This window comes from Pseudoflavonifractor sp. HCP28S3_F10, from assembly GCF_052065415.1.
Taxonomy (GTDB): domain Bacteria; phylum Bacillota; class Clostridia; order Oscillospirales; family Oscillospiraceae; genus Pseudoflavonifractor_A.
In genome coordinates this window covers 1-54271 of sequence record NZ_JBQHUB010000018.1, presented here as the reverse complement: position 1 = coordinate 54271, position 54271 = coordinate 1, and the positions used below count along the sequence as shown (strand labels likewise).

51 protein-coding genes and 3 tRNA genes are annotated in these 54271 nt (G+C 62.1%); 12 read left to right on the top strand and 42 right to left on the bottom strand.

Annotation, left to right across the window (positions count from 1 at the left end):
- From ACTNBZ_RS09120 to ACTNBZ_RS09095, 6 genes are all read right to left on the bottom strand, one after another.
- A partial coding sequence (locus ACTNBZ_RS09120; RefSeq protein ID WP_441209350.1) for a GTP-binding protein occupies window positions 1-533 on the bottom strand: 533 nt, incomplete at its 3' end.
- A 510-nt stretch (window positions 534-1043) separates the two neighbouring features.
- On the bottom strand, window positions 1044-2387 hold the full coding sequence (locus ACTNBZ_RS09115) for a plasmid recombination protein (RefSeq protein ID WP_441209349.1): 1344 nt from the start codon (window positions 2385-2387) through the stop codon (window positions 1044-1046).
- Window positions 2388-2847: 460 nt separating this feature from the next.
- Window positions 2848-4002, bottom strand: a complete 1155-nt coding sequence (locus ACTNBZ_RS09110) for a helicase RepA family protein (RefSeq protein WP_052792089.1) — start codon at window positions 4000-4002, stop codon at window positions 2848-2850.
- A 7-nt stretch (window positions 4003-4009) separates the two neighbouring features.
- Window positions 4010-4330: a plasmid mobilization protein gene (locus tag ACTNBZ_RS09105; RefSeq protein ID WP_052792090.1), complete on the bottom strand. Its 321-nt coding sequence runs from the start codon at window positions 4328-4330 to the stop codon at window positions 4010-4012.
- Window positions 4331-4332: 2 nt separating this feature from the next.
- Entirely contained in the window at window positions 4333-5409 is a 1077-nt protein-coding gene (locus ACTNBZ_RS09100) for a site-specific integrase (protein ID WP_052792091.1), read from the bottom strand.
- A 3-nt stretch (window positions 5410-5412) separates the two neighbouring features.
- A complete protein-coding gene (locus ACTNBZ_RS09095) occupies window positions 5413-5613 on the bottom strand; it encodes a DNA-binding protein (protein ID WP_052792092.1) in 201 nt (66 codons plus the stop codon).
- A 191-nt stretch (window positions 5614-5804) separates the two neighbouring features.
- Here ACTNBZ_RS09095 and ACTNBZ_RS09090 point away from each other — a divergent pair, with 191 nt between their 5' ends.
- On the top strand, window positions 5805-6338 hold the full coding sequence (locus ACTNBZ_RS09090) for a helix-turn-helix domain-containing protein (protein ID WP_004221664.1): 534 nt from the start codon (window positions 5805-5807) through the stop codon (window positions 6336-6338).
- Window positions 6339-6533: 195 nt separating this feature from the next.
- Here the strand turns inward: ACTNBZ_RS09090 and guaA are convergent, their stop codons facing one another.
- The 7 genes from guaA to ACTNBZ_RS09055 form a co-directional block, all read right to left on the bottom strand.
- Complete coding sequence (gene guaA, locus ACTNBZ_RS09085; RefSeq protein ID WP_441209348.1) at window positions 6534-7823, bottom strand: glutamine-hydrolyzing GMP synthase; 1290 nt, start codon at window positions 7821-7823, stop codon at window positions 6534-6536.
- 97 nt (window positions 7824-7920) lie between these two features.
- Window positions 7921-8448 carry a biotin transporter BioY gene (locus ACTNBZ_RS09080; protein WP_441209347.1) on the bottom strand — a complete coding sequence of 176 codons (528 nt, stop codon included), beginning with the start codon at window positions 8446-8448 and terminating at the stop codon, window positions 7921-7923.
- Window positions 8449-8832: 384 nt separating this feature from the next.
- Complete coding sequence (gene addA / locus ACTNBZ_RS09075; RefSeq protein ID WP_441209346.1) at window positions 8833-12444, bottom strand: helicase-exonuclease AddAB subunit AddA; 3612 nt, start codon at window positions 12442-12444, stop codon at window positions 8833-8835.
- Window positions 12445-12663: 219 nt separating this feature from the next.
- A tRNA-Ser gene (locus ACTNBZ_RS09070) sits at window positions 12664-12754 on the bottom strand.
- 44 nt (window positions 12755-12798) lie between these two features.
- Window positions 12799-12885: transfer RNA gene (locus ACTNBZ_RS09065), tRNA-Ser, on the bottom strand.
- A 124-nt stretch (window positions 12886-13009) separates the two neighbouring features.
- The gene (locus tag ACTNBZ_RS09060; protein ID WP_441209345.1) at window positions 13010-13825 is read right to left on the bottom strand and encodes a cell wall hydrolase; all 816 of its coding nucleotides are present in this window, start codon (window positions 13823-13825) and stop codon (window positions 13010-13012) included.
- 214 nt (window positions 13826-14039) lie between these two features.
- Window positions 14040-14852, bottom strand: a complete 813-nt coding sequence (locus ACTNBZ_RS09055) for a cell wall hydrolase (RefSeq protein WP_441209344.1) — start codon at window positions 14850-14852, stop codon at window positions 14040-14042.
- A gap of 201 nt (window positions 14853-15053) precedes the next feature.
- Here ACTNBZ_RS09055 and ACTNBZ_RS09050 point away from each other — a divergent pair.
- Window positions 15054-15145 (top strand) — tRNA-Ser (locus ACTNBZ_RS09050).
- Between the two features lie 83 nt (window positions 15146-15228).
- The gene (locus ACTNBZ_RS09045) at window positions 15229-16092 is read left to right on the top strand and encodes a YitT family protein (RefSeq protein WP_441209343.1); all 864 of its coding nucleotides are present in this window, start codon (window positions 15229-15231) and stop codon (window positions 16090-16092) included.
- Window positions 16093-16155: 63 nt separating this feature from the next.
- Here ACTNBZ_RS09045 and ACTNBZ_RS09040 read toward each other — a convergent pair whose 3' ends face one another.
- Window positions 16156-16797, bottom strand: a complete 642-nt coding sequence (locus ACTNBZ_RS09040) for a TetR/AcrR family transcriptional regulator (protein WP_441209342.1) — start codon at window positions 16795-16797, stop codon at window positions 16156-16158.
- A gap of 127 nt (window positions 16798-16924) precedes the next feature.
- A complete protein-coding gene (locus ACTNBZ_RS09035) occupies window positions 16925-17401 on the bottom strand; it encodes a metallophosphoesterase family protein (protein WP_441209341.1) in 477 nt (158 codons plus the stop codon).
- Between the two features lie 111 nt (window positions 17402-17512).
- Between ACTNBZ_RS09035 and ACTNBZ_RS09030 the strand changes: the two genes are divergently transcribed.
- The 3 genes from ACTNBZ_RS09030 to ACTNBZ_RS09020 are packed head-to-tail and all read left to right on the top strand — an operon-like array spanning window position 17513 to window position 18653.
- Complete coding sequence (locus tag ACTNBZ_RS09030) at window positions 17513-17797, top strand: hypothetical protein (RefSeq protein ID WP_441209340.1); 285 nt, start codon at window positions 17513-17515, stop codon at window positions 17795-17797.
- Window positions 17798-17833: 36 nt separating this feature from the next.
- Entirely contained in the window at window positions 17834-18334 is a 501-nt protein-coding gene (locus ACTNBZ_RS09025) for a hypothetical protein (RefSeq protein ID WP_441209339.1), read from the top strand.
- Window positions 18321-18653, top strand: coding sequence for a hypothetical protein (locus ACTNBZ_RS09020; RefSeq protein WP_441209338.1), 333 nt, complete (start codon window positions 18321-18323; stop codon window positions 18651-18653). Before ACTNBZ_RS09025 ends, ACTNBZ_RS09020 begins: the two co-directional genes overlap by 14 nt.
- Before the next feature lie 2 nt (window positions 18654-18655).
- On the opposite strand, the gene ACTNBZ_RS09015 is transcribed toward ACTNBZ_RS09020, so the two are convergent.
- The 4 genes from ACTNBZ_RS09015 to trpS all read right to left on the bottom strand — a co-directional run bounded on the left by ACTNBZ_RS09015 (window position 18656) and on the right by trpS (window position 22822).
- A complete protein-coding gene (locus ACTNBZ_RS09015) occupies window positions 18656-19417 on the bottom strand; it encodes a hypothetical protein (RefSeq protein ID WP_441209337.1) in 762 nt (253 codons plus the stop codon).
- A 106-nt stretch (window positions 19418-19523) separates the two neighbouring features.
- A complete protein-coding gene (gene wecB, locus ACTNBZ_RS09010) occupies window positions 19524-20669 on the bottom strand; it encodes a non-hydrolyzing UDP-N-acetylglucosamine 2-epimerase (RefSeq protein WP_441209336.1) in 1146 nt (381 codons plus the stop codon).
- On the bottom strand, window positions 20666-21793 hold the full coding sequence (locus tag ACTNBZ_RS09005; RefSeq protein WP_441209335.1) for an MraY family glycosyltransferase: 1128 nt from the start codon (window positions 21791-21793) through the stop codon (window positions 20666-20668). The genes wecB and ACTNBZ_RS09005 overlap by 4 nt, the downstream gene beginning before the upstream one ends.
- Window positions 21794-21820: 27 nt before the next feature.
- The gene (trpS, locus tag ACTNBZ_RS09000; protein WP_441209334.1) at window positions 21821-22822 is read right to left on the bottom strand and encodes a tryptophan--tRNA ligase; all 1002 of its coding nucleotides are present in this window, start codon (window positions 22820-22822) and stop codon (window positions 21821-21823) included.
- A gap of 187 nt (window positions 22823-23009) precedes the next feature.
- Here trpS and gltX point away from each other — a divergent pair, with 187 nt between their 5' ends.
- Window positions 23010-24500, top strand: coding sequence for a glutamate--tRNA ligase (gltX, locus tag ACTNBZ_RS08995; RefSeq protein ID WP_441209333.1), 1491 nt, complete (start codon window positions 23010-23012; stop codon window positions 24498-24500).
- A 66-nt stretch (window positions 24501-24566) separates the two neighbouring features.
- Here the strand turns inward: gltX and ACTNBZ_RS08990 are convergent, their stop codons facing one another.
- The 6 genes from ACTNBZ_RS08990 to ACTNBZ_RS08965 form a co-directional block, all read right to left on the bottom strand.
- Window positions 24567-25784, bottom strand: a complete 1218-nt coding sequence (locus ACTNBZ_RS08990; RefSeq protein WP_441209332.1) for an LL-diaminopimelate aminotransferase — start codon at window positions 25782-25784, stop codon at window positions 24567-24569.
- A complete protein-coding gene (gene dapF, locus ACTNBZ_RS08985; protein ID WP_441209331.1) occupies window positions 25768-26574 on the bottom strand; it encodes a diaminopimelate epimerase in 807 nt (268 codons plus the stop codon). Before dapF ends, ACTNBZ_RS08990 begins: the two co-directional genes overlap by 17 nt.
- Before the next feature lie 11 nt (window positions 26575-26585).
- Window positions 26586-27128, bottom strand: a complete 543-nt coding sequence (locus ACTNBZ_RS08980) for an ANTAR domain-containing response regulator (RefSeq protein ID WP_441209330.1) — start codon at window positions 27126-27128, stop codon at window positions 26586-26588.
- A 58-nt stretch (window positions 27129-27186) separates the two neighbouring features.
- The gene (glnA, locus tag ACTNBZ_RS08975) at window positions 27187-28518 is read right to left on the bottom strand and encodes a type I glutamate--ammonia ligase (protein ID WP_441209351.1); all 1332 of its coding nucleotides are present in this window, start codon (window positions 28516-28518) and stop codon (window positions 27187-27189) included.
- A gap of 275 nt (window positions 28519-28793) precedes the next feature.
- Window positions 28794-30167, bottom strand: coding sequence for an amidophosphoribosyltransferase (purF, locus tag ACTNBZ_RS08970; RefSeq protein WP_441209329.1), 1374 nt, complete (start codon window positions 30165-30167; stop codon window positions 28794-28796).
- 241 nt (window positions 30168-30408) lie between these two features.
- A complete protein-coding gene (locus ACTNBZ_RS08965) occupies window positions 30409-30987 on the bottom strand; it encodes a histidine phosphatase family protein (protein ID WP_441209328.1) in 579 nt (192 codons plus the stop codon).
- A 153-nt stretch (window positions 30988-31140) separates the two neighbouring features.
- Here ACTNBZ_RS08965 and ACTNBZ_RS08960 point away from each other — a divergent pair, with 153 nt between their 5' ends.
- Window positions 31141-32832 (top strand): glutamine--tRNA ligase/YqeY domain fusion protein, encoded by a 1692-nt coding sequence (locus ACTNBZ_RS08960; RefSeq protein ID WP_441209327.1) that lies wholly within the window; start codon window positions 31141-31143, stop codon window positions 32830-32832.
- A 46-nt stretch (window positions 32833-32878) separates the two neighbouring features.
- Complete coding sequence (locus tag ACTNBZ_RS08955) at window positions 32879-33334, top strand: phosphate-starvation-inducible PsiE family protein (protein ID WP_441209326.1); 456 nt, start codon at window positions 32879-32881, stop codon at window positions 33332-33334.
- A 67-nt stretch (window positions 33335-33401) separates the two neighbouring features.
- On the opposite strand, the gene ACTNBZ_RS08950 is transcribed toward ACTNBZ_RS08955, so the two are convergent.
- The 14 genes from ACTNBZ_RS08950 to rpmE all read right to left on the bottom strand — a co-directional run bounded on the left by ACTNBZ_RS08950 (window position 33402) and on the right by rpmE (window position 48169).
- Complete coding sequence (locus tag ACTNBZ_RS08950) at window positions 33402-34517, bottom strand: helix-turn-helix transcriptional regulator (RefSeq protein ID WP_441209325.1); 1116 nt, start codon at window positions 34515-34517, stop codon at window positions 33402-33404.
- A 125-nt stretch (window positions 34518-34642) separates the two neighbouring features.
- Window positions 34643-36046 carry an MATE family efflux transporter gene (locus ACTNBZ_RS08945; protein ID WP_441209324.1) on the bottom strand — a complete coding sequence of 468 codons (1404 nt, stop codon included), beginning with the start codon at window positions 36044-36046 and terminating at the stop codon, window positions 34643-34645.
- Entirely contained in the window at window positions 36033-36482 is a 450-nt protein-coding gene (locus ACTNBZ_RS08940; protein ID WP_326206352.1) for a MarR family winged helix-turn-helix transcriptional regulator, read from the bottom strand. The genes ACTNBZ_RS08945 and ACTNBZ_RS08940 overlap by 14 nt, the downstream gene beginning before the upstream one ends.
- 141 nt (window positions 36483-36623) lie before the next feature.
- Window positions 36624-38615 carry a fructose-1,6-bisphosphatase gene (locus ACTNBZ_RS08935; protein WP_441209323.1) on the bottom strand — a complete coding sequence of 664 codons (1992 nt, stop codon included), beginning with the start codon at window positions 38613-38615 and terminating at the stop codon, window positions 36624-36626.
- Between the two features lie 151 nt (window positions 38616-38766).
- On the bottom strand, window positions 38767-39249 hold the full coding sequence (locus ACTNBZ_RS08930) for a GNAT family N-acetyltransferase (protein WP_441209322.1): 483 nt from the start codon (window positions 39247-39249) through the stop codon (window positions 38767-38769).
- 139 nt (window positions 39250-39388) lie between these two features.
- Window positions 39389-40507: a M20 metallopeptidase family protein gene (locus ACTNBZ_RS08925; protein WP_441209321.1), complete on the bottom strand. Its 1119-nt coding sequence runs from the start codon at window positions 40505-40507 to the stop codon at window positions 39389-39391.
- 97 nt (window positions 40508-40604) lie between these two features.
- Entirely contained in the window at window positions 40605-41918 is a 1314-nt protein-coding gene (rpoD, locus tag ACTNBZ_RS08920; RefSeq protein ID WP_441209320.1) for an RNA polymerase sigma factor RpoD, read from the bottom strand.
- Window positions 41919-41922: 4 nt separating this feature from the next.
- The gene (gene dnaG / locus ACTNBZ_RS08915) at window positions 41923-43677 is read right to left on the bottom strand and encodes a DNA primase (RefSeq protein ID WP_441209319.1); all 1755 of its coding nucleotides are present in this window, start codon (window positions 43675-43677) and stop codon (window positions 41923-41925) included.
- A gap of 39 nt (window positions 43678-43716) precedes the next feature.
- Entirely contained in the window at window positions 43717-44721 is a 1005-nt protein-coding gene (locus ACTNBZ_RS08910) for a deoxyguanosinetriphosphate triphosphohydrolase (RefSeq protein WP_441209318.1), read from the bottom strand.
- A gap of 132 nt (window positions 44722-44853) precedes the next feature.
- On the bottom strand, window positions 44854-45483 hold the full coding sequence (locus ACTNBZ_RS08905) for a YigZ family protein (RefSeq protein WP_441209317.1): 630 nt from the start codon (window positions 45481-45483) through the stop codon (window positions 44854-44856).
- Window positions 45484-45498: 15 nt separating this feature from the next.
- A complete protein-coding gene (locus tag ACTNBZ_RS08900; RefSeq protein ID WP_441209316.1) occupies window positions 45499-46032 on the bottom strand; it encodes a GNAT family N-acetyltransferase in 534 nt (177 codons plus the stop codon).
- Window positions 46033-46035: 3 nt separating this feature from the next.
- Entirely contained in the window at window positions 46036-47325 is a 1290-nt protein-coding gene (gene hflX, locus ACTNBZ_RS08895) for a GTPase HflX (protein ID WP_441209315.1), read from the bottom strand.
- Window positions 47326-47344: 19 nt separating this feature from the next.
- A complete protein-coding gene (locus ACTNBZ_RS08890; RefSeq protein WP_441209314.1) occupies window positions 47345-47851 on the bottom strand; it encodes a flavin reductase family protein in 507 nt (168 codons plus the stop codon).
- 111 nt (window positions 47852-47962) lie between these two features.
- The gene (rpmE, locus tag ACTNBZ_RS08885; protein WP_441209313.1) at window positions 47963-48169 is read right to left on the bottom strand and encodes a 50S ribosomal protein L31; all 207 of its coding nucleotides are present in this window, start codon (window positions 48167-48169) and stop codon (window positions 47963-47965) included.
- 184 nt (window positions 48170-48353) lie between these two features.
- On the opposite strand from rpmE, the gene ACTNBZ_RS08880 reads away from it, so the two are divergent.
- The gene (locus tag ACTNBZ_RS08880; RefSeq protein ID WP_441209312.1) at window positions 48354-49799 is read left to right on the top strand and encodes an alanine/glycine:cation symporter family protein; all 1446 of its coding nucleotides are present in this window, start codon (window positions 48354-48356) and stop codon (window positions 49797-49799) included.
- A 6-nt stretch (window positions 49800-49805) separates the two neighbouring features.
- Here the strand turns inward: ACTNBZ_RS08880 and trxA are convergent, their stop codons facing one another.
- Genes trxA through ACTNBZ_RS08865 form a run of 3 tightly spaced genes read right to left on the bottom strand, consistent with a single transcriptional unit; the run spans window position 49806 to window position 51341 of the window.
- Complete coding sequence (gene trxA / locus ACTNBZ_RS08875) at window positions 49806-50123, bottom strand: thioredoxin (RefSeq protein WP_441209311.1); 318 nt, start codon at window positions 50121-50123, stop codon at window positions 49806-49808.
- Between the two features lie 56 nt (window positions 50124-50179).
- Window positions 50180-51043: an NAD(P)/FAD-dependent oxidoreductase gene (locus ACTNBZ_RS08870; RefSeq protein ID WP_441209310.1), complete on the bottom strand. Its 864-nt coding sequence runs from the start codon at window positions 51041-51043 to the stop codon at window positions 50180-50182.
- Window positions 51033-51341 carry an ArsR/SmtB family transcription factor gene (locus ACTNBZ_RS08865; protein ID WP_441209309.1) on the bottom strand — a complete coding sequence of 103 codons (309 nt, stop codon included), beginning with the start codon at window positions 51339-51341 and terminating at the stop codon, window positions 51033-51035. The genes ACTNBZ_RS08870 and ACTNBZ_RS08865 overlap by 11 nt, the downstream gene beginning before the upstream one ends.
- Window positions 51342-51524: 183 nt before the next feature.
- On the opposite strand from ACTNBZ_RS08865, the gene ACTNBZ_RS08860 reads away from it, so the two are divergent.
- Window positions 51525-53120 (top strand): potassium/proton antiporter, encoded by a 1596-nt coding sequence (locus ACTNBZ_RS08860; protein ID WP_441209308.1) that lies wholly within the window; start codon window positions 51525-51527, stop codon window positions 53118-53120.
- Between the two features lie 85 nt (window positions 53121-53205).
- Window positions 53206-54150: an L-lactate dehydrogenase gene (locus ACTNBZ_RS08855; protein WP_441209307.1), complete on the top strand. Its 945-nt coding sequence runs from the start codon at window positions 53206-53208 to the stop codon at window positions 54148-54150.
- The last annotated feature ends 121 nt before the right edge of the window (window positions 54151-54271 follow it).

The following is a 54271-nucleotide window of genomic DNA, read 5'->3' as shown; positions in this document are numbered from 1 at the left end:
ACCGCATCCCATGCTTCTATGTCGGTATTTTCCTCCAGGACTATTTCCGGGGACAGCGACACCGTCTGCTTGATGATAATATCGGCGGAGAGCTTATCCCGAACAGACTGATATACGCTCTCCAAATCAATGCCAGCCTGGTCGATCTTGTTGATAAAGATAATGGTGGGGATGTTCAATTTCCGCAGGGCATGGAACAGAATACGGGTCTGGGCCTGCACGCCATCTTTAGCGGAGATCACCAAGATGGCCCCATCTAAAACAGCCAAAGAGCGGTACACCTCCGCCAAAAAATCCATGTGGCCGGGCGTATCCACAATGTTAACTTTACATCTGTGCCACTGGAAGGAAGTGACTGCCGCTTGAATGGTAATCCCACGCTGCCGCTCCAAAAACATGGTGTCCGTCCTCGTTGTCCCTTTTTCGACGCTCCCCGGTTCTGAAATGGCTCCGCTGGCATATAGCAGGCTCTCCGTCAAGGTCGTCTTTCCAGCGTCTACATGGGCAAGAATTCCAATATTGATTATTTTCATGTGATTGTCCTCCCTTTACAGCCCCAAAGGGCATAAAAATCCCCAGCGGCAAATACTTTTACCGCTGGGGATCATGACTTCGGATACATAGAAACGCATTCAGCTAACATGAGCCGTTATCCGTCACGATATTTGATAAAAAGGCAAAAGCATTCTTAAATTGGGTACAAAAACTAAGCCCCTGCAAGGGGCAATCATTTTTGCGCCCATTATCAAATTTTATTTAAGAATACCTTGCCGCATGTTGAATAGACTCCTCAAATCAGGATGACAGCAGTATAGCATAGCACACTCTAAAATGCAAGAAGTTTTTACCCGCTGTCCCAAATAAATCAGGAGGGCATTCACCGGGACACCCTCCGATTTGGGGCCTCATGCGCAAATAATTTCTGTGTCCACGATTTCCGCCGCACACGCCCGAATATTGTTAGTCCCTCTGCAACTCATACCACAGACCGTTGCCCTCGTCAAAGATGTACTTTTCCATGAAATTACCTCCATTTTTTGTGATTATCGTGCGCCTACCCTTATTTTTGACCTTGCACCCCATTTCTGCTCCTTTTCGACCTGTTCCTGCTGGTAAGCTGCCTCCAGTATCCTGTCCGCCTGTTCCGGGCCAATGGCCCGTCTGACCCGCTCATAGTCCCTGACTTGCCCTTTCAAGCCGTCCCTCTCGGCACAAACCTCATAAATCCTGGCTGACAGGGAGCCGTTCTTACTGACCTCACGATCATAGGCGCTCTGCAACCGCTCAAACTTGCTCTTGAGGTCGAAGTAGGCCCGGTAGACGGAGCGCAGCACCTTGACGATCTTCTCCCAAAGGGGCTTGGCCTTTTTCTCCCGGTAGGACTTGGCCGATTCCAGCGGCCCCGCCTCCGGCAGCGTCCGCTCCGGGTCGTCGGAGAAGTCCGCCGCCAGTTTCTCCATGCCCTTGAGCAAGGGCGCTACATCGTCCAGCTTAGCCCTGGCCTGGGCCGCTTTCTTCTCAGCTGATGCTGCCTCCTTATTCTTTTTGTCGGCCTCAACCTGGGCCAGCGCCGACACCTCTTGAAGCTGTGCAAGCCGTTCCTGCTCACGCTCCGTCTTGAACTGCGTAACAGTCAAATGTTCTTCGGAACTACCACGTTCCCCACGCTCTACATCGTCATAGCCAGCGGAGCGCATATGCTCAAAGAAATCATCTTGCAGGACACTGTACGACTTTCGTAGAACGGGTTTGCCCTTAGCTGTGCGTAACGGCTCCCCGGTAGTTTCGTCCAGAATGGGCTTGGACGCCCACTTCTTGCTCATGCTCACCTGCATGATCGTTTCCTTGACCTTGCCCACCAGGGACTTGTCCTTGCACCGCTTTGTCCAGCGTATCTCCTTCTCCACTACCGGGATATAAACCACATGGAGGTGGTAGTGGTACACGTCCTCCCCCAGCGCCTCGGACATGGCCCGGTTGCGCTCGTCAGCGTGCATGACCGCCGACAAAATATACTGCTCTCCGCCCACGATTTTGATTGCGGCTTTATAGGCTTCGGTGTAAAATTGTTTTGCGAAGTCATACCCGCCGTGATTGTAGAAGTAAGCGGAGTTCACATCAAAGACCAACTCACCGTATCGAAATGCGTCCGCCTTAATGCCACGGGTGGAGATCACACCATCGGCCTCCATTTGGGAGAACATCTCCTGATACCCTGCGGATGGGACCTTGAAATGGACATTGAGCGACGTCCGCTCTGGTACAATGTCCTGGTTGACATAGGAATCCTTCTCGCGTTCGTTGTGCTGCTGGGTGTTGCCGATTTTAGCAGCGGTCAGCCTCATATTTCTTGCGTTGGTGCGGTCAATGCCGTCGCCTCTCGCCATAGGCAAAAATCCTCCCATTTCAGATGTTTGGTTGTTGAAAATGGACGGGGGTTCGGGGAAGGCACTTCCTGCGGGAAGTGTAATAACCCACTATGACACTTTCGCCCCGTTGGTGCGAAAGTGCCGTGGGCTCTCCGAGGGGGTGCGGGGGCTTTGCCCCCGGCAACTGCGGTTGCCTCCCCCAGCAGGGCCGCCCTTTGAAAAGGGCGCCCTGCACCCCGCCTAAACTTTTCCACTCGCCGTTGGGCAGGTGGAAAGGCACAGCCTTTCCACCACCCGGCAAGTGTCCTCCGTGGGCCAAATATCAAGGGGTTCGGGTTGTATTGCCTTGCGGCAATCTCCACCCACAGGTATGCCCCCTTGACATTTGACCCCGCTCCCCGTGACAGCCGTGACGACCGTGACGATGTTTTGGACACCGCCCCCGCTCTCAAAAAAGCCGTCACAGCCGTCACGGTCGTCACGCTTGGGGAGGATCCAGGGTCAGGCTGATACTTCTCCCGGCGTGGGTGCGGGTGTTCTCATAGCGGATATGATAGTCCGTTGCCAGTTTCCCGGCCCGGACGTTCAGCCGCATCGCCAGGGCATTGGGCTTCATATCCACTTGCAGGGCTGCCGCCAACTCCGTGGCCGTACCGCCCCAGGACGGCCTCTCCGCCGTGATAAAGGCGGCTACGGCCTCCAGCACCGGGTCGGGGGGTTCTACCCACAACTCCGTTTCCATCCGCTCCAGTGTCCATGTCAGGTGTTCCTTGTCCTTAATGAGATAGAGCCGCTGGTCTTGCTGGTCACGTCCTACCACATCCAAGGTGGCGGTGCCGTCCGTCCGCTTCTCCTTCTGAAGAAGAAAGGCCCCGTCTGCTGCCCCCGACAGGCCGTTGGTGCCGGAGATCATATCAAACTTGTCGTCGGCCTGCTGCTTCCGAGTGTGATGTACCAGTAGGAGGCAGACGCCGCAAGCGTCAGCAAGGCGTTTCAGCTTTCCTACCACCTCATAATCGTTGGCGTAGCTGTACTTATCCCCGCCAGCCTCCCGAATCTTCTGAAGGGTGTCAATGATAATCAGTTTGGTGTCTGGGTGTTCCTGCACGAATCGCTTTAGCTGTTCCTCCAGCCCGTTGCCGACCTGCTTTGCGCAGATGGAAAAGAGGAGGTCGTTGGTGCCGTCCATGCCGAACATCCGGTAAAGCCGCTCCTGCAAGCGACGGTGATCGTCCTCCAGCGCCAGATAGAGGACAGTCCCCTTGTGAACGGGATAGTCCCACAGGGGGAGGCCCATGCTGACGTGGTAGGCAAGCTGGGCCATCAGAAACGACTTGCCTACCTTGGGCGCTCCCGCAAAGAGGTACGTCCCCGGATAGAGCAGACCGTCAATGACGGGCGGTCTGCTCTGATAGACGTTCTCGTACAACTCGTTCATGGAAATCGTGGGGAGATACGCCGGGTCGTTCATGCGCTGCATTTTCCGCAGCAGTTCCGCATAATTTTTTTCAGGGGGATTGTTTTCTGTCGTTTCCTCTGTTATACTTGCGGTAGGTGTTTGTGAAATGGGCTGTTCCCCGTCTGCGCCAACAGACGGAACCGGGACAGTCCTTTTCGTTTCTCTGGAATCCATCAATCTATCAATCCTCCTTCATGCCGCCCATGATAGCGGCGATCATCTGAATGGTGTCCAGCAGTTCATCGTCCACGCCAGCCCCGTCCTCGGCCCGCCGCAGTTCGTCCAGAACGGCGGCAAGCTGGTCACGCAGGGCTTTGTAGACCTTGGGATTACCCTGTACCACTACGTCCCGGCACAGGAGGCGTCTTGTGATGTAGTCCTGCTTTGTCAGGCCGGAGAGCCGCACAGCGGCCTCGATCTGTTCATCTTCCTCCGGGGACACCCGGAAGGCCACGGTCTTGTTCCTCCAGCGATTTTTGTTGTCTCGGTTTTTCAGTGACATGGTTACGTTCCCATCCTTTCAAAGTCCAGTTTGTCCGCCATCTCCGTCTGCCTTGTAGGAAACAGATGGGCGTAGCGGTAGGTGATATCGATACTCTCATGCCCCACCCGGTCAGCGATTGCCAGGGCGGTGAAGCCCATATCAATCAGCAGGGAAATGTGTGAATGTCGGAGGTCGTGAATTCTGATCCGCTTCACTCCCGCCGCTTTCGCACCTCTGTCCATTTCATGGTGGAGATAGTGCTTGCTGACAGGGAAAATCCGTTCATTTGCCCCGGTGCTGTAAAACATCTTTAAGTAGTCCTCCATCTCTCCACAGAGGAATTTGGGCATCTTAATGACACGGTTGCTCTTTTTCGTCTTAGGAGTGGTAATCACGTCCTTGCCCTTGAGCCGCTGATAGGATTTGCTGATGGACACTGTACCCGCCTCAAAGTCGAAGTCTGTTGGGGTGAGGGCCAGCAGTTCCCCCTCCCGGATACCGCACCAGTAGAGCATTTCAAAGGCATAGTAGGAGAGGGGCTTGTCCATCATGGCGTCGGCAAATTTCAGATACTCTTCCTTCGTCCAGAACAGCATTTCACGCCGTTCCTCCACCCCCATGTTCCCGGCCTTGGCCGCAGGATTGACCTGGAGGCCGTAGTAGCGGACAGCATGGTTAAAGAGGGCACTTAACTGATTGTGGACGGTTTTGAGATAGGTAGGGGAATAGGGTTTTCCCTTGGCGTCCGTTAACCCTCGGATCGCGTTCTGCCAGTCCATCACGTCCTTGGCGGTGATTTCCGACAATTTCCGTTTTCCAAAATACGGCAGGATTTTCTTCTGGATGATGCTTTCTTTTGTCAGCCAGGTGTTCAGTTTCAGCTTGGGCTTCATATCCTTCTCATAGAGCTGGGCGAAGCTCTCAAAGGTCATGTTCACATCGGCCTGCTTTTGCATCAGAAACTCCCGTTCCCACGCCTGGGCCTCTTTCTTGGTGGCAAAGCCACGCTTTAACTTCTGCTGGCGCTCTCCTTTCCAGTCCGTATAGCGGAATTGGACGTACCAAGTGCCGTTGGCCTTGTTCTTAAACGCCGCCATAGGTTAATCACTCCTTTCGCTCTGGCTTCTTGTGCCATAAAATTTTTCGTGGAAGAATTTGCGGTCGATGCGGCCTGAAATGGTAATACAGCCCGTCTTTTTCAACTCCGCATTCATAGAACGAATCAGCTTATAGGCATAGGGGACAGAAACCCCTAATTCCTCCGCTACCTCGTCCACCCGCATGAACATGGTGCTTGCCATTGTGCGCTCACCTCCTTTCATGGCCCCAGAACTAAGCCTTTATGCTTAACCTATTATAACTAAGCAAATTTGCTTTGTCAAGTGGCTTGCGGAATAATTTTTAACTTTTTTGTTTAAGATACTCTTGACTGTTACTAAGCGAATATGTTATACTACTTTCGACAGAAACCACCAGATAGGAGTTGGCATTTATGGCAATAGGAGAGCGCATCCATTTTTTCCGCACCCTCCGGGGTATGACACAGAAGTATCTTGGTATGGCGGTGGGCTTTCCAGAGCGTTCCGCCGATGTTCGTCTGGCACAGTACGAAACAGGCACCCGGACGCCGAAGGCCGACTTGACCGCTGCCCTGGCGCATACATTAGATGTATCGCCCCAGGCGTTGAGCGTCCCGGACATAGACAACTACATAGGTTTGGCCCATACGCTGTTCGCCTTGGAGGATGTTTACAGTCTGAAAGTGGTAGAGGCGGATGGACGTGCCTGCCTGCAAGCAGATATTTTTCAGGGAGGCCGTCAAGCCAGTGAGCTGAACAAAATCTTGATTGCGTGGCGGGAACAGGCGGCGAAGTTGGAGGCCGGGGAGATCACCAAGGAGGACTATGACCGCTGGCGCTACAACTACCCGAAGTACGACACCACCCAGCGGTGGGCCAAAGTCCCCTCGAAGGAATTAAGCGATGCTCTGATAAAAGGATTGAAGAAACAGAGAAAAGACAAATAACAAAAAAGGTCTTGCCGACTGGTGAAAGTCAGCAAGACCTTTTTCTTAGGATATGGAGGATTTACCCGCAAGCCACCCGTTATACGGGAGTGAACAAAGTAAATCCGGTTTTGGTATCTGCTATCAATTTGCTATCAAATGCCCCGTTTCCGCTTTAAGACCCCAGTGTTTTCAAGGCTTTGCTGGTTTTGTCAGTTATTCCCACTCGATGGTGCCGGTAGGCTTGGGCGTCAGATCGAAGAGGACGCGGTTGACTCCCTTCACCTCGGCGGTGATACGGGCGGTGATGTGTTGGAGCAGGTCGAAGGGCACGTTCTCCACGGTGGCGGTCATGGCGTCCACGGTGTTGACGGCCCGGATGATGACGCACCACTCGTCAGCCCGCTTATTGTCCCGCACGCCCACGCTCTTCAGGTCAGGGATAGCGGTGAAGTACTGCCACACCTTGCCCTCCAGGCCGTTTTTGGCGAACTCCTCCCGCAGGATGGCGTCGGACTCCCGGACGGCCTCCAGCCGGTCCCGGGTAATGGCGCCCAGGCAGCGCACGCCCAGGCCGGGGCCGGGGAAGGGCTGGCGGTACACCATGGAGTCGGGCAGGCCCAGGGCCTTGCCGCAGGCGCGGACCTCGTCCTTGAAGAGCATCTTCAGTGGCTCCACCAGCTCGAAGTCCAGGTCCTCGGGCAGGCCGCCCACGTTGTGGTGGCTCTTGACCGCCTTGACGGTCTTGGTGCCGCTCTCGATGATGTCGGGGTAGATGGTGCCCTGGCCCAGGAACTTGATGCCGTCCAGCTTGCGGGCCTCCTCCTCAAAGACGCGGATGAACTCGCCGCCGATGATCTTGCGCTTCTTCTCCGGGTCGGCCACCCCGGCCAGTTTGTCCAGGAAGCGGTCCACCGCGTCCACATAGATGAGGTTGGCGTCCATCTGGTTGCGGAACACCTCCACCACCTGCTCGGGTTCGCCCTTGCGCAGCAGGCCGTGGTTCACATGGACGCAGGTAAGCTGCTTGCCGATGGCCTTGATGAGCAGCGCAGCCACCACGGAGGAGTCCACACCGCCGCTGAGGGCCAGCAGGACCTTCTTGTCCCCCACCTGGCGGCGGATGAGCTCTACCTGATCGGCGATGAAGTTCTCCATGTTCCAATTGGCCTCGGCGCCGCAGACGCCAAAGACGAAGTTGGACAGGGCTTCCTTACGGGCAGTCTCGTCGGCGGGCCAGGGAGCGTCCCCCTTGTGGTCGGCCAGAAGCACAGGGACGGGGGCGTTGTAGATCTCCTTGGCCACGTCGATCTCCACGCCGTCCACCACCCGGTTGGGTCCGCCGTTGAGAATGATGCCCTTCACATTGGGTAGGGCGGAGAGCTCCTCCGCCGTGATATCATGGGGATGGATCTCGCTGTACACGCCAAGGGCGCGAATCTCACGGGCCAGGCGGGGGTTCTCCTCGCTGCCCAGGTCCAGAATGAGGATCATGTCCTGCTTCATTGCAGTCCCTCCTAATGTAGTTGTGATAGCTTATCCTACCATAACCGCACCGTTCTCTGCAAGGCTCAGGCCGAAAATCCCGTCGAAATCGGCCCGCTCAGCGGAGGTATTTCGCCAGCCGGGCGCTCACCAGCATTGCCAGGGCGATCTTTACCCCGTCGGGGATCAGGAAGGGGAACACGCACCAGCCCAGCACGGTGGCCACCCCCACCGGGCCGGTGGTGCTGGCATAGACCGCCATGAACCACACCGTGCCCAGAGCATAGCACACCAGGAGGCCCAGCACCATGGAGGCCAGCAGCGCCCGGGGGCTCCGGCCCCACAGCCGCTCCAGCCCCCACATCACCAGGGCCGAGGCCAGAAAACCCACGATATACCCGCCGGTGGTACCCATCAGAGCGCCGATGCCGCCCTTAAAGCCGGCGAACACCGGCAGACCTACCGCGCCCAGCAGCAGGTAGACCAGCACCGACAGGCTTCCCCGTTTGCCGCCCAGCAGCCCCACCGTGGCGAATACGCCGAAGGTCTGCATGGTAAAAGGCACCGTCATGGGGATCGATATCCACGCGCACACGGCGATGAGTGCCGCGAACACGGCACAGTAGACCAGATCTCTCGTTTTCATCCGATTGCTTTTTTCCGCCTGCATGGCAGTCATTCCTTTCTCCCGGCGAGGGCGGACAGGCACATTCGGGCCGCTCCGCCGCTTTTTCCCAAAATGATCGAGACCACTCTACCATGCGCCGCTTCTATTGTCAACTTCTTTTTTATTTTAGTTTACATTCCGGATTGTTTGGGGTAATACGCGAAAAGCCCGGGAGACCATACTGGTCTCCCTGGCCCATTGTGTATACGGCGCAGTCATACTAAAACCTGTTAAAAAGCTTAAAAAGCTTTTTACAGCGCGAAGCGCGTCAGGTTTTTATGAGACGCCGTGACGCACGTATGTGCGGCACGAGCGTGCGCAGCACGCGGGATTTCAAATAAAGCATTTTATTGGAATTCAGTATCAGACCTCCACCGCCCGGCCGCAGGAGAAGAACCACAGCACCCGGCGGACCACCGGCCGCCCGGTGATCTCCTCCAGCGCCTTGCTGTAGGCCATGAGCTGGGGACGGTATTCCTCCGCCCGGCGGAGAACATTCTCCTCCCCCACACGGTCGGTCTTGAAATCCACCACGGTGATGCCCTCCAAAGTCTCAAAGCAGCAGTCCACCACGCCCTGGAGCAGCACCTGTTCCTCTTCCCCGGCCTGGGACCAGTGATCCTTCGCCGGGACGAGGATGGAAAACTTGAACTCCCGCCGCAGGGTGGGGGCGCTGCGCACCTCCCGGCCCAGGGGGGAGGCGAAGAAAGCCGCGATCTTCCTGGGGTCTACCGCCTTCCCCTGCTCCGGAGTAATGAATTCCTCACGCACCAGCCGGTCGATCTCCCGACCCACCTGGGCGGCGGAATTGGCGCGCTCAAAGTCGATATACTGCATCACCAGATGGAGGGCAGTGCCCTTCTGAGCCGGTGTCAGGCCAAACTCCTCCTCGGCGAACCGGGGCCGCCGCAGGGCGCCTCCCGCCGGCTCCGGCGTCCCTCCCCGGGCGGACTGGGGGGTATCCTCCGCCGCCTCAGCGTCCAGGTCCCGGCCCTTAAGCTGGGTGGCGGTGAGCTTGGAGGGCAGTTCCACGTCCCCGGCGTGGGGATAGACCCAGGCCAGCCGCTTCAGGAGGGCCGGGTCCGCCGGGCGCTTCTCATCTTCCGTCTCCTCGGCCAGGCGGGACCGCGGCGGGACGGACAGGTCCTCCCGCACCCAGCGGATGTCCCAATCCGGTCCCCAATCCGCCGGCACCGGCGGCAGGTCCGCCCCGGCGGCAGCACGCAGAGCGTGGGCGTCTGGACGGGCCAGCACGGGCAGCAGCACCCACTGCCCCACCGACTGGCAGGCGGCCAGGGCCTGGGGCTCCGCCGGGCAGAGCGCGTCGGGCATCAGTCTGGCGATGTCCCGCCCGCCGCCGGTGAGCGCCACCAGCAGGATGAGCTTCTCCCTGGCCCGGGTCATGGCCACGTAGAGCAGCCTCAGCTCCTCCGCCATCATCTCGTACTCCAGCTGCCGGGCCACCGCCCGCCGGGCCAGAGTGGGATACTCCACCATGCGCTCCGTGTCCAGCCGCTTGGGCCCAACACCTAGTTTGGGGTGGAAGAGGATGGGCCGCTGGGTGTCCTCCCGGTTCAGGCGGCGGGACAGGCCGCACAGCAGCACCACCGGGAACTCCAGGCCCTTGGAGCGGTGGATGGACAGGATGCGCACGCCGCTCCCCTCCCTTCCGGAGGCGGGCGGGGCGATGCGCTCCCCCCGCTCCCGCAGGCGGGTCAGGTAGGACAGAAAGCCGAAGAGCCCCCGGTGGCCCGCCCCCTCGAATTTCCGGGCCAGCTCAGAGAGCAGGAGCAGGTTGGCCTGCCGTTCCTCACCGTCGGCCATGGCGCCGAACACCCCCATCAGGTTGGTCCGGTCGTAGAGCCGCCAGATGAGCTGGTGGCAGCTCTGATCCCCCACGCCGAAGCGCAGCTCCTCCAGCTCGGTGAGAAATGCGGTACTGGACCGGTCCCCCGCCTCCCGTCCGGCGCAGAGGGCGTCGTAAAAGTCCCCCTCCGGGCACCCGGCGCGCAGCAGGGCCAGCTGGTCGGCGGTGAAGCCGTACACCGGGGAGCGCAGCACCGAGATCAATGGCACGTCCTGCCGGGGATTGTCGATGATCTGAAGGAGGGAGAGGGCCACGCTGACCTCGGTGGAGTCAAAGAAGTCCCCGCCGCCGTCAGCCTCCCAGGGGATACCCCGCTCCCCCAGCGCCCGGGCGTAGTGGTGGAGCACCGTGCCCGGCGAGCGGAGCAGAATGACGATGTCGCTCCCCCGGACGCTTCGGGTCCCTCCTTCTCCGTCCGACACCGGGAAGCCCCGGTCCAGCAGCTGCCGGATGCGCTTGGCGGCAAAGCGGGCCTCCTGCAGATCCCTGGCCGTTTTGGCCGCCTGCTCCTCCCGGGGGGGCGCTCCGTCCTCCCCGCCGTCCTCCGACAGGTCCAGGGCGTCCAGCTCCACTGCGTAGTCCCCGCCCTCCGGGAAGGAAGCCCCGGCGTACAGGGCCTGGTCGTCGGTGTAGTCCATCTCACCGAACTCCCGTGACATCAGATTGCGGAAGAGGAAATTGGCCCCCTCCAGCACCTGGGGCCGGGAGCGGAAATTTTTGGACAGGGTGATGCGACGGGGCTCTCCCTCCGCAGCTTCTCCGGCAGGGCGGAAGGTGCGGTACTTTTCCAGAAAGATGGTGGGATCGGCCAGGCGGAAGCGGTAGATGGACTGCTTCACGTCCCCCACCAGGAAAAGGTTCTTACCTTGGCGGGACACGGCGGAGAAAATGGCGTTCTGCACCTCGTTGGTGTCCTGATACTCGTCCACCATGATCTCGTCGTACCGGTGGGCGATCTCCTCCGCCAGTTCGGTGGGGCCTCCCTCCCCTGCCAGCAGGCTCACCGCCATGTGCTCCAGGTCGGAGAAGTCCAGCACCCCCCGTCGGGCCTTCTCGGCGGTATAGGCGGCCTCAAAGTCCCGCACCAGGGCGAAGAGGCCCCGCACTGCCGGGTACACCGCCCGCAGATCGTCCAGCAGGTCGGCGCTGGAGTCGGCAAAGCCCTCGGCCAGCTTCTCCATCCGCTTTTTGCAGCGGCTGCGCAGGTCCTTGACCCGCTCAGTCTCGGGCAGGCCAGCGGGGACCTTCTTCCGCCCCGGCGTGGGGAAGGGGACGGGCAGGGCGGCCCTGGCCCGGTCCCAGCCCTGTCCTGCACCGTCCCGGAGGGAGCGCAGCCCGTCCAGAGTGGCCGAGAGGCTGGGGGCATAATTGCCATAAAAGGTCCCGTCGCAGGCGCACAGCTCCAGCGCCCGGGCCATCTGGCCCATCCAGTATTCTGCCTGCCGGGCGGCGTCGGAGAGAAGCAGTGCGCCCCAGGCGGTGTCCTCCGCCCCGCTCACTCCCTCCAGCGCGAAGGCCCGCTCCTGCTCGGCAAGCCATTCCTCCGGCCGGGGGTGGCTCTGGACCCGGCCCCGGATGTCCAGCACGATCTGGATGAGGCGGCTGTCGTCCCGCCCGGCGGACATGGTGTCCACCAGCCGGGCAAAATCCCCTCCGGCCTCGATATCCTCGTACCGCCGCTCCAGCACCTCGTTGAGTACATCCAGCATGATGAGCCCGGCCTCGCTCTCATCCAGCAGACGGAAGTCCGGGTCCAGATCCAGCAAATGGCCCTGCTCCCGCAGGAGCTGGGCGCAGAAGGCGTGGACCGTGGAGATCTGGGCCTTGTACACCAGCGTGGACTGGCGGCGGAGGTGGCCGTCCTCCGGGCTGCGCGCCAGCCGCTCCCCCAGTTCCTCCACGATGCGGGAGCGGAGCTCGGCGGCGGCGGCCTTGGTATAGGTGATGACCAGGAAGCGGTCTACGTCCAGACCCTCCCGCTCCACCCGGTCCAGCAGCCGCTCCACCAGCACCCGGGTCTTGCCCGAGCCCGCCGCCGCCGAAACCAGCAGCGCGCCGCCCCGGTCGTCCACCACCGCCTGCTGCTGCTCCGTCAGTTGAAACGCCATACCCTTCTCCCCCTTTCTTCCGTAAAAGCTGCAAAAGCCGGAGCAAGCGGCAATCCTGCTTGCTCCGGCTCAGAAAGGACAGCCGCGTGCGTATATTTAGATGCTCCAGACCGCAGCCCAGCACCAGCGGGTACGGTTTGGAAATGAAGAAATTCCCTGTCCGGCGGCGGAGCCCCACCGCACAGGCGGGACTTCGCGCCAAACAGGGAATTACTGAGCTGGCGCAGAAGGAGGGATTTGAACCCTCGCTGCGGTTTCCCACACTACTCCCTTAGCAGGGGAGCCCCTTCGGCCACTTGGGTACTTCTGCATGCCGAATGACATTCCTGTCAAGTGAACTGCTGCTGAAAAATGTGGCGGAGAGAGTGGGATTCGAACCCACGGCTCTTGCGAGTCACCGGTTTTCAAGACCGGCTCCTTAAACCACTCGGACATCTCTCCACGTCCGACTCAGTCACAGTGCGAAAATTATATTACCACAGTACACCTGTTTTGTCAACCCGAATTTTGTCAGCCCTTTCACAGGAAAAACGCGGGACCCGGTGGGGTCCCGCGTCTGCAGTGCTTAAGCGAAGAAAGCGTGGGCGCCGATGGTGGCCACCCGGGTACGGTTCCGGCAGGCCCAGCTGTTGGGAGACACGCTGGGATTGACGAAATACAGGCTGTTACCCACAGTATTGGCGCCGTCCAGGCACAGCTTGGCGGCAATGACGCTCTCGGCGTTGGGAGTACGGTTGATGCTGCCGCTGCTGGCGGGGGTAAACTGGTTCTTCTGGAAAATGACGCCCTTCACCGTGTTGGGGAACTTGGAATTGGCCACCCGGTTGAGCACCACGTTGCCAACGGCGATCTTGCCGCTGAGGGGCTGGTTGCCGCTCTCGGCGCTGATGATGCGGGAGAGCCAGTACAGGTCTTCGCCGTTATAATACGTGTCGCCGGACTGGATGGGACCGGTCCCCTTCTGGAACACCACGCTGCTGCTGGCCTGGTCCCACTGGACCTGGGCGCCCAGCGCCTTGGCCAGCACCCGGGCGGGGACCAGAATATTGGCTCCCTCGGTCTGAACGGCGTCGGGGACATAGAGATAGCGGCCATTGGCCACGATATACCTGGCATTCGGACAGACGCTCAGGCAAAGTCCCTCGGCCCGGGCCACGGACTGGCCGTTCTCCCAGGCGACGGTGGCGTCCGGATAGAGGGCGCACACTACAGGCCAATAAGACACGTAGGTATTCCGGTCGATCACTTTCGTAACTGTGGTCTCGGGCAGCGTTACGCCGTCCACTACCACGCCGACACTGCTCTCTGCGGCGGCCGCATGGGCGCTCAGGGCCACGAAAAGGGCCAGACAGAGCACCAGGCAGGACACTCGCTTCTGCATGATGAGGATACCTCCTGTTACTTTTTCGTTTACAATCTGTTACTCATTTTTCACTGGATTGTAACCACATTGTAACTTATTTTTGTCTCAATTGCAAGCAGAACTTTTGTCGAACGCCTGAACTCATTGCGGCGCAATGGATATAACTATCTGTACAAACCTGTTTCGACCCCGATTTTCTACCATTTTCTTACAAAATGGTGACAATTCGTTACTAACTGTAAAACTGGTGGCACCCGATGGTCATCACATAGGTCCGGTTGCCCGAGATCCACCGGTCGCTGGTCAGCGCAGGGGCAAAAAAGTACAGGCTCTTTCCCGCCACGTCGGCCCCGCCCAGGACCAGCCTGGCGGCAATGACGCTCTGGGCGGTGGGCTCCTGGTAGATGGTCCCGTTGCGCACCGGCGTGAACTGCCCGCCCCACCTGGAATCGAAAATGACCTCTTTGATCGTATTGGGGAACTCACGGCTGGCCACCCGGTTGAGGACCACATTGCCCACAGCGATCTGTCCCTCCAGCGGCTCGCCCCGGCTCTCTGCCGAGATGATGTGGGAGAGCCAGTACAGATCCTCCTCCGAGTAGCCGGCAGCCGGAGCGGCCTCTCCCCCGCCTGCCGTCACGGTGACCGCGGCGGAGGAGGGGTCCCACGTAACACCGGCGCCCAGGGCGGCAGCCAGTACCCGGACCGGCAGGAATACCCGCCCATCCCGGGCCAGTACGCCGTAGGGCACATACAGGGGCTCTCCGGCCGTCTCCACATACTGGGCGCCCGGCCGGGCGGTCAGGCGGGCCGTCCCGCTCCGGAGCACCGCCTGTCCTCCCTCCCAGGAGATCCGGGCTTCCGGCGCCAAAGCCGCTCCGGCGGACCGAAGGGCCACATATGTAGTGGAGCGCAGCGTTATGTAGTCCTCCTGCGCCAATTCCCTCCCGTTTACCCGCACGCTTTCCGTACCCGCGGCCGACGCTGTGCCCTGCGGAAACAAAATCGTGCAGCATAATAGGGCCGCCATGCAAATTCTTTTCATTTTGGTCACTTCCTTTCTTCTTTGTTACCGGATTGTAACCTTTTTATCCAGCCTTTTCAAGCTGTAAACTCTTCCATTACCTGTTAAGATCCAATCTTTCCCAATATTTTTTCTTGTTTTTGTCCTTTTCCCTCTTGACGAATCCGCAAAATCTGCTATAATAATCTCCGTTGCTTGCGGCAACGAAGCGTAGAGCGGCTTGGAGAGATGGCTGAGCTGGTCGAAGGCGCACGATTGGAAATCGTGTAGGCGTTGATAGCGTCTCGAGGGTTCGAATCCCTCTCTCTCCGCCAAACCGGAGTCTGTTATTTGGCAGGCTCCGGTTTTTTCCTGCCCTTTTACGGTGTCATATTATGCTTTAGGGGGTACATATCAAATGAAGCATCTGTCCCGGAGGTCGGTGCTGAACCTTCTCCTCCTTCTCCTCGGCAGCGCAATCTTCGCCCTTAACATGAACACCTTTATCGCGGCCGGCGATCTGGTGCCCGGCGGCTTTTCCGGCCTGTCCATCCTGATCCAGGGCATTGCCCGCAAATTTTTCCATGTCTCCATTCCTTTCTCGGTTCTCAACATCGGCCTCAACGCCATTCCGGCCATCCTCTCCTACCGGCTGGTAGGCAAGCGGTTCACATTGCTCTCCTGCTTCAATATTTTCTTCTTCTCCCTGCTGGTAGACCTGCTGCCCAAATATGAGATCGTGGATGATCCCCTGCTGGTGGCGGTGTTCGGCGCCATCCTGGGCGGCGTGGCCATCTCTCTGGTGCTCAACAGCGGCGCCAGCAGCGGCGGCACCGACTTCATCGCCATGTCTATCTCGGCCAAATACAAGACCACCAACGCCTTCAATTACATGCTCTATTTCAGCGCCGCCGTCATCCTGACCTACGGCCTGCTCTTCGGCATGGACAAGGCTCTTTACTCCATCATCTACCAGTTCTGCTACACCCAGGTCATCAACGCCCTCTACCGCCGCTATAAGAAAAAGACCCTCTTCATCGTTACCGAGGAGCCGGAGAAGCTCTCTCATGCCCTTATGGAACTGACCCACCACAGCTCCACGGTTCTGGAAGGGTACGGTGCCTATACCCAGAAGCGCAAATATGTGGTATATACCGTCCTCTCAGACAACGATATCCGGAAGATCAGTCACTATATTTCTCAGGACATGCCGGGGACCTTTGTCAACGTCCTCAATTCCACCGAGGTCATCGGCAACTTCTTCATCAAACCCCTGGAATAAGCTTCCGCTGTGCAAAAAACTCCCTCCGCGCTTTGGGCGCGGAGGGAGTTTTTATTGTTCCGGTCAATCCACTGTACGCCCCTTGGTCACCGAGTCCAGAAGCATCCGGGCTCCGTGGCGCAGGAACGCGCTCTTTTCCGTCTTGAGGGTCCGCTCGATATAGCGGCTCTTGCTGCCGGCCATCCTTATCATGCCGGACAGAGCCGCCCACAGCAGCAGAACAGTCTCGGTGGGAGGCAGTTCGATGCGCACCACACCCTCAGCGGCCCCTTTTCTAAGGAAGTCAGCCAACAGCTCGTTGGTCTCGTCGCCCACCTTCAGGATGTCCCGTACACTCTTGTCCATGGAGGCACCCTCCAGATCGACCGGCTGCTGGCTGTCAATGGCCTCAAAAGCCGCGGGATTTTCTCCGTAGAACTGGATGATGGCGTCGCATACAGCATCATAGGCCTGGAACCAGTTGGCATTGTTCTGGATCGCATCCCGGATCTTCTTCTGGAGCAGGACCATACTGCTCAGCAGGATGGCGTTGACAATCTCCTCCTTGCTCTGAAAGTAGACATACAGCGTGGCCTTGCTGTACTCCGACTCCCGAGCGATATCGTCCATAGTGGTCTTTTCCGTGCCCTTCTCTGAAAACAGCCGCTCGGCCGCCGCCAGGATGGATCCTCTGTGGAATTCGGTCAATGCCTGCTTTTTACTCAACGCAACCACACCTCTCGGTATTATTAGTAAATATCCGGTTTAACCAATAATACCACGCTCTTATTTTTTTGACAATGAGTTTTGTTTATTTTTTCACAAATTTTTCTGAGCAAAAAACGCAGGCCCGTCAATCCTCCTGTTTGAGGGTATAGCATACGGTATCCTCTCCCTCCAGGCAGATAACGCCGTAGGTGGCCCCCGCCCATCCGCCCCGGATGGTGCCGGGGTTCATTACCCACAGTCCCTCGTGATACTCGCAGAAGTCCTCATGGGTGTGGCCGAAGAGCAGGATATGGGCCTGGGCCTCCCGGGCGGCCCACACTGCCGCGCCCATCCCCAGCTTGACGTGCCGGGTATGGCCGTGCATCATCAGGATGCGGCGGCCCTGGATCTCCAGCACCCGCTCCTCCTCCAGGTCGCTCCGCCGCCCGTCGCAGTTGCCGCAGACCCACTCCATAGGTACATCCGGGAAGCGCTTCTTCAGGGCCCTGGCATCCGGGTTCACGTCCCCCAGATGGAGCACCATATCGGGCCGGTCCCGCCGAACCGCCGCCTCCATATGGCGCACATCGCCGTGGGAATCGGAAAAAACCAATAGTTTCATGGCAAGCACCTTCTCTGTTTCTTCACATATACTGGTGACAGGAGCGGCCGCCGCCGCCCAGTCTTTTATCCGGATATCGTGCATATCCTCAAAATAATGGAGGGAAACGCCATGGCAAATCAACCGCAGAACAACCTGGACGCTCTGATGAAGGACCCCAAGGCCGCCAGTCTGCTCAGGGACCGGGAGGCCCTGTCCGCCCTGCTCCGCTCGCCGGACACCCAAAAGCTCATGTCCATGCTGGAACAGAACGCAGGCGGCGGACTCAAGCAGGCCGCCGATGCCGCCGCCAGGGGGGACACCTCCGCCCTGATGGGGCTGGTCAACCAGGTGATGAGCAGCCAGGAGGGGGCGGCGGTGGTAGACCGCATTCAGAAAGCGGCCCCCAAAAAATAAGGCGCGGGGCACAGCCGGGCCGGAAAGGAGCGAGGTATGGCTGAATTTGAAGAGAAGCTCAACGCCATCCTGAGCGATCCGGAGGCCATGGGGCAGATCGTGTCCATCGCCAAGGCCCTCACCGGCGGAAGCGCCCCGGACAGCAGCAGCGCCCCTTCCTCTCCGGAGGAAGCAGCCTCCCGGCCATCGGAAGACGCCGCGCCCTCCCCTGCCGCACCGGAGACTCTGGCGGCCGGGCAGCCGGACCTGTCGGCCCTGCTCCGCCTGGCGGGCTCCCTGTCCGGCGGAGGGTCCGATCCCCTTTCCGCCCCGGGCGGCCTGGACCCGGCCATGGTACAGAAGGCACTGCGGCTCTTCTCCGAGTACAGTGCCGCCGACGACCGGAAGATCGCCCTTCTCACCGCCCTCAAGCCCTTTCTGAAAGAGGAACGGCTGGCCAAGGTGGATAAGGCTGTCCAGATCGCCAGGCTCTCCCGGGTCATCCGGGTGGCCTTCCAGCTCTTTCAAAAGGAGGGAAACGGCGATGGCGCTCTATAACCGTTATATCCACAACGGTGCGGCTTATACCCGGGTGCTGGAGGAGGACGCTCCTCCTCTCCGGCCGCCGGAACCCCGGCCTTCGCCATCCCCGCCGTCCAATCCCTCCGTCTCCGGGGCGCCGGAGGAACCGGAGGTCCCAACGGACCCGGCCCGGGACAAGAGCGGCCTGGGCGGGCTTCTGAAAACCCTGAAGCTCGACAAGCTGGACACCGGTGACATCCTGCTCCTGCTCATCCTGCTCTTTCTCTTTCTGGAGGGAGATGACCTGGAGCTGGTCATCACTCTGGGCCTGCTCCTGCTGATGGGGCTGGAGTGACCTTATCCCTGAACGGTATGGAGCACCGTACCGTCAGGCAGGATGAAGCCGGTCTGGGCGGGCACCGGGCGCTCCACCGCTGTAGAGGTCATGGAGAGCACCGTCTCCTCCCCCGTCACCCGCCGGGCAGCCATCAGCAGGCCGCTGTCCGCTCCCACCCAGTAGTGGGAGACGCTGTTCAGCTCCTCGTCCTTCACCGCTACATAGATGCAGGCCGTCCCGTCCAGATCCACATAGTCTGCCTGAATGATATGCTCCGGATTTTCCGAGAGCACGTCCTCGTAGGTGGGGATGCGGGGTCCCTCCAGGTCGGCGGAGTTCTCATCCGCCGGGGCGCTGGCCCAGGTACGGCTCCCGCCGTACCAATAGTACACCGTTCCGTCCCCCACGATGCTGTGGCGCACCGTGCCGCCGGGCAGGACGGAATCGGTCCTGGTCCAGCCGTTGTCCGCCCAGATCTTGGATCGCACCGCGCCCCCGGTGCCGCTGTACTCCACCGTCACCTCCCGGTAGTAGCTGGCCGGTCTGGCCAGCGTGGCGATCACGTTCTGAACGGTCTCCGGCGTCACACTGACCCGGATCAGATCGCCGTCGGGGCCGGCAGGGGCGCCGCTGGTCCCCGGCTCGGCCGTCTCCAGGACCGGAGGCGGAGTGATGCGGGGGATACCGCCGGAAAACAGGTCCATCCCGAAGCTGGAGAACACCGCCACCGCGATGACCAGTGCGATCAGGACCACCAGAATATTTCGGCTCTTCCCCTCCATGCCGCCGTTCCTCCTTTGTTCCGAAATAGAATACTGCAGACCGATCCCCTGTTGAAAAGCGGGGCGGGGACGGCTGTCCCCCCCCCGCCGGGCTCTTATTTTACGTTCACGCCCCGAACTCCTCAGGCGGCTCCTTCCGCAGCCCGAAGCGCCACTCGATGGCGTCCACGATGCGGCGGCAGGCAAAGCCGTCGCCGTAAGGGTTCACCGCATGGGCCATGGATGCGTAGGCCGCCGGATCGCCCAGAAGCTCCGCCGCCAGACGGTAGACGCTCTCTTCCTCCGTGCCGGCCAGCTTGACGGTACCGGCTTTAACCGCCTCGGGCCGCTCGGTCTCCCGCCGCAGGACCAGGACAGGCTTGCCCAGAGCGGGGGCCTCCTCCTGAAGGCCGCCGGAATCGGTCATCACCAGATAGACCCGGGCCATGAGATTGTGCATCTCCTCCACGTCCAGCGGGTCGATCAGGTGGATGCGGGGATGGCCGGACAGATACTTCTCCGCCGCCTCCCGCACCACCGGCGACAGGTGCACCGGGTAGACCAGCTCAGTATCCGGGAAATCGTCGGCGATGCGGCGCAGGGCAGTCATGATATGGGCCATGGGCTCGCCGTAGTTCTCCCGGCGGTGGCAGGTCACCAGAATGACTTTCTTCCCCTCGTAGTTCAGATGGTTGAGCAGGCCGGTGGAGAAGCGGTAGTCCTCCCGCACGGTGGTCCTGAGGGCGTCGATCACCGTATTGCCCGTAATGAACACGCCCTGGCGGATGTCCTCCCGCTCCAGGTTGTTCCGGTTGGCCGCCGTGGGGGCGAAATGCAGGTCTGCGATATCTCCCACCAGCTTCCGGTTCATCTCCTCCGGGAAGGGGGAGTACTTGTCCCAGGTCCGCAGGCCGGCCTCCACATGTCCCACGCTGATCTGGTGGTAGAAGGCGGCCAGGGCCCCGGCGAAGGTGGTGGAGGTGTCCCCGTGGACCAGCACCAGGTCGGGTTTTGCCTGGGCAAAGACCTCCTCCATGCCCAGCAGGCACTTGGTGGTGATGGTGGACAGGGTCTGCCGGGGCTCCATGATGTTCAGGTCATAGTCCGGCTTGATCCGGAAGATGTCCAGCACCGAGTCCAGCATCTGCCGGTGCTGCGCGGTGACACAGCAGATGGATTCGATGCCCTCCCTGCTCTGGAGTTCCTTCACCAGAGGAGCCATTTTGATGGCCTCGGGCCGGGTGCCGAAAACAGTCATAACACGGATACTCATTTTGCGTCGTCCTCCTCCCGTTCAACAGTGCCGGACGGGTCTCCGGCGTGTTCCTGCCCCTGCTCTCCGCTGCCGTGCAGGAAAATGCGGGCGGCGATGGCTCCCGTCACGCACAGTGCGAAGAGGAGCAGCATGGCCCGCAGGGAGCCCGCCGTGGTCAGCACCACCGCGGACAGGCCCAGGATGGCGGAGATCACGTAGAGCACCGCCACCGCCTGCTTCTGGCTCAGGCCCATGTCGATGAGCCGGTGGTGCACATGGCTCCGGTCGGCGTGCATGGGACTCTGCCCGTGGGCAACGCGGCGGATAAAAGCAAAGCAGGTGTCAAAGATGGGCAGGCCCAGCATGAGGAAGGGCACCACAAAGGAAATGACGGCGTAGTACTTGAACAGGCCCTGGATGGACACCACCCCCAGCACATAGCCCAGGAAGGTAGAGCCCGTGTCCCCCATGAAGATCTTGGCCGGATTCATGTTGTAGGGCAGAAAGCCGATGCAGCCGCCGGCCAGGCAGGCCATAAGCACCGCCACATTGGGCTCGGCCACCGCCAGGGCGATGACCAGCATGGTCATGGAGCTGATGGTGGACACGCCGCAGGCCAGTCCGTCCAGGCCGTCGATGAGGTTGACGGCATTGGTCACCGCCACGATCCAGATCACGGTGAAGGGCACGGACAGCCAGCCCAGCTCCCAGTAGGGATTGCTGGAGAAGATGTTGGGATTGGAGATGACCTCGATCACATTGCCGCTCCATACGGCAATGCCGGCGGCGGCGATCTGTACCAGCAGCTTGGGCATGGCGGGCAGGGCGTAGATATCGTCAAAGATACCCAGGATCACGATGATGACCGCCCCCAGCAGCATCCCCTGGAGCGGCCGCGTCATGCCGTCCGGCTGGATGAAGCGGATAAAGACGATCACGCTGAACAGAAAGCCCAGGAAAATGGCCAGGCCGCCCATGCGGGGAATGGGGTGGTCGTGCATCCGGCGGTTGTCCTTGGGCACGTCCACCGCGCCCCACTTCTGGGCCAGGCTCTTGACGATGGGCGTGGTGATAAGGGCCACCAGGAACGCGGTCACCAGCGCGCCGGCCACCAGGCCGATGGTCTCAATTGTCATTGGCATAGGAAAGCTCCTTTACCGGGCCGGGCCTCAGCGGGCCACGAAGCCCACCTTTTTATAGACTTTCCGCAGGGTCTTGTTGGCCACGTAGGAGGCCTTTTCCGCGCCCTGCTTGTAGACCGATTCCAGATAAGCCTTGTCGCTGAGGATCCGGGTGGCCTCCTCCCGGATGGGACGGAGCAGGTCCACCACGGCCTCACCCACCGCGGGCTTGAACACGCCGTAGCCCTTGCCGTCGAACTCCCGCTCAATCTCCTCGTAGCTCTTGCCGGTGCAGGCGGAGTAGATCTGCATCAGGTTGGCCACGCCCGGCTTGTTCTCCCGGTCGTAGCGGACGCAGTTTTCGGTGTCGCTGTCGGTAATGGCCCGCTTGAACTTGCGCTGGATGTCCTCCGGCTTCTCCATGAGGAATACGCAGCCCTCGGGGATGGACTTGGACATCTTGGATTCGGGGTCGGTCAGGCCCATGACCCGGGCGCCGGCCTTGGGGATGTAGGGCTCGGGGATCTTGAACACGTCGCCGTAGATGTTGTTGAAGCGCTGGGCCACGTTCCGGGTGAGCTCCACGTGCTGCTTCTGGTCCTCCCCCACCGGCACATAGTCGGGCTGGTAGAGCAGGATGTCCGCCGCCATCAGGGCGGGATAGGTGAACAGGCCGCCGTTGATGTTCTCCTTGTGCTTGGCGGACTTGTCCTTGAACTGGGTCATGCGGGAGAGCTCGCCGAACATGGTGTAGCAGTTGAGGACCCAGCCCAACTCCGCGTGCTGGTGGACGTGGGACTGGATGAACAGAGTGTTCTTCTCCGGGTCCAGGCCGCAGGCGATGTACTGGGCCAGCTGCTCCAGAGTGCGCCGGCGCAGGTCCGCCGGGTTCTGCCGCACGGTGATGGTGTGCATATCGGCCATGAAATAGTAGCAGTCGAACTCCTCGGCACGGGCGCTCCAGTTTTTGATGGCGCCCAGGTAGTTGCCCAGGTGCAGGTCGCCGCTGGGCTGGATGCCGGAGAGCATGACTTTTTTCTGAGTATCCATAAATAAAACACCTCGCTGTGTATCATTTCACATCTGGATAGTATATCATAATCGCCTCCGCTTGACAATGCCGGAGCATACTCATGAAGCCTCAATTCTGTCCGGTTTCTCTTGTCAACCGCACCGAAACCCTCTATAATAGATATACTGCATATTATCCCGCCGAGGGCGGGCTGGAGGAGTTTAAATGGATCTGGACATGAAATGGTTTGACGAGATGGAGGCCCGCATCCCCAAGGGTGAGGTGCGCACCCGGTTCGCCCCCTCTCCCACCGGCTACATGCACGTGGGCAACCTGCGCACCGCCCTGTACACCTGGCTCATCGCCCGCCACTACGGCGGCAAGTTCCTGCTGCGCATCGAGGACACCGATCAGGGCCGCCTGGTGGAGGACGCGGTGGACGTCATCTACAACACCATGCGCAAGTGCGGCCTGGACTGGGACGAGGGTCCCGACGTGGGCGGCCCCGTGGGTCCCTACATCCAGACCGAGCGCCGGGATTTTTACGGGAAATACGCCCAGCTTCTGGTGGAGAAGGGCCATGCCTACTACTGCTTCTGCGAAAAGACCGAGTCGGAGGAGGACTCCGGCGAGTTTGACCGGGGCGCCGACCCCTGCCGCAGCCTGAGCCCCGAGGAGGCCAAAGCCAGGGTGGCCGCCGGCGTGCCCTACGTCATCCGGCAAAAAATCCCCGCCGAGGGCTCCACCACCTTCCACGACGTGGTCTTTGGCGACATCACCGTGGAGAACGCCACTCTGGATGACCAGGTGCTGATGAAGTCCGACGGCCTGCCCACCTATAACTTCGCCAACGTCATCGACGACCACCTGATGGGCATCTCCCACGTGGTCCGGGGCAGCGAGTACCTGTCCTCCGCCCCCAAGTACAATCTGCTCTACCAGGCCTTCGGCTGGGAGGTCCCCGCCTATATCCACTGCTCCCCCGTCATGCGGGACCAGCACAACAAGATGTCCAAGCGCAAGGGCGACCCCTCTTACGAGGATCTGCTGGCCATGGGCTACCTGTCCGAGGCCATCGTGAACTACGTCACCCTGCTGGGATGGTCCCCCAAGGGCGAAAACAGCGAGCGGGAGTTCTTCACCCTCAGCGAGCTGGCCGAGGCTTTTGATGTGGCGGGCATCTCCAAGTCCCCCGCCATCTTCGACATCGAGAAGCTCAAGTACTTCAACGCCAACTACCTGCGCGCCCTCTCCCCTGAGGACTTCTATCAGGGCGCCGAGCCCTACCTGAAGGAGGCGGTCAGGACGCCCGGCATAGACCTCAGGCTCATCGCCCCCCTGGTCCAGCCCCGGTGCGACACCTGGCTGGACATCGCCCCCCAGGTGGACTTCTTCGACGCTCTGCCTGAGTACTCCAACGAGCTCTACTGCCACAAGAAAATGAAGACCAATGTGGAGAACTCCCTGGAGGCCCTGAACCTGGTCCTTCCCGTGCTGGAGGCCCTGCCCGAGTGGAGCTACGACGCCATCCACGACGCCCTCATCGATCTGGCCGCCAGTCACGAGCTGAAAAACGGCCGCATCATGTGGCCCGTGCGCACCGCCCTTTCGGGCAAGGCGGTCACCCCCGGCGGCGCCGTGGAGCTGTGTCACATTCTGGGCAGGGACGAGTCCCTGCGCCGCATCCGCAAGGGCATTGAGCAGCTCTCCCTGTAATCGGAAGCGCATAAAAAACTCCCCCGGACGGCCGTCCGGGGGAGTTTTTCGTCCTATTGGCCGCGCTTACAGCACCTTTTTGATGCGCTCCACCGCCTCGCGGGTGGCGTCGGCCTCGCCGAAGCCGGTGAGGCGGATATAGCCCTCGCCGCTGGGGCCGAAGCCGGCGCCGGGGGTGGTGACCACGTTGGCCTCCCGGAGCAGCTTGTCGAAGAAGTCCCAGGAGGGCATGCCGTCCGGGGTCTTGGCCCACACGTAGGGGGAGTCCACGCCGCCCGACACGGTGAGGCCGGCGGCGGCCAGGCCCTCCCGGATGACCCGGGCGTTGTTCTGGTAGAAGGCGATGGTCTCCCGCACCTGGGCGCTGCCCTCGGCGGAGTAGACCGCCTCGGCGCCCCGCTGGACCACGTAGGGTACGCCGTTGAACTTGGTGCACTGGCGGCGGTTCCACATGGCGTTCAGGCTGGCACCGCCCCGCGTCAGGGCCTTGGGCACAACGGTGTAGGCGCAGCGGGTGCCGGTGAAGCCGGCGGTCTTGGAGAAGGAGCGGAACTCGATGGCGCACGTTTCGGCGCCGGGGATCTCATAAATGGTGTGGGGCACGCCGGGAGTGGTAATAAATGCCTCATAGGCCGAGTCGTACAGGATCACCGCGCCGGTGCGGTTGGCGTAATCCACCCAGGGCTTGAGCTGCTCGGCGGTGGCCGCCGCGCCGGTGGGGTTGTTGGGGAAGCAGAGGTAGATCATATCCACCGGCTCTTCGGGCAGCGCGGGCATGAAGCCGTTCTCTGCCACACAGGGCATGTAGACCAGGTTGGACCATTTTCCGGTCCCGGCATCAAACTCCCCCGCCCGGCCGGACATGGCGTTGGTGTCCACATAAACCGGGTACACCGGGTCGCACACGGCCACCTTGTTGTCCACACCGAAGATATCCACGATGTTTCCGCAGTCGCTCTTGGCGCCGTCGGACACAAAGATCTCGTCGGGCTGAATGTCCACGCCCCGGGCCTTGTAGTCGGCCGCGGCGATGGCATTGCGCAGGAAGTCGTAGCCCTGCTCGGGGCCGTAGCCGTGGAAGCCCTGGGCCGTGGCCATGTCGTCCACCGCCCGGTGCATGGCCGCCGTCACCGCCTGGGGCAGGGGGCGGGTCACATCCCCGATGCCCAGCTTGATGAGCCGGCGGTCAGGGTTGGCCTGGGAGTAGGCCGCCACCCGGCGGGCGATCTCAGAGAACAGATAGCTGCCGGGCAGCTTGAGAAAATTTTCATTGATCTGAACCATGGTCATACACTCCTTCGTATACAGTCACCGCAGGACCGGTCATATAGACATGCCCATCGCGCTCCTCCCAGCGGATATGCAGCGTGCCGCCGGGCAGCTCCACCCGGGCCTCCCGGCCGCACAGGCCGTTCAGCGCCGAGGCCACCAGCGCCGCGCAGGCGCCGGTGCCGCAGGCGAGGGTCTCTCCGCTTCCGCGCTCCCACACCCGCACGCGCAGCCGGTCCGGGGCGCATACCTCCACAAACTCGGTGTTGGTGCGGCCGGGAAAGCTGGGATGGCGCTCAAAACCGGGGCCCAGCCTGGCCAGATCCAGCTCCTCCAGCCCCCGGACACAGAGCACCGCATGGGGATTCCCCATAGATACCGGTGTAATGCGGTAATCCTTGTCATATACTGTTATGATGCGGCTTTGGTCTGGTTCCGGTATCCCCATATCCACCGTGACCTCCGCCACTTTTCCGTCCTCGGTATGCAAGTCTAATTCCTTTACACCTGATGCAGTCTCTATGCTCAGGCGCTTTTTGGAAGTCATACTCTTGTCATAGACAAATTTGCCCACACAGCGGATGCCGTTGCCGCACATGGCCCCCTCGGAGCCGTCGGCGTTGAACATCCGCATGCGGAAATCGGCGGTCCCGGACGGACAGATGCAGATCAGCCCGTCGGCGCCGATGCCGAAATGCCGGTCGGATACTTTTACCGCCAGACCCGGCAGGTCGGGCGGGGTCTCCTTGGTGCAGTCCAGGTAGACATAGTCGTTCCCCAGACCCTGCATCTTGGTAAACCGCAAAATATACCTCCCTAATAGATGGCAATGCCGGCCTCCCGCTCCAGGAGCATCCGGGCCGTGTCGGACAGCTTACGCCCTCCGGCCATGCTCCGCTTCTGCAGCAGCCGGTGGGCCTGCTCCTCGTCCACGCCGTAGCGCTCCATGAGCCACTCCTTGGCCCGGAGGATCATGGCCTCCTCCTTCTCGCTGCGGGGCGGGCGCACATCCCGGCCGGCGGCCGCCACCACCTGCCGCACCGCGTCGATCAGCGCGGCCCGGGAAAGGGGCGAGGCCAGCTTGAAAATACGGGGATCCTCACAGAGGGTCAGCAGGTCCTGCCGGGCCAGCAGCAGCATGGTCCGGCCCTCGGGCAGGTCACAGAAGAGCTCCTCCGCCGTGCCGTCCGGGAATTTATACCCGCACACCACCGTGGGGATACGCTGCTGGCCCATGAGCACCTTGACCTCGGCGGCGGTGCGGCAGCAGAGGACCCGGGCCACGCCGGTGCTCTCCAGCAGCGAGCGGATCTTCTCTCCGGTCCGTTCGTTCTCGAACACGGCCGCGATGCGTTCCACGGTCCTCACCCCCTGTCCCGGTCATATCCGCCGCCAGTACTCCGGCCGAAGCCGGGGATCAATAGTTGATGATATACTTCTCCCGCTCCCAGGAGCTGACGCGGGTCTTGTACTCATACCACTCTCTGCGCTTGCCCTGAATATAGTAAGAGGAGACATGGTCGCCCAGGGCGTCCATGAGGAGCTGGTCCTTCTGCAGCTCCTTGATGGCGCTGGAAAGGGAATCGGGCAGGTTCTCGATGCCGTGGGCGGCCCGAGCCGCCTCGTCCATGGCGAAGATGTTCTCGGTGATCTCCTCAGGCGGCGTGAGGCCCCGCTCGATGCCGTCCAGGCCGGCGGCCAGGCACACGGCGAAAGCCAGATAGGGGTTGCAGGCCGGATCGGGGGAGCGGAGCTCCACCCGGGTGGACTGGCCCCGGGCGGCGGGGATGCGGATGAGGGCGGAACGGTTGGAGGCCGACCATGCCAGATAGCAGGGGGCCTCGTAGCCGGGCACCAGGCGCTTGTAGGAGTTGACCAGCGGGTTGGTAATGGCGGAGATGCCCTTCACATGCGCCAGGATGCCGGCGATGAAGCTGTAGGCCTCTTTGGACAGGCCACGGCGGTCGCTGGGATCGTAGAACACATTCTTTCCGTCCTTGAACAGGGACATGTTGGTGTGCATGCCGGAACCGGCCACACCGTAGATGGGCTTGGGCATGAAGGTGGCGTGGAGGCCGTTCTTCTGGGCCAGCAGCTTCACAGCCAGCTTGAAGGTCATGATGTTGTCGGCAGCAGTGAGGGCGTCGGCATATTTGAAGTCGATCTCATGCTGGCCGGCGGCGTTCTCATGGTGGCTGGCCTCGATCTCGAAGCCCATCTCCTCCAGATTGAGGCAGATCTCCCGGCGGGTGGTCTCTCCGTGGTCCAGGGGGCCCAGGTCAAAATAGCCCGCCTCGTCGTTGGTCTCGGTGGTGGGGTTGCCCTGCTCGTCGGTCTTGAACAGGAAGAACTCACACTCGGGACCCACATTGAAGGTGTCATACCCCATGGCGCGCATTTTCTCCAGCATGCGCTTGAGCACGTTGCGGGGGTCGCCCATGAAGGGGCTGCCGTCGGTGTTGTGTACATCGCAGATCAGGCGGGCGGTCTTGCCGAACTGGGCCCGCCAGGGGAAGGTGACAAAGGTATCCAGATCGGGATAGAGACACTGGTCGGACTCGTCGATGCGGACGAAGCCCTCCACCGAGGAGCCGTCGAACATGATCTCATTGCTCACCGCCTTTTCCACCTGGGAGGCAGTGAGGGCCACGTTCTTGAGCTGGCCGAAGATGTCGGCAAACTGCATGCGGACGAATTTGATGTCCTCTTCCCGGACGATGCGGATGATGTCTTCCTTGGTAAATGCCATGGACATAGATCCCCTTTCCTTCTTTCATGTTATGGGAAAAAACCGGTCGCTATGCGAAAAAAGGCGCTCCGCTCCCTCGGGAGCCGGAACGCCTTCGTTCTCGACCAAAGCCTCGCGCGTACAGGGAAGCTCTCTCCCCTTCCCCGTGTCCTTCGTCCATCCGAAGGCTGATATGTAGATAGTACCATACCGGCTTTCGCTTGGCAATTGGCAATTTTACAGGCTTTTTCTGCCCGGAAACGGCAGGAATCCGGCCTTCTTCCCAAGGCTGGGGCTCAATCCTCCACGGGAACGGGGTAGCACTCGGTAAAGCATCCGTCACAGAAGCCGCACCGGGCATTGGGGGCGATGCGGCGCAGGTCCTCCAGGGGCAGAAAGCCCAGGCTGTCGGCCCCGGTCAGGTCCCGGATCTCATCCACCGAGTACTTGCAGGCGATGAGCCGTTCCTTGTCCGGGATATCGGTGCCGAAGTAGCAGGGAGCGATGAAGGGAGGCGCGGACACCCGCATGTGGACCTCCTTCGCCCCGGCCTGCCGCAGCAGATTGATGATCTGCCGGGAGGTGGTGCCCCGGACGATGGAGTCGTCGATCATCACCACCCGCTTTCCCTCGATCTGGCTGCGGAGGGGCCCCAGCTTGATGCGCACCGCCTGCTCCCGCTGCTCCTGATTGGGCGTGATGAAGGTACGGCCGATATAACGGTTTTTCACGAAGCCCTGGACATAGGGGATACCGGATTCCTCGGCATAGCCCATGGCGGCGTCCAGCCCCGAGTCGGGCACACCGATGACCACGTCGGCCTCCACCGGCCAGGCCCGGGCCAGCAGCCGGCCGGCCTCCCGCCGGGCGTCATGGACGCTCTGCCCCTCGATGACCGAGTCGGGCCGGGCAAAATAGATGTACTCAAAAATACACATGTTGCTGGAGGCGCCCACGCAGTTGTCCCGGATGGAGCGGACCGTGCCGTCCATCTGGGCCACCACGATCTCGCCGGGCTCGATGTCCCGCTCGAACGTGGCCCCCACCGCGTCCAGGGCGCAGGACTCGGAGGCAAACACCACCGCGTCCCCCTTCCGTCCCATGCACAGGGGACGGAAGCCCCAGGGATCCCGGGCGGCGATGAGCTTCCGGGCCGACATGACAATAAGGGAATAGGAACCCCGCAGCAGGCGCATGGCATGCATCACCGCGTCCTCGGCGGAGGGGCAGCGCAGCCGTTCGTGGGCTATGGCATAAGCGATGAGCTCGGAGTCGGTGGTAGTCTGGAAGATGGCCCCCTTGTACTCGAACTCAGTGCGCAGAGAGCGGGTGTTCACCAGGTTGCCGTTGTGGGCCACCGCCAGGGTGCCCTTCACATACTTCAGCGTCAGGGGCTGGGCATTTTCCCGGCGGCCGCCGCCGGTGGTCGCGTAGCGCACGTGCCCCACCGCCATATTGCCCGCCAGAGCGTCCAGCTTCTCCTCGGTGAACACCTCCCCCACCAGGCCCAGGTCCTTGTGGTAGGACAGCTCCAGGCCGTTCATGGCGGCGATGCCGCAGGCCTCCTGCCCCCGGTGCTGAAGGGCATAGAGGCCGTAATAGGTAGTGCGGGCACAGCCGCCCGCCGGGTCCAGGACGCCAAAGACGCCGCACTCTTCGTGGATGGACATGGGAACTCCTCCTCGGGGCCGTCCGGGACATTTTGCAAGCTTTGCTTCCAGAAATGGCGTATCCTCTCAATTCTGTCAGCACAAAGGCCTGCAAAGCCGGAGTTTTCTTCCGTTTCCGGCGGCCGGAATGCAATTGAACACCGAAATCATATCATGTTTCAGGCTTTAGCGCAATAAATAATTCCCCCTTTTTCAGGCCCTCTACCCACGTTTTTCCGTTATATTCAGCAAACCATCCGGTTCATCTTTTTTGAAAGAGCCGGGCGCTGTCCAGCGTTACCCACTCCGCGTTGGCCAGGAGGTAGACCTGGTGGATGGTGGAGAAGTCTCCCCGGTCCAGCCAGCACATCAGGCCCTTGATGAGCCCGCTGTGGGTCACTATCAGCACGGTATCTTCCGGCCCCGCCGCGATGGTCTTCAGCACCGGAAGCACCCGCTCCAGCATCTGCCGGTAACACTCGCCCCCCTCCGGCGCCGTGTTCAGCCGGTCCAGGCGGTAGCGGCTGTACTCCTCCGGCCATTTCTCCGCGACCTCCGGCCAGGAATATCCCTCCCAAATGCCGAAAGAGATCTCCTGCAGGCCGGGTGCTGTCTCCGGCTCCAGGCCCAGCCGGGCGCCCACGATGGCGGCGGTCTCCGCCGCCCGCCGCTGGGGACTGCACCAGAGCCGCTCCACCCGCTCGCCCCGCGCCAGCAGACGCTCCGCCAGGTCCCGGGCCTGCTCCAGCCCCTTTCCGTTCAGCGGTATGTCGCTCTGGCCCTGCACCTTCCCCCGGGCGTTCCAGTCGGTCTCCCCATGTCTTGCCAGCAGGATCCGCATGTCCCGCGCCTCCTTTATGTCTGATTGGCTCATTGTAGTCCGCCGCCCGCTGAGAAGTCAAGGAAACTCTTGCAAAAGCGGCCTTACACAGTATATAATAATTAAGTTACACGGGCGGATCACCGTCCTATTTTTACAAAGGAGTGAACGAACATGGCCGACGAACTGAATACACCTGTGATGGCCCAGAATTTTATCCACGATTTCATTGATGAGGATATCGGGCAGGGCGGTCAGTTCCAGGGTATGACCGTCCACACCCGCTTCCCGCCCGAGCCCAACGGCTATCTGCACATCGGCCACTGCAAGGCCCTGATCATCGACTTCGGCACCGCCGAGAAGTACGGCGGGCTGTGCAACCTGCGCATGGATGACACCAACCCCACCAAGGAGGATGTGGAGTACGTGGAGGCCATCCAGGAGGACATCCACTGGCTGGGCTTTGACTGGGGCGACCGGTTCTTCTACGCCTCGGACTATTTTGACCAGATGTACGAGTACGCCGTGGGGCTCATCAAGCAGGGCCTGGCCTACGTGTGCGAGCTCTCTCCCGAGGAGTTCAAGGCCCACCGGGGCGATGTGGTCACCCCTGCCACCTCCCCCTACCGGGACCGCCCCATTGAGGAGAGTCTGGACCTCTTCGCCCGGATGAAGGCCGGCGAGTTCCCCAACGGCGCCATGACCCTGCGTGCCAGGATCGACCTGGCCAGCGGGAACTTCAACATGCGGGACCCGGTCATCTACCGCATCAACCACATGCACCACCACCGCCAGGGGGACAAGTGGTGCATCTACCCCATGTACGACTTTGCCCATCCTATCGAGGACGCGCTGGAGGGCATCACCCATTCCCTGTGCTCTCTGGAGTTTGAGGACCACCGTCCCCTGTACGACTGGGTGATCCAGCACTGCCCGGTGCCCTCCAAGCCCCGGCAGATCGAGTTCGCCCGGCTGGGCATCAACTACACCGTCATGAGCAAGCGCAAGCTCCGCGCCCTGGTGGAGGGCGGAAAGGTCTCCGGCTGGGACGATCCCCGGATGCCCACCCTGTGCGGCCTGCGCCGCCGGGGCTACACCCCCCGGGCCATCCGCAATTTCACCGAGCGCAACGGCGTGAGCAAGGCCGCCTCCACAGTGGAGTATTCCTTCCTGGAGCACTGCCTGCGGGAGGACCTGAACGAGAGCGCCCGGCGGGTCATGGCGGTGCTGCGGCCCATCAAGCTGACCATTACCAACTACCCCGAGGGCCAGAGCGAGACCTTTGAGGTGGAGAACAACCCCAACCGCCCGGAGGACGGCAGCCGCACCGTCTCCTTCTCCCGTACCCTGTACGTGGAGGCCGAGGACTTCCTGGAGACTCCGGTGCCCAAGTACAAGCGCCTTTACCCCGACGGCCCCGAGTGCCGCCTGAAGGGAGCCTACCTCATCAAGTGCACCGGCTGCGTGAAGGACGAAGCGGGCAATATTACCGAGATCCTCTGCACCTACGATCCCGACAGCCGGGGCGGCGACCCCGCCGACGGCCGCAAGGTAAAGGGCGCCACCATCCACTGGGTGGACGCCGCCACCGCCGTGGACGCCGAGATCCGGCTCTATGACAACCTCTTCTCCGATGAGGCCCCCGACGCCGGCGACAAGGATTTTATGGAGTGCCTGAACCCCGCCTCTCTGGAGGTCCTTACCGGCGCCAAGCTGGAGGCCAGTTTGGCCAATGCCGCCGCTCCCGCCTCCTTCCAGTTCATGCGGCAGGGCTACTTCTGCGTGGACAATAAGGACAGCGCCCCGGGCCATCTGGTCTTCAACCGCTCGGTGAGCTTGAAGGACGGCTTCAAGGCCAAGGGTTGATCTCCCCATCCCTTCCCCTATACACAAGAGAGAAAGGACGTACCCTATGGACAGTGAGCTGCTGAAACTGCGCATCCCCGGCATCATCTACCTCATCGCCCTGCTGCTGGAGGTGGTGGTGAGCATCCTGGTGGTGGGCGCCATCCTCATCTCCCTGTGGGCCGTGCTGCTGGACCTGGGCCTGATGGCCGGCTCCGGCACCGACGTGAACAGCCTGCATGAATTTCTGGCCACCGCCTTTACGGTGGTCATCGGCATCGAGTTTCTCAAAATGCTCAGCCGCCATAACGTGAGCTCCTGCGTGGAGGTCCTGCTCTTCGCCATTGCCCGGCAGATGGTGGTGGAGCACACCTCCCCCGTGGAGAACCTGCTGATGGTGGTGGCCATCGCCATCCTCTTCGCCATCCGCAAGTACCTCTTCATTCCCGGGCTGGATGATAAAAAGTACCAGCCCCACCATGGGATCCATGCTGCGGAGGAAAAACAGCCCGCTCATAAGTAATCGTTTTACACGCAAAACGGCCGCCCCATTCAGGGGCGGCCGTTTTCTGTCGGAAGACTCCCGGCGCTCAATCGGACGGCTGCTCTTCCGCCTCATCCGCACGATGCTCCAACCGCAGGGAGCATAGCAGCAGCCACGCCGCCGTCAGTACCAGCGCCAGCGCCGCCATGCCCCAGGACCACTGCCCCAGGGGCACATAGACCCCACCCAGTCCGTTCCGGTAAGGGATGATCCGCTGGGTGACGGGGGACCAGGCCAGCCGGTAGACCCGCAGGCCGGTCATGAACCAGCATAGGGCGATGATGCCCCAGGCCGGCAGGATCCACCGTCTCCATCCCTTTTTCAGCAGCGGCAGGACGGCCAGCGCCCCCAGTACCAGCACGACACGGAGGAAAACCATTTCCTGCCGCTGCCAGGCCTCCACCGGCAGGCCCTCCTGCTGGTACCAGAGCCAGAACAGGCAGGCAAAAACCGGCGCCAGCGCCGCGGGGAGCTGCCGCAGCCGGGGCCGGGCCAGCCGGAGCCGGATATGGGAGAGTTTCTCTCCCTTTGCGCCGCTCCAGCGGAGCACCAGATACTGGGTGGCCGCCGTCAGCACCAACGCCAGCACCGCCAGTACCACTACGATGAGTGCTTTGTGCCCAAAGAGCCACACCATCAGGCGGACGCTGGGCTCATACTGGTTCTCCACCGTCACAACAGTCCCAACGCGCGCCGCGAAGAGCAGGGCGGCCAGGCGCAGCAGCAGCGTCAGATTCACCGACAGGTCCATAACCCCGTTGGCCAGCCAGAACCAGCGGCTCTGACAGGTATAGTACCTTTGGAGATACACGCCGTAGGCCATGCATCCCAGATAGGCCAGGTAACACACCAGGCTGGGCATGAACAGGTCCAGCAGGTAAAAGAGCACGCCGCCCCCCAGGGCGAAGCCGAAGGACAGCAGGCTCTGCCAGTCGGTCCGGGTCAGGGTGCGCACCGGGCGCTCGCCGTCCAGCAGGTCGTCCACCGTCACCCCCAGCGCCCGGGCCAGGGGCACCAGCAGGGGTACGTCGGGATAACCTCCCTCACTCTCCCAGCGGGACACGCTTTTGTTGCTCACCCCCAGGGCGTCGGCCAGATCCTGCTGGGTCATATTCTTCTCTTTCCGATAGCGCTTGAGCCGTTCACTGAAGCTCTGTTCCATCTTCGCGCCTCCTTTCTGTGGCAGTATTCTACTCCATGGCCCCCAAAAAGGCCACCCCACGCTCCGGGAATCCGCTCCCGTGATATGAGAAAGGGCCGGGAATCCGCTCCCGGCCCTGAAAACAGCTACGCGGTAATGACCTTCTCCGCCGACTCCTCCCTCGTCTGCTCCAACTGCCACAGCCTGCGGAACTCGGCCCGGACAAAGAGGATGGCCAGCGCAGCCGCGATGCCGTCAGCCACAGGAGCGGCGTACATCACGCCGTCGATGCCGAAGAATATGGGCAGGATCACGATCATCGGCAGCAGGAAGAGGATCTGCCGGGTCAGGGACATGAAGATGCCCCGGGACGCCTTGCCGATGGAGGTGAAGAAGTTGGCGGTGATGGGCTGGAACGCGTTGAGGAAGGTAAAGAACAGGTAGATGCGGAAATAATTCTCTGCAAAGCGGAAGTACTCCTCGCTGCCCGTGCCGAAGATGGCGATGATCTGCCGGGGGAAGAGTTGGAAACACAGAAAAGCCACCGTGGAGATGGCGGTGCCAACCGTCACCGCCTTCACATAGGCCTCCCGCACCCGGGCGTAATTCTGCGCGCCGTAGTTATAGGAGACGATGGGCTGCAGCCCCTGGGCCAGTCCGAGAACCAGTGAGAAAAAGAGCATTCTCACCTTGGAAATGATGCCGGCACAGGCCAGAGGGATGCTGCTGCCGTAGTTGGACAGGCCGCCGTAATAGGTAAGGGTATTGTTCAGGGCGATCTGGACAACCATCATAGCCATCTGGTTGAAAAAGGATGCCATACCCAGGGAGGCCACAGCTCCGCAGCAGACCGGAGACAGGCGGATATCGCCGAGTTTCAGCGGCACTGTCTTAAACCGGGTCAAATACCCTATCACCATGCAGGCCGATATGATCTGTCCCAGCACCGTAGCCAGAGCGGCACCCTCCATCCCCATTCCAAACCCAAACATGAACAGCGGATCCAGAATCGTATTGATCACCGCTCCGGTCAGGTTGCAGAGCATGGAGTACCGGGGACTGCCGTCGGCCCGGATGAGATTGGTGCCGCCGGTGGTCAGGATGAGAAAGGGAAATCCGAAGGACGTGATGCCCGTATAGGTCAGGGAATAGGCCAGGGTGTCCTGATCCGCGCCGAAGGCCAGCATCAGCGGCCGGAGGAAGAGCCGCACTCCCACACACAGCACCACGCCGAAGGTCACCAGCATGGCCACCGCCGTACCAATGAAGCGCCGGGCCTTCTCCGGATCCCTCCGCCCCATGGCCAGATTGAAGTTGGCCGCACCTCCCACGCCGCACAGCAGCGAGATCGAGGTGCAGATGATGGTCAGGGGAAAGGCCACGTTGGTGGCCGCATTGCCCAGAATACCGATGCTGCGGCCGATGAAAAACTGGTCCACCATGTTGTACAGGGCGCTGACCACCATGGCGATGATGCTGGGAACGGCAAACTGCTGCAGCAGCGTACCGATCTTTTCCGTTCCCAGCAGGTCTTTGTCATTGCTCGCCATGTCCGTTGTCCTCCTCGCCCTCCGACTGCCTGCGTGCCCGTTCCGCCATCCGCGCCAGACACGCTGCCAGTTCTTCCACATCCCGTTCCGGCATTCCCTCCAGAACGGCGTTCCACCACTCATCCAGAGTCTGATAGAGCCGGGGCAGCACCTCCCGCCCCCGCCGGTCCACCCGGAGGGAATACCCCCGCCCCTCCTTGACCCGGCTGAGATAACCCTCCTGTACCATCCGGTTTATCTTCCGGGTGGCCTGCGCCTCGTCAATGGCCAGGTCACGGCACATGTCTTTCTGGCTGCAGCCCTCGTGCTTGAGGACGTAGATCAGGAAATTGTACCCGGCATAGCCCAGTCCGTCATCCCGCATACGCTGGTTCACATACCGCTGCTTGTGGCGGTGCAGGATGGAGATATACTTTCCCAGAATATGAGGTTCCATGGTTTCACCTTCCTTGACTGGTCAAGTATAGTCCCATTTAATTGACTTGTCAAGTATTGTCGGAATCCGTATTTTATAAAAAGAACCACCCGTTTATACGGGTGGTTCCTGGAGGCGCAGGAGCGCCTTTTGCTCCCCGGGTCAGTTCTTGTGATCCTCCGCGATCTCGCCGCTGCGGTAGGCCCCCAGCAGGGCCATCAGGTCATCGATCTGCTCCTGGAGCTGCCGGCCGATATCGGTCCCGGCGATCTTCATGCGGGACTCCAGCCGTTCAAAGACCACCGAGCTGGAGACGATGTCCCGGTTTTTCCGGATGGCGCTGGCACGGCCAGCAAAGGGCTCGTGGGACACCAGTCGGAAGCAGGAGGAGTTGTAGATCAGGGTGTAGCCGGCGATTCCGGTGGTCTTTTGATAGGCCTTGCAGAAGCCGCCGTCGATGACCAGCAGCTTGCCGCCGCCCTTTACGGGGCTTTCGCCCTTTTTGGACTTGACCGGGATGTGGCCGTTGATGATGTGGCAGTGGGGCCCCTCCAGGCCGAACTCCCTGAGCAGGGCATCGCACACCGCCGGGTCGTTATAGTACTTGTAGTAGGCGTTTTTGGGCTCGGCCCAGACGGACTCGTCCTTGATGAGCCGCCGCTCAAAGGTGGTCATCTTGTCCCGGCCGAAGATGGGGCTGTTGCGTCCGGCCCACAGCCACCACAAAAAGTCCATGCCGAACTGCCGTTCGGGAGAGCCGGGGCGGCTGTAGTAGGCCCGGCGGGCGGTCAGGTCGGCGTAGTCCAGGAACGCCTTGCCCGACAGGGGCTCGCAGCCGATGGCGAGCTTCATCAGCTCCCCGTCCTCGGTCATGGGGATGCACCCGTGGAAGAGGAGGTTGCCGTTGAACACCTTGTAGAGGCTGCCCTTGGAATAGAGGAAGCGGATGTGCCGCTGCAGCTTCTCGCTGTGACGGAAGGAACGGGTCAGCTGGTCGATGAGCACACTCTCCTCCGGGGTGAGGGCATAGGGGTCCTTCCGGTCCACCGTGGGGAAGTCGGTATCCTCCAGGGGGTAGACGGTACCGTTGATGGTGATGCACCTGTTCTCATAGTCGATCTTATCCAGCAGCAGGCGGTCTTCCATGCCGAAACAGGGGTTGCGGAGGATCTTCTGCCCCTCCAGCTTGAAGAGGATGACGGTGATGGCCTTGTGCATCCGGGCGGCCAGCAGCTTGTCCTTCTCGGTATAGCGGCTCTCGTCCTCGTTGGTGAGCTTGACGGCGAACTGGGTCACATCACAGTTGGAGTAGACCTCGTTGGCAAAGACCGACAGGGGCCGCAGGGAAATACCGTAGCCGGTCTCAATGACCTCCAGGTTATTATAGCGCAGGGAATTGGCCAGTACCGTGGCCACCAGGGTGCGGGAGCCGGAGGCCGCGCCCATCCACAGGATGTCGTGGTTGCCCCACTGGATGTCCACACTGTGGTAGGCCATCAGGGAGTCCAGGATGATGTCGGCGCCGGGGCCCCGGTCAAAGATATCGCCCACCAGGTGCATGTGGTCCACCGCCAGGCGCTTGATGAGCTCGCACAGCTGCACCAGGAAGTTGGAGGCCCGGTCGATGTCGATAATGGTGGCGATGATGTTTTCATAATAGTCCCGCTTGTCGCTGTCCTCATAGTGGGTGTGGATCAGCTCGTCGATGATGTAGGCATACTCCTTGGGCATGGCCTTGCGGACCTTGGAGCGGGTATACTTGGAGCTGACCAGGCGGCACACCTCAATGAGCCGGTGGAAGGTGATGCGGTACCACTCCCGCATATCCTCGGTCTCCCGCTCGATCTCCTCCAGCTTCTCCTTGGGGTAATAGATCAGGGTGGCCAGCTCGTCCAGATCGGCCCGGGAGACGCTGGTGCTGTACAGGTCGTCCAGCTTCTCCCGCACCACGCCGGAGGCCGAGTTCAGGATATGGAGAAAGGCCTCATACTCGCCGTGCACGTCGGAGATAAAGTGCTCGGTGCCCTTGGGCAGGTTCAAAATGGCCTGCAGGTTGATGATCTCGCTGCTGGCCGCCTGGACCGTGGGATACTGCCGGGCCAGCATCTTCAGATAATGCAGGTCCTCGTGACTGTACGCTAGCTTGGATTTCATGCGCGGGCCTCCTTTTTCTTTCTTCTGATTTTATTATCCCACGTTCCAACTGCGGTTGCAAGGCTCTTCCGGTCGATATCTTTTTCACAAAGCAGACTGTCCGGGCCCGGCGCAAAACAGCCCTGACACCTGAGTGTCAGGGCTGTTTGTTTTACAGGGCACAAATCGGTGTTCCGGCCGTTCCGTTCAGATCATACCCCAGTTCCACCTCGTCCTCATCCCGGCGGCCGCTTTCCGTGAATCCCAGTTCCTTATAGAGTCCATAGGCCGTCTCATTATCAGGACTGCAGGTCAAAAGGATACGTCCGGAATCTCCGAACGGCTTTTCGCTGATATACGCAAGCACCTTTCGCAGCGCGGCTTTGCCATACCCCTTTCCCTGCTCGCTGCGGTCGATCATCATATGCCAGATGTTATAGGTCTCCTCATCGTAGTCATAGATCACCATCACATAGCCCACCATCCGTTCCCCGGCATAGATGCCGAAAGGGGTGCACTGATGATAGTAAACATAGGCCTGGGCCAGGCTGCGCACCGGATGGGACACGAACTTCTCCTGCCCGGCGCCGAGTCTGAGGTCAAAGCACGTAATGTAATTGGATTCGTCGATCTTTCTTAAGGTAATACTGTCCATAAATGCTCCTTTTCTGATTTGATCGGTATGTCTCTTTTCCAAAGCGGTCACCGTTTTTCATAAATGAACAGCCCCTTTCATGAGAAGATATCTATGTCATCGCAGGGCAGCCTGCGCTGTTTGATCCGGATACCGGGCCTCACGCCTCTTCGATCAGCGCCCGGAACAGGCGCTCCGCCTGCCGGATGGCTTCATCCGGGAAATCAAAGGCGGCGGAGTGGAGCGGCGGATAGTCCTCCCCGTTGCCCAGGAAAAACATGGCCCCCGGTATAGCGTGGAGGTAATAGCCGAAATCCTCGGAGCACCGCTCCGGCGCCGCCATCTCGCAGACCGGAAAACCCAGCCGCCGGGCCGCCTGGCGGACCTTTTCCGTCTGGGCGGGATGGTTGGCGGTCTCAGGGAACACGTCCTGATACCCGATCTCCAGTTCCAGGCCGTACCGTCCGGCCTCCCGCCGGGCCAGCGCCTCGAGAGCGGACTGGAGCGCGGCCAGCTCCCGTTCGTACTGGGCCCGGATGGTGAGCAGCAGCTCCCCCCGGTGGGCTGACACGCCGAAAGCCGGCTCTCCCACGTTGATCTGGATCACGGTACACAGCACCAGACCGTCATACCCCTCCGGGTCGGTGAGCTCCGGGATGGCGCACACCAGCCGGGCCACGGCAAAGGCCGGGTTGCGGCCCCGCTCCGGGGTGCTGGCGTGGGCAGGCGTCCCGGTGAAGCGGAGGATCATCCCCCGGGAAGCGCAGTGCATGGTCCCCTCCCGCAGACAGACCGCCCCCCGGGGATAGCCGGACATGTTGTGAAAGGCGTATACCTCCTCCACGCCCAGCTTCTTCAGCGCGGCGGCGCACACTTCGCCTCCCGCCCCGATCTCCTCGGCGTGCTGGAACACGAAGTACACGTCCCGCCCGGCGCCCCGCCGGTCCACCTCCAGGGCCAGGGCGGCCAGGGCGGCGCTGTGGCCGTCGTGACCGCACTTGTGTCCCACGCCGGGACAGCGGGAGCGGTAAGGCGCGTCAATGGCGTCCTCCACCGGCAGGGCGTCGAAATCCGCCCGGAAGGCAATGGACGGCTGATCCGTGCCGCCGCGGTACACCGCGTAGAACCACCCGTCCATGGGCACGACCTCCAGCGAAGTGTGCTCCCGCAAAAAGGACATCAGCCGCTCCCGGGTCCAGTTCTCCTGCCCCGACAGCTCCGGATGGGCGTGCAGCTCGTGCCGCAGCGCCGCCGCCAGCTCATATTCCCTCTGCTCCATGCAATCCAGCTCCCTGCCGCCCGCCGGGCGGCCTTTTTCGGATATTATACGCGGAAACCCGGGGCTGTGCAAGCCCCGGGTTTCGTGCTTTTCATTTTCAGTTCAGGAAATCCTTGAGCTTCTTGCTCCGGCTGGGGTGTCTGAGCTTGCGCAGGGCCTTTGCCTCGATCTGGCGGATACGCTCACGGGTGACGTTAAACTCCTTGCCCACTTCCTCCAGGGTGCGGGTGCGGCCGTCCTCGATGCCGAAGCGGAGCTTGAGCACCTTCTCCTCCCGGGGGGTCAGGGTGGAGAGCACCTCCACCAGCTGCTCCTTGAGCAGGGTGAAGCTGGCGGCCTCGGAGGGCTCGGAGGCATCCTCATCGGGGATAAAGTCTCCCAGGTGGGAGTCCTCCTCCTCGCCGATGGGGGTCTCCAGGCTCACCGGCTCCTGGGCGATCTTCAGGATCTCCCGCACCTTGTCCACCGGCATGTTCATCTCGGCGGCAATCTCCTCCGGCGTGGGGTCGTGGCCCAGCTCCTGGAGGAGCTGGCGGGACACCCGGATGACCTTGTTGATGGTCTCCACCATGTGGACGGGGATGCGGATGGTGCGGGCCTGGTCGGCGATGGCCCGGGTGATGGCCTGGCGGATCCACCAGGTGGCGTAGGTGGAGAATTTATAGCCCTTGGTGTAGTCGAACTTCTCCACCGCCTTGATGAGACCCAGGTTGCCCTCCTGGATCAGGTCCAGGAAGAGCATGCCCCGGCCCACATACCGCTTGGCGATGGAGACCACCAGGCGCAGGTTGGCCTCAGCCAGGCGCTGCTTGGCCGCCTTGCCCCGCTTGATGGCCTTCTTGATGGCGGCCTCCTCCTCGGGACTGAGTGCATACTCCTCCCCGTTGGCACGCATCTTCTCGATCTCAGCCCACTGTTCCTCGGCGGCGTCGCCTGCGCCCATGTCCTGGGCCAGCTGGATCTCCTCGTCGGGGGAGAGCAGGTTCACCTTGCCGATCTCCTTCAGGTACATGCGCACCGGGTCGTCGATGCCGAAGGAGTCCACCAGGGTGTTGGGGTCTACGATCTCCTCCTCCGGGATGTCCTCCAGCTCCTCGATGGGAGGCAGCGTATCGTCGCTGATCTCGGGCAGATAGTCCTCTCCGGCGGTATCGATGCCCAAATTCTCCAGGGCATCGTAGATCTTGTCCATCTGGTCGCTCTCCAGATTCATGTTCTCCAGCACGTCCATCAGCTCGCCGGCCGAAAGCTTGCCCTTCTTCTTTCCACGCTCGATGAGCTCGCTGAGCTTTTCGGCGCCGGGCATGCCCTCTACTACCTTCATGATCTCCTGGCGCCCGGCCTCCATCTGGGCCTCGCTGGGCGGGTTCCACTTGCCGCTCTTGGCTCCGGTTACTTTCTTTTCACTCATGTGCTCATCCTCCGTAGGCTTTTTTTTCTCTGTATTTCTCCCGGGCCGCCAGCAGGGGGTCCATCTGGTTCTCCCCCGTCCGTTTCAGGGCCTCGGTCTGTATGATGCTTATGTAATCCCGCAGGGCCTGCTGGCTGTTGGCCAGGTCCTCGGGCCGGTCCAGAATGGCGGCCAGATGGCTCATCTCCTCCGGCGTCAGCTCTCCGGCCAGGGCAGCCAGCTGGGTGCTCCGCCCCTCCTGGAACCGCTTTTGCAGCAGGCCGTATACCTTTCCCAGCACCGGGACCGAGAACTGCTCCGCCGTCAGGCTCCCGGTCTCCCGGAACAGCCCAGGCTCCAGCAGCATCAGCCGCAGCACGCCCTCCTCCGCCCGGCCGGAGCGCATATTGGCGTACCGGATGCCGTACTCTCTGGGCTGGAGCTGGGCGGCAGGGGTCAGGTCCTTGCGCTCCTGCTGCTTTTTGGCCTGCTTTACCCTGCGGTAATATTCCCGCTTGACCTCCTGGGCCATGGCCTCTGCCGTGATGCCGGCGGCCGCGGCGGCCTTGGCGCCGTATACCTCCCGCTCTACCGGGCTGGACAGGGTGGAGAGCATGGCGGCCGCCTCCCGCAGGAATTCCACCCGCTGGGCATCGTCCTCCAGGTCGTACTTCACCTGGATCTGCCGCAGGCGGTAGTCGATGTGGTTCTCACTCTGGTCCAGCAGCTTTGCAAAGGCCTCCCGGCCGAACTTTTTGATGAACTCATCCGGGTCCTTGGCCCCCCGCATCTGGAGTACCCGGACCTGGATGCCCGTTTTCTCCAGGATGGGGATGGCCCGCTGGGCGGCCTTGACCCCGGCGCCGTCCCCGTCGTAGGCGATGACCGCCTCCTTGGTGTACTTTGAGAGGAGCTGGGCGTGCTCCGCGGTGAGGGAGGTGCCCAGGCTGGCCACCGCGCAGTCGAACCCGGCCTGGTGGAGGGAGATGGTGTCCATATATCCCTCGGTCAGAATGATGCGGCCCAGCTTGCTCTTTTTGGCGATGTTCAGGGCGAAGAGGTTGCGGCTCTTGTTGTAGATCACCGTGTCCGGTGAGTTCAGGTACTTGGGGGTGGAATCGTCCAGCACCCGGCCGCCGAAGCCGATGACTTCGCCCCGCAGGTCGATGATGGGGAACATGACCCGGTTGCGGAAGCGGTCGTATACCCTTCCCTTCTTGTTGTCCACCGCCAGACCGGCGTCCAGCAGCTCCCGCTTGGTATAGCCCTTCTCCTGCATGGCCCGGATCAGGTTGTCCCACCCGTCGGGAGCCACGCCCAGGCCGAACCGGGTCACGATCCCCTGGGAGAGGCCCCGCTTCCGGAACAGGTACTCGGCCCCGGCCGCCCCCTCCGGCGAGCGGAGCTTGGCGTGGAAAAAGCGGGCGGCCTCCTTGTTCAGGGCCAGCAGCCGCTCCTTCCGTCGGCGGTAGCTCTCGCTCCCGCCGCTCTCCGGCACCTCCATACCCGCACGCTGGGCCAGCAGGCGCACGGCCTCCACAAAGGGCAGGTTTTCCATCTCCATGACAAAGGAGATCACGCCGCCCCCCTTGCCGCAGCCGAAGCAGTGGTAGATCTGCTTTTCCGGCGAGACCGAGAAGGACGGTGTCTTTTCACTGTGAAAGGGGCACAGGCCCCAGAGATTGTTTCCCTTCCGGGTCAGATGGACGTAGGATGAGACCACGTCGGAGATCTCGCTCCTCGCCACCAGCTCGTCGATGAATGCTTCCGGGATGGCCACGGTCCCACCTCCTGTCCGGCCGTCTCGCGGGGAACGGCGTTATTTCACCGTCCACGCCTTGGGGATGGCGATGTCGCCGAACTGCTCCACCGCGTACTTGTCGGTCATGCCCGCGATATAGTCGCAGACGGCCCGCTCCTCCCCCTCCATGAGGCGGATCTCCTGGAACTCGGCGGGCAGCTTGTCCGGATAGCGCCGGTAATAGTCATAGAGCCGGCGGATCATGTCCTGGGCCTTGGACTCCTCGCCCTTGGCCACGGGATTATAGTACACCGCCCGGAACATGAACTCCCGCAGCTCCACCATGGCCTTCCGGTACTCCTCCGACTGGCGCACCGCGTTCCTGCCCTCGCTCTCCCGGACGATGTCGGTGACCAGCGCGTCAATCCGCTCCCCGTGGGTGAAGCCCAACACCTGGGAGGCGGAGAGCGGGATATCCATGGGAAAAATGATGCCGCCCCGGATGGCGTCGTCAATGTCGTGATTGATGTAGGCGATCTGGTCGGCCAGGCGGATGATGCGCCCCTCCAAGGTGTCCGCCGCGTCGTCTCCGGTATGGCAGAGGATGGCGTTGCGCACCTCCCACGTCAGGTTCAGCCCCGCGCCGCCGTTCTCCAGCCGCTCCACCACCCGGAGGGACTGGACGTTGTGCTCGAACCCGCCGGGCATGATCTCGTTGAGGATACGCTCCCCGGCGTGGCCGAAAGGAGTGTGGCCCAGATCGTGGCCCAGAGCCGCGGCCTCGGTCAGGTCCTCGTTGAGCCGCAGGCCCCGGGCGATGGTACGGGCGATGCGGGAGACCTCCAGCGTGTGGGTCATGCGGGTGCGGTAGTGGTCCCCCTCCGGTTCCAGAAAGACCTGGGTCTTGTGCTTGAGCCGGCGGAATGCCTTGCAGTGGACGATGCGGTCGATGTCCCGCTGGAAGTCGGTCCGCATGGGGCAGCGCTCCAGGGGCCTGGCCCGGCCCCTGCTCTCCGCCGACCGGCAGGCATAGGGAGACAGGGTCTCCCGCTCGATCTGCTCCGTCCGCTCCCGCACCGTCATAAGGACCGCCTCCCGCCGCCGCAAAATGCTCACATTTACTATATACGTTTTTCGCCCTCAAAATCCTGCTTTCCGCAGAAATTTTTTATGGAATTTTTCTTTGGCCGGTAAACTCCGGGCTTCATAGGCCCTTTACCGCACCGGAACGTCCTTAAAGGCCTGACCCACCACCTGCGCGGCAGACCCGCCGGCGGTGAGTTCGGTGATCCGGGCCCGGAACGCTTCCACCCGCTCCTCGGGCAGCAGGGCGTGGACGGTGACGTCGGCGGCGTACTCGGTCTCTCCCAGCACGCCGTCCTGGCCCTCCACCTCCAGCTTCACCCGCTCGAAGAGGGCGTAAGGACAGGGCACCGCCACGTCCACCCACCGCCGCACCACCGACACGCCGGCGGCATCCAGCGCATCCTTCGCCGAGCGGGTGTAGGCCCGCACCAGTCCCCCGGCCCCCAGCAGGATGCCGCCGAAGTACCGGGTGACCACGCAGCAGAAGTTGGTGATGTTCTCCTTCTGGAACACGCCCAGCATGGGCTGCCCCGCGGTGCCCTGGGGCTCCCCGTCGTCGGAGTAGCGGACCACGCCCCCCTCCCGCACGGCATAGCACCAGCAGTTGTGCCGGGCGTCGTGGTATCTCTTTTTCATGGCCTCGATGCAGGCCCTGGCCTCCTCCTCAGTCTCCACCCGCCACACGTGGCCGATGAAGCGGGAGCGCTTTTCGGTGAACTCTGTCTCGGAGGGGCCGGTGGGGATGAAGTATTCGGTCATAAGAATCCTTCCTCTCTATCTCGCCGCTTCCCACGTCTGGCGGGTCATGGAGTAGCACAGGGCCAGCCTGGTCTCCCCCAGGCCGGGCACCTCCTGCATCCGCAGGAAGCGGAACCGGAAGCCGCACTTGCGGATGACCCGCCTGGACTTCTGGTTGCCGTCGTAATGGTCGCACCAGATGGTATTGAGTCCCAGGTCCTCAAAGCCGTACCGCAGCAGCTCCCGTACCGCCTCGGGGATGAGGCCCCTGCCCCAATAGTCGGGGCTGAGGGAGTAGCCGATCTCGTCATCCGGCCCGGCGGCCTCCTTCCGGTGCCGCCCGGTGAAGCCCGCCGAGCCCACCGCTTTTCCGTTCTCCTTGAGCACCACGGCAAACACGCCGGGGGCGGAAAAGACCGTGCGGATGATCTCCCGGCTCTCCTCCGGGCTTTCATGGGGCTTCCAGCCCGCCGGGGGTCCCACCCGGGGGTCCCGGGCGTATTCATACAGATCGGCCGCGTCCTCTTCCGTAAAGGGGCGCAAGATCAGCCGTTCCGTTTCCAGCTCCATGGCTCAGTCCTCCCAGAACTCTTTGGGCGGCTTCCAGCCGTCCACGATATAGTCCTTCATCCGGCCCAGCAGGATGGGGGTGAGCACAGCGGTGACCTCGATGGTCTCGCCGTACTCCACCTGCTCCACCTTGGCGTCCCGGTAGAGCATGTCCAGCGCCCCGCCCTGGTCGTAGGGCAGGTGGAGGACCACCCGGTGGGCGCCGGTGTCCAGCCGCTTGCCGATCATGTCCAGCAGCTCGTCCAGCCCCTGGCCGGTCTTGGCGGAGATGGACACGATGTCCTCCCCGTGGGGGACGATGTCGCCGGTATAGCGGTCCGACTTGTTGAACACGTCGATGCGGGGGGTCTCGGCGGCCCCCAGCTCGGCGATGAGCTTTTCCACCACCGCCGCCTGCTCCCGCCACTCGGGGTTGGAGGCGTCAATGACATGGAGCAGCAGGTCGGCGTACTCCAGCTCCTCCAGCGTGGCCTTGAAGGCCTCCACCAGGTGGTGGGGCAGCTTGGAGATGAAGCCAACTGTGTCCGAGATGAGGACGGTGCAGGTGTCCGAGATCTCCAGGGTGCGGGTGGTGGTGTCCAGTGTATCGAACAGGCGGTCGTTGGCGGGGATGTCCGCCCCGGTCAGCTTGTTGAGCAGGGTGGACTTGCCGGCGTTGGTGTAGCCCACGATGGCCACCACCGGCACCTCGTTCTTGATGCGCCGCTCCCGCTGGACCCCCCGCACCCGGCGGACCTGCTCCAGCTCCTCCTTGAGCTTGGAGATCTTGCGCCGGATGTGGCGGCGGTCGGTCTCCAGCTGGGTCTCGCCGGGGCCGCGGGTGCCGATGGCGCCCTCCTGCCGCTCCAGATGGGTCCACATGCCGGTAAGCCGGGGCAGCAGGTACTGGTACTGGGCCAGCTCCACCTGCAGCCGCCCCTCCCGGGTGCGGGCCCGCTGGGCGAAGATATCCAGGATGAGGGCGGAGCGGTCCATCACCGCCGCCTTCAGTTCCTCAGACAGCACCCGCTGCTGGGAGGGCGAAAGGCTGTTGTCAAAGATGACCATGCCGGCCCCGGCGTTCTCCACCAGCTCCCGGACCTCCTCCACCTTGCCCTCGCCGATGAAGGTGCGGGGGTCGGGGGTATCCTTGTTCTGGAGCACCACGCCCACACACTCGCCCCCCGCTGTCTCCAGCAGGGCTTCCAGCTCCTCCATGGTGGTCTCGGTGGCATTTTCCTCCCGGCTCAGGCAGTGGGCCGACAGGCCCACCAGCACCGCCCGGTTGATGCTTTCCTTCTTTTCCTCGCTCATAGTACCTCCGCGGGGCGCCTCAGTCCCTCTTCAGGACCTCCACGATCTCCCCGATATACATTCTGTGGTAGTCTTTGCCCGGATACCACTTCTCATCCAGACTGCTGTCGGTAAAGCAGTCCGCGTCCAGGTCCTGGCGGTACAGCTTCCGGCACACCAGCACCAGCCGTGCCTCCTCAAAATAGGGCGCGTTCCCGGCGGCGGCCGCCACGGTAAAGCCGCAGGCCTTCACCTTATCCACGTCCCGGCCGCTCTCCCTGCCGCACAGGGCCAGCGCGTCCCGCCGCTCCCCGCCGAAGAAGGAGAGCGTATAGTACTCCCCCTGCTCCAGCAGCTCCCGGGTATACCGCTGGGGCCGGATGACGCACATGGCCACGTTCTTCCCCCACAGCACGCCCAGGCCGCCCCAGGACGCGGTCATGGTATTGCAGTTCTCCGGCGTCCCGGCCGTGACCAGCATCCACTGGTCGGCCAGCATGGAAAACACATTTTCGTTCAGAGCTTTTGGGTCCATTCGTTTCAGCATATCGAGCCGCCTCCCTGTCATGGTCCGTATTCTGCTGCCAGTATATGCGCGCGGCGCCGGAATGAACAGAAAAACCCGTACCGAAACCGGTACGGGTTTTATCTTGCCAACTTACTTCTTATCCAGACCGAACTTCTTGTTGAAGCGGCTGACACGTCCGCCAGTATCCACCATCTTCTGCTTGCCGGTGAAGAAGGGGTGACACTTGGAACAAACTTCGACCTTGATGTCCTTCTTGGTAGATCCGGTTTCGATCACATTACCGCAGGCGCATCGAATGGTGGTCTGAGCATAGTTGGGATGGATGCCTTCCTTCATTTATGTTCACCTCTTTCTCCCAGGGGATAAGTCGTCATAAACGCAACTGATATATTACCACATACCCCTATAAAATGCAACTCTTTTTTCGGAGAAAATTTTATTTTTTTGTTGTCTTCCGCCCGGGGCGGCATGAAGCGCCCGGCCGGCGCATATTCCTCTTTTCAAGAACGGAGGGATGGACATGACCTTTCTCACCCGCCTGGGGGACGCGCTGTGGGACCCCTGGCTGCTGGGGCTCTTTCTCATTACCGGGCTGTGGTACTCGGTGCGCACCGGCTTCTTCCAGCTCTTCGGCCTGCCGGTGTGGCTGAGGGCCACGGTATGCTCCATCTTCCGCAAGCGGCAAAGGCGCTCCGGCGGAGGGCTCACCCAGTTCCAGGCCCTATCCACCGCTCTGGCCTCCACCATCGGCACAGGCAGCATCGCCGGGGTGGCCACCGCCATCTTTTACGGCGGGCCGGGGGCGGTGTTCTGGATGTGGGTCTCAGCTCTGCTGGGTATGATGACCGGCTGCGCCGAAAAAACCCTGGCCGTGCGCTGGCGGGAGCGCGCCCCCGGCGGCGGCTGGCAGGGCGGTCCCATGTGCTGCATGGAGCGGGGTCTGGGCATGCGATGGATGGCCCTTTGGTTCTCCCTGTGCTGCGCCGCCGCCTCCCTGGGGGGCGGCAATCTGGTGCAGGCCAACTCCATCGCCACCGCCCTCCACGCCTCCTTCGGCTGGGACCCGCTGCTCGTGGGCCTGGTCACCGCCGGGTGCTGCGGCGCGGTGATCTGGGGCGGCATCGGCCGCATCGGGCGCATCAGCGAGGGGCTGGTGCCCTGTATGGCTCTGCTCTTTCTGGGTGGGGGCGTGGCCATCCTGGCGGCCAACGCCGCCGCCATCCCAGGCGCCCTGGCTGATATTTTCTCCTGCGCCCTCTCTCCCAGGGCGGCCCTGGGGGGCGGCGCAGGCTATACCGTGTCCGCCGCCATGCGCTACGGCGTGGCCCGGGGGGTCTTTACCAACGAGGCGGGCATGGGGTCCTCCGCCATGGCCCACGCGGCCGCCGATGTGGACGACCCGGCCCTGGAGGGCATGTGGGGCATCTTTGAGGTGTTCATCGCCACCATTCTGGTCTGCTCGGTCACCGCCTTGGTCATCCTGACCACCGGGGTCTATCAGCCCGAGGCGGCGCTGGAGGCCATCCGCTCCGGCACGGTCACCGACGGCATGCTGGGCGCGCCATTGTCCGCCGCCGCCTTTTCCACCCTGTTCGGCCCATTTGGCGGGGCCTTCGTGTCGGTATGCCTGCTGCTCTTCGCCTTTACCTCCCTGCTGGGGTGGAGCTACTACGGCGAGCGCTGCCTCTCCTACCTCACCGGCGGGGAAGGCTTCCGCCCCGTCTACCGCTGTGTGTTCACGGCAGCCATCGTGCTGGGCAGCGTGGGCGACCTCTCGGCGGTCTGGCAGTTGGCCGACATCTTCAACGGTCTGATGGCTCTGCCCAACCTGATCGCCCTGCTGCTCCTCTCCCCACAGGCCCTGGAGCTGATGCGGCCCTGGACCGCCCCCGGCTCCCGCACCGGGGCCGCCCGGACGAAAAACGGCGGCCGTCTCAGCCGAGACGGCCGCCGGGTGCGGCAGTGATTTTCCTTACAGGTTGGCGTCCAGCACGGCGGTATAGGCGCCGGCGGGCATCACGCCCACCTTGCGGTCGATCTCCCGGCCGTCCTTGAAGAAGATGACGGTGGGGATGCTCATGATGCCGAAGCGCTGGGCCAGGGCGGGCTGCTCGTCGGTGTTGACCTTGCCCACGATGGCCTTGCCCTCGTACTGGTCAGCCAGCTTCTCGATGGTGGGGCCCAGCATGCGGCAGGGGCCGCACCAGGAGGCCCAGAAATCCACCATGACCAGGTTCCCGGAGGAAACCGCCTTGTCAAAACCCTCGGTGTTGAAATGATACAGTGCCATAATTCATGTTCCTTTCTGTTTTTGATCGGTTCTTTTTGATCCTCCGGCGGCGGGGTTCAGACCCGTCCGCCGGCCTTTCGGTCCACATATTCCGCCGCCCGCTGGCCGGCCACCAGGCCTTCGCCCACTGCCTTGGACACCTGAAGGGGCAGCCCGGTGCAGTCCCCCGCCGCGAACACGCCGGGAATACCGGTGGCCATGTCCCGGTCCACCCGGATATAGCCGCCCTCCAGCTCCAGGCCGGGCAGCAGCTCGGCGGGGGCCACGGAGGGCCGCAGCAGGAAAACGCAGGCGCAGGGCAGCTCTTTCCCGTCGGCCCGGAGGGCGGTCACCGCCCCCTCGCCCACGATCTCCAGCCGGGACGCCGTGACCACCGGGATCTCAGGAGAGAGCCCCTCGGGGGCCCGGCGGCTCACATAGGTCACACGGCAGCCCAGCTCATGGAGGTAATTGGCCTCCTCCGGCGCCTCGGCGGAAAAGCCCGCCACCACCACGTCCCTGCCCCGGTAGAGCATGCCGTCGCAGGTGGCGCAGTAGCTCACGCCCCGGCCCAGATACTCGCTCTCGCCGGGATACCTGGTCCCGTGGGCCGCACCGCAGGCCAGGATCAGCGCCCGGCTCTCCACCACCTGGCTGCCCACCGCAACGAAGAAGCCCTCGTCGGTGGGCATGGCGCTGAGGGCCCGGCCGGTCATCCGCTCCACCCCCGCCGCATCGGCGTGGGCGCCAAAGCGCTCCAACAATTCTGTCCCCGTCAGGCCGGGCAGGCCCAGGTAATTGTCCACCCGCGGGGCCCGGCCCAGGGGATTGTCCGCCGGGGAGCTGCTCACCACCAGCACAGACTTGCCCCGAACGCGGGCCTGGACAGCGGCAGACAGGCCCGCCGGACCGCCGCCGATGACGATCACATCATAGCTCACTGTGATAATCCTCCTCCCGTTCCCCCAGCAGGGCGGCCACCACCGCCCCCACGCCGGGGTCCGCAATCTCATAGTATACTTCGTTGCCTGCCCGCACGGCTCTGACCACTCCCGTCGCCTTCAGCTTGGCCAGGTGCTGGGAGATACAGGACTGGGACTGACCGGTGTTCCGCTCCATACACGTCACGTTCCGGCAGCCGCATTTCAGCAGACCGCGGACGATCCGCAGGCGCAGGGGATGGGCCAGTGCCTTGAGCAGCTCCGCCTTTTCTTCATAGGGGATGCCGGGATCGTTCACGTTCTCACCTCGTTCCAAATTTTCTAATATTATTATATTCTAATATTCTTATCTGTCAAGCCCCATTCGCGTTTTTTCTCCAATAAACAGATCGGTTGCTCTTTTCCATTTCTTTTGATAAAATAATCATATATCAAGATCTTCTCCCATCTCTCTCATTTTTTTACTGGAAAGGAGTCTTTCGTGACCTTTTTGCTGATCCTCATCGCGCTGGTGCTGGTGCTTGGCGTCCTGCTGGGCAGGCTCTCCGACCATGTGGGCATTCCGGTGCTGCTGGCCTTCCTGGCCCTGGGCATGATCTTTGGCTCCGACGGCCTGTTCAAGATCCCCTTTGAGAATTTCGACTTCGCCAGCCAGATCTCCACCGTAGCCCTGATCTTCATCATCTTTTACGGCGGCTTCGGCACCAACTGGAAGGCGGCCCGGCCGGTGGCTCTCCCCGCCGTCCTGCTCTCCACGGCGGGGGTGGTGCTCACCGCCCTGTTCACGGGAGTATTCTGTCACTTTGTTCTGCGGCTCTCCTGGCTGGAGAGCCTTCTCCTGGGGTCGGTCATCAGCTCCACCGACGCGGCCTCGGTCTTCTCCATCCTGCGTTCCAAGCGGCTGAGCCTGAAATACGGCACCACCTCCCTGCTGGAGCTGGAAAGCGGCAGCAACGACCCCTTCGCCTATATGATGACCTTCCTGCTCCTGCGCATGATGAGCGGGGGCGTCACCGGCGGGGAGGTGGCCCTGCTTGCCTTCCGCCAGATCTTTTTCGGCCTGGCCTGCGGAGCCGCCCTGGCCTGGGCGGCGGTCCGGCTGTTCCGAAAGCTGCGGCACGACCCCGCCGCCGTGCCCCTGATGACCGTGGCGGTGGCACTGCTCTCCTATGCCCTGCCCACCGCCCTGGGCGGCAACGGCTATCTCAGCGCCTACCTGGTGGGCATCGTACTGGGCAACCAGAAGTTTTCAGACAAGAAGGCCATGGTCACCTTTCTGGACGGCGTGGCCAGCCTGATGCAGATCGCCCTCTTCTTCCTGCTGGGCCTGCTCTCCTCCCCCTCCCGCCTGCCGGCCTGCCTGCCTGCGGCCCTGGCCATCATGCTCTTCCTCACCCTGGTCAGCCGCCCGGCGGCCACCTTTCTTCTGCTCACACCCTTCCGCGCGCCCCTGCGGCAGCAGGTGGTGGTGTCTTGGGCGGGCCTTCGGGGGGCCACTTCCATCGTCTTTGCCATCATGGCGGTCATCGACCAGGCTCAGACCCATGGCGACCTGTTCCATATCGTATTCTGCGTGGTGCTGCTTTCCATCGGCCTTCAGGGCACTTTCCTCCCCTGGTGCGCCCGCCGTATGGACATGATCGACGAGCAGGAGGACGTGCTGCGCACCTTTACCGACTACACCGCCGACACCCCGGTCCAGTTCATTCGCCTGCGCATCCACCAGGACCACCCCTGGAACGGCGTTCCCCTGCGCCAGGCCGTCCTGCCCCCTGACACCCGGGCCGCCCTTATCCTGCGGGGGGACGCCCGGATCCTGCCCCGTGGCGACACCTGCCTCTGCGCCGGTGACGTTCTCATCCTCAGCGCCATGGCCTACCAGGATGACCGCCATCTCTCCCTCAGCGAGACGATCCTGGACCGAAAGCACGAGTGGTGCGGCAAGCGCCTTTCGGAGATCGACTGGGGCGGTTCCCTGGTGATCCTGGTCCGCCGGGGAGAGGAAGCCCTTCTCCCCACCGGCAGTCTGGAGCTGTGCCCCGGCGACACGCTGGTCATGGCCTCTGACCCCGGCTAGCGCCGCGCAGGCGGTATCTTCTATTTTTTCAAAAACGGGGCACCCTATTCCGGTACGCATACCGTCTCGGAAAGGAGTGTTTTCTATGATCAACCCCCGCAAGGCCGCCATCATCGGCTGCGGCTTCGTGGGCTCCTCCATTGCCTTCAGCCTGATGCAGCGGGGCCTGTTCTCCCAGCTGGTCCTGCTGGACGTCAATCACGCCAAGGCTGAGGGGGAGGCCATGGACCTGAGCCACGGCCTCCCCTACGCCGCCTCCATGGACCTCTATGCCGGCACCTATGACGATGTGGCCGACTGCGCCCTCATCATCATCACCGCCGGGGCCAATCAGAAGCCCGGCGAGACCCGGCTGGATCTGATCGGCAAAAACATCGGCATCCTCCGCTCCATCATCCCGGAGATCAGCCGCCGGGGCTTTGAGGGCATCCTGATGGTGGTCTCCAACCCGGTGGACGTGCTGACCTACGCCGCCTGGCGCCTCTCCGGCTTTCCCGCCCACCGGGTCATCGGATCGGGCACGGTGCTGGATACCGCCCGTCTCAAGCAGCTGCTGGGCCAGCACCTCCGGGTGGACAGCCGGAACGTCCACGCCTTCATCATCGGCGAGCACGGGGACAGCGAGCTGGCGGTGTGGAGCAGCGCCAATATCTCCGGCATCGACCTGGAGCATTTCTGCGCCCTGCGGGGCTGTTCCGACCCCAGAGACGCCATGGAGCGGCTCTATCAGGGCGTCCGGGACAGTGCCTATGAGATCATCGCCCGCAAAGGGGCCACCTACTACGGCATCGCCATGGCCGTGCGGCGGATCGCCGAGTGCATCATCAAGGATGAGCAGTCGGTTCTCCCGGTGTCGGTGGTCCTTCAGGGAGAGTACGGCCTGGACGGGCTCTGTCTCAGTATTCCCTCGATCCTGGGAAAAAATGGTCTGGAGAAGGTGCTGGAGATCCCCCTGGACCGCCGGGAGACCGATGCCCTTACCGGCTCCGCCGCGCAGCTCCGGCAGGTCATCCGCCAGCTCTCACTTTGAGATACCGCCGCGGGGGGGGGGGGGGGGGCGGGGGGGGGGGGGGGGGGGGGGGGGGGGGCGCGGGGCGGGGGGGGGGGGTGGGGTTTTCTGGAGGTGGTTGTTTTTGTTGTTGTTTTTTATT

Bases quoted from the DNA above. Each gene is read 5' to 3' on its own strand.
- ACTNBZ_RS09115 (WP_441209349.1), bottom strand. From the start codon at position 2,387: ATGGCGAGAGGCGACGGCATTGACCGCACCAACGCAAGAAATATGAGG.
- ACTNBZ_RS09110 (WP_052792089.1), bottom strand. From the start codon at position 4,002: ATGGATTCCAGAGAAACGAAAAGGACTGTCCCGGTTCCGTCTGTTGGC.
- ACTNBZ_RS09105 (WP_052792090.1), bottom strand. From the start codon at position 4,330: ATGTCACTGAAAAACCGAGACAACAAAAATCGCTGGAGGAACAAGACC.
- ACTNBZ_RS09100 (WP_052792091.1), bottom strand. From the start codon at position 5,409: ATGGCGGCGTTTAAGAACAAGGCCAACGGCACTTGGTACGTCCAATTC.
- ACTNBZ_RS09095 (WP_052792092.1), bottom strand. From the start codon at position 5,613: ATGGCAAGCACCATGTTCATGCGGGTGGACGAGGTAGCGGAGGAATTA.
- ACTNBZ_RS09090 (WP_004221664.1), top strand. From the start codon at position 5,805: ATGGCAATAGGAGAGCGCATCCATTTTTTCCGCACCCTCCGGGGTATG.
- guaA (WP_441209348.1), bottom strand. From the start codon at position 7,823: ATGAAGCAGGACATGATCCTCATTCTGGACCTGGGCAGCGAGGAGAAC.
- ACTNBZ_RS09080 (WP_441209347.1), bottom strand. From the start codon at position 8,448: ATGAAAACGAGAGATCTGGTCTACTGTGCCGTGTTCGCGGCACTCATC.
- addA (WP_441209346.1), bottom strand. From the start codon at position 12,444: ATGGCGTTTCAACTGACGGAGCAGCAGCAGGCGGTGGTGGACGACCGG.
- ACTNBZ_RS09060 (WP_441209345.1), bottom strand. From the start codon at position 13,825: ATGCAGAAGCGAGTGTCCTGCCTGGTGCTCTGTCTGGCCCTTTTCGTG.
- ACTNBZ_RS09055 (WP_441209344.1), bottom strand. From the start codon at position 14,852: ATGAAAAGAATTTGCATGGCGGCCCTATTATGCTGCACGATTTTGTTT.
- ACTNBZ_RS09045 (WP_441209343.1), top strand. From the start codon at position 15,229: ATGAAGCATCTGTCCCGGAGGTCGGTGCTGAACCTTCTCCTCCTTCTC.
- ACTNBZ_RS09035 (WP_441209341.1), bottom strand. From the start codon at position 17,401: ATGAAACTATTGGTTTTTTCCGATTCCCACGGCGATGTGCGCCATATG.
- ACTNBZ_RS09030 (WP_441209340.1), top strand. From the start codon at position 17,513: ATGGCAAATCAACCGCAGAACAACCTGGACGCTCTGATGAAGGACCCC.
- ACTNBZ_RS09025 (WP_441209339.1), top strand. From the start codon at position 17,834: ATGGCTGAATTTGAAGAGAAGCTCAACGCCATCCTGAGCGATCCGGAG.
- ACTNBZ_RS09020 (WP_441209338.1), top strand. From the start codon at position 18,321: ATGGCGCTCTATAACCGTTATATCCACAACGGTGCGGCTTATACCCGG.
- ACTNBZ_RS09015 (WP_441209337.1), bottom strand. From the start codon at position 19,417: ATGGAGGGGAAGAGCCGAAATATTCTGGTGGTCCTGATCGCACTGGTC.
- wecB (WP_441209336.1), bottom strand. From the start codon at position 20,669: ATGAGTATCCGTGTTATGACTGTTTTCGGCACCCGGCCCGAGGCCATC.
- ACTNBZ_RS09005 (WP_441209335.1), bottom strand. From the start codon at position 21,793: ATGCCAATGACAATTGAGACCATCGGCCTGGTGGCCGGCGCGCTGGTG.
- trpS (WP_441209334.1), bottom strand. From the start codon at position 22,822: ATGGATACTCAGAAAAAAGTCATGCTCTCCGGCATCCAGCCCAGCGGC.
- gltX (WP_441209333.1), top strand. From the start codon at position 23,010: ATGGATCTGGACATGAAATGGTTTGACGAGATGGAGGCCCGCATCCCC.
- ACTNBZ_RS08990 (WP_441209332.1), bottom strand. From the start codon at position 25,784: ATGGTTCAGATCAATGAAAATTTTCTCAAGCTGCCCGGCAGCTATCTG.
- glnA (WP_441209351.1), bottom strand. From the start codon at position 28,518: ATGGCATTTACCAAGGAAGACATCATCCGCATCGTCCGGGAAGAGGAC.
- purF (WP_441209329.1), bottom strand. From the start codon at position 30,167: ATGTCCATCCACGAAGAGTGCGGCGTCTTTGGCGTCCTGGACCCGGCG.
- ACTNBZ_RS08965 (WP_441209328.1), bottom strand. From the start codon at position 30,987: ATGCGGATCCTGCTGGCAAGACATGGGGAGACCGACTGGAACGCCCGG.
- ACTNBZ_RS08960 (WP_441209327.1), top strand. From the start codon at position 31,141: ATGGCCGACGAACTGAATACACCTGTGATGGCCCAGAATTTTATCCAC.
- ACTNBZ_RS08955 (WP_441209326.1), top strand. From the start codon at position 32,879: ATGGACAGTGAGCTGCTGAAACTGCGCATCCCCGGCATCATCTACCTC.
- ACTNBZ_RS08950 (WP_441209325.1), bottom strand. From the start codon at position 34,517: ATGGAACAGAGCTTCAGTGAACGGCTCAAGCGCTATCGGAAAGAGAAG.
- ACTNBZ_RS08945 (WP_441209324.1), bottom strand. From the start codon at position 36,046: ATGGCGAGCAATGACAAAGACCTGCTGGGAACGGAAAAGATCGGTACG.
- ACTNBZ_RS08940 (WP_326206352.1), bottom strand. From the start codon at position 36,482: ATGGAACCTCATATTCTGGGAAAGTATATCTCCATCCTGCACCGCCAC.
- ACTNBZ_RS08935 (WP_441209323.1), bottom strand. From the start codon at position 38,615: ATGAAATCCAAGCTAGCGTACAGTCACGAGGACCTGCATTATCTGAAG.
- ACTNBZ_RS08930 (WP_441209322.1), bottom strand. From the start codon at position 39,249: ATGGACAGTATTACCTTAAGAAAGATCGACGAATCCAATTACATTACG.
- ACTNBZ_RS08925 (WP_441209321.1), bottom strand. From the start codon at position 40,507: ATGGAGCAGAGGGAATATGAGCTGGCGGCGGCGCTGCGGCACGAGCTG.
- rpoD (WP_441209320.1), bottom strand. From the start codon at position 41,918: ATGAGTGAAAAGAAAGTAACCGGAGCCAAGAGCGGCAAGTGGAACCCG.
- ACTNBZ_RS08910 (WP_441209318.1), bottom strand. From the start codon at position 44,721: ATGACGGTGCGGGAGCGGACGGAGCAGATCGAGCGGGAGACCCTGTCT.
- ACTNBZ_RS08905 (WP_441209317.1), bottom strand. From the start codon at position 45,483: ATGACCGAATACTTCATCCCCACCGGCCCCTCCGAGACAGAGTTCACC.
- ACTNBZ_RS08900 (WP_441209316.1), bottom strand. From the start codon at position 46,032: ATGGAGCTGGAAACGGAACGGCTGATCTTGCGCCCCTTTACGGAAGAG.
- hflX (WP_441209315.1), bottom strand. From the start codon at position 47,325: ATGAGCGAGGAAAAGAAGGAAAGCATCAACCGGGCGGTGCTGGTGGGC.
- ACTNBZ_RS08890 (WP_441209314.1), bottom strand. From the start codon at position 47,851: ATGCTGAAACGAATGGACCCAAAAGCTCTGAACGAAAATGTGTTTTCC.
- rpmE (WP_441209313.1), bottom strand. From the start codon at position 48,169: ATGAAGGAAGGCATCCATCCCAACTATGCTCAGACCACCATTCGATGC.
- ACTNBZ_RS08880 (WP_441209312.1), top strand. From the start codon at position 48,354: ATGACCTTTCTCACCCGCCTGGGGGACGCGCTGTGGGACCCCTGGCTG.
- trxA (WP_441209311.1), bottom strand. From the start codon at position 50,123: ATGGCACTGTATCATTTCAACACCGAGGGTTTTGACAAGGCGGTTTCC.
- ACTNBZ_RS08855 (WP_441209307.1), top strand. From the start codon at position 53,206: ATGATCAACCCCCGCAAGGCCGCCATCATCGGCTGCGGCTTCGTGGGC.